The organism is Streptomyces catenulae, assembly GCF_000718015.1.
In the GTDB taxonomy this organism is placed as follows: Bacteria; Actinomycetota; Actinomycetes; order Streptomycetales; family Streptomycetaceae; genus Streptomyces; species Streptomyces catenulae.
This window is the reverse complement of the sequence record NZ_JODY01000030.1, coordinates 1-56725: the sequence shown is the minus strand read 5'-3', so window position 1 is coordinate 56725 and position 56725 is coordinate 1. Positions and strand designations below refer to the sequence as shown.

The 56725-nt window shown below is 73.3% G+C and carries 51 protein-coding genes, 1 pseudogene and 1 riboswitch (1 of these 53 cut by a window edge); of the genes and pseudogenes, 23 read left to right on the top strand and 29 right to left on the bottom strand.

From position 1 onward, the window contains the following. Nucleotides 1–236, bottom strand: partial view of a peptidoglycan-binding domain-containing protein gene (locus tag IF23_RS31575; RefSeq protein WP_157848067.1) — the start only. 745 nt of this gene lie to the left of the window's left edge; only the first 236 of its 981 coding nucleotides appear in the window; it begins with the start codon at nt 234–236; the stop codon falls past the left edge of the window. 678 nt (nt 237–914) lie between these two features. Here IF23_RS31575 and IF23_RS0123175 point away from each other — a divergent pair. Continuing rightward, entirely contained in the window at nt 915–3017 is a 2103-nt protein-coding gene (locus tag IF23_RS0123175; RefSeq protein ID WP_030286726.1) for an MDR family MFS transporter, read from the top strand. Nucleotides 3018–3268: 251 nt separating this feature from the next. Here IF23_RS0123175 and IF23_RS0123170 read toward each other — a convergent pair whose 3' ends face one another. Beyond that, nucleotides 3269–3598, bottom strand: coding sequence for an antibiotic biosynthesis monooxygenase family protein (locus tag IF23_RS0123170; RefSeq protein WP_030286724.1), 330 nt, complete (start codon nt 3596–3598; stop codon nt 3269–3271). Here IF23_RS0123170 and IF23_RS0123165 point away from each other — a divergent pair, their 5' ends adjacent. The 4 genes from IF23_RS0123165 (at nt 3599) to IF23_RS0123150 (ending at nt 7191) form a co-directional block, all read left to right on the top strand. Beyond that, nucleotides 3599–4039, top strand: coding sequence for a recombinase family protein (locus tag IF23_RS0123165; RefSeq protein ID WP_078654191.1), 441 nt, complete (start codon nt 3599–3601; stop codon nt 4037–4039). Continuing rightward, the gene (locus IF23_RS0123160; RefSeq protein ID WP_030286720.1) at nt 4015–5283 is read left to right on the top strand and encodes a recombinase family protein; all 1269 of its coding nucleotides are present in this window, start codon (nt 4015–4017) and stop codon (nt 5281–5283) included. The genes IF23_RS0123165 and IF23_RS0123160 overlap by 25 nt, the downstream gene beginning before the upstream one ends. Before the next feature lie 609 nt (nt 5284–5892). Further along, entirely contained in the window at nt 5893–6318 is a 426-nt protein-coding gene (locus IF23_RS0123155; protein ID WP_030286719.1) for a hypothetical protein, read from the top strand. A gap of 30 nt (nt 6319–6348) precedes the next feature. Continuing rightward, a complete protein-coding gene (locus tag IF23_RS0123150) occupies nt 6349–7191 on the top strand; it encodes a phage major capsid protein (protein WP_030286717.1) in 843 nt (280 codons plus the stop codon). Nucleotides 7192–7775: 584 nt separating this feature from the next. On the opposite strand, the gene IF23_RS33005 is transcribed toward IF23_RS0123150, so the two are convergent. Then, the gene (locus tag IF23_RS33005; RefSeq protein WP_078654190.1) at nt 7776–8261 is read right to left on the bottom strand and encodes an RICIN domain-containing protein; all 486 of its coding nucleotides are present in this window, start codon (nt 8259–8261) and stop codon (nt 7776–7778) included. A 1053-nt stretch (nt 8262–9314) separates the two neighbouring features. On the opposite strand from IF23_RS33005, the gene IF23_RS0123135 reads away from it, so the two are divergent. The 3 genes from IF23_RS0123135 (at nt 9315) to IF23_RS0123125 (ending at nt 10418) form a co-directional block, all read left to right on the top strand. Next, a complete protein-coding gene (locus IF23_RS0123135) occupies nt 9315–9566 on the top strand; it encodes a hypothetical protein (protein ID WP_030286711.1) in 252 nt (83 codons plus the stop codon). Further along, the gene (locus IF23_RS0123130) at nt 9529–10059 is read left to right on the top strand and encodes a DUF6879 family protein (RefSeq protein WP_030286709.1); all 531 of its coding nucleotides are present in this window, start codon (nt 9529–9531) and stop codon (nt 10057–10059) included. The genes IF23_RS0123135 and IF23_RS0123130 overlap by 38 nt, the downstream gene beginning before the upstream one ends. A 164-nt stretch (nt 10060–10223) precedes the next feature. Next, complete coding sequence (locus IF23_RS0123125) at nt 10224–10418, top strand: hypothetical protein (protein WP_030286707.1); 195 nt, start codon at nt 10224–10226, stop codon at nt 10416–10418. Nucleotides 10419–10667: 249 nt separating this feature from the next. Here IF23_RS0123125 and IF23_RS0123120 read toward each other — a convergent pair whose 3' ends face one another. The 4 genes from IF23_RS0123120 to IF23_RS0123105 form a co-directional block, all read right to left on the bottom strand. Next, nucleotides 10668–10943, bottom strand: a complete 276-nt coding sequence (locus tag IF23_RS0123120; RefSeq protein WP_425423875.1) for a peptidylprolyl isomerase — start codon at nt 10941–10943, stop codon at nt 10668–10670. Between the two features lie 292 nt (nt 10944–11235). Next, nucleotides 11236–12621, bottom strand: a complete 1386-nt coding sequence (gene proP / locus IF23_RS0123115; RefSeq protein ID WP_245655072.1) for a glycine betaine/L-proline transporter ProP — start codon at nt 12619–12621, stop codon at nt 11236–11238. Between the two features lie 571 nt (nt 12622–13192). Continuing rightward, nucleotides 13193–14206 carry a CU044_5270 family protein gene (locus IF23_RS0123110; protein ID WP_030286700.1) on the bottom strand — a complete coding sequence of 338 codons (1014 nt, stop codon included), beginning with the start codon at nt 14204–14206 and terminating at the stop codon, nt 13193–13195. Beyond that, nucleotides 14199–14738: an RNA polymerase sigma factor gene (locus tag IF23_RS0123105; RefSeq protein WP_030286698.1), complete on the bottom strand. Its 540-nt coding sequence runs from the start codon at nt 14736–14738 to the stop codon at nt 14199–14201. Before IF23_RS0123105 ends, IF23_RS0123110 begins: the two co-directional genes overlap by 8 nt. Before the next feature lie 116 nt (nt 14739–14854). Here IF23_RS0123105 and IF23_RS31570 point away from each other — a divergent pair. Both IF23_RS31570 and IF23_RS0123095 read left to right on the top strand, forming a co-directional pair. Continuing rightward, nucleotides 14855–16153, top strand: a pseudogene (locus IF23_RS31570) (cytochrome c oxidase subunit I). After that, nucleotides 16150–16497 (top strand): hypothetical protein, encoded by a 348-nt coding sequence (locus IF23_RS0123095; protein WP_245655071.1) that lies wholly within the window; start codon nt 16150–16152, stop codon nt 16495–16497. The pseudogene IF23_RS31570 and the gene IF23_RS0123095 overlap by 4 nt, the downstream one beginning before the upstream one ends. 117 nt (nt 16498–16614) lie before the next feature. On the opposite strand, the gene IF23_RS0123090 is transcribed toward IF23_RS0123095, so the two are convergent. From IF23_RS0123090 to IF23_RS0123075, 4 genes are all read right to left on the bottom strand, one after another. Further along, a complete protein-coding gene (locus tag IF23_RS0123090) occupies nt 16615–17292 on the bottom strand; it encodes a hypothetical protein (protein ID WP_030286694.1) in 678 nt (225 codons plus the stop codon). A gap of 208 nt (nt 17293–17500) precedes the next feature. Then, nucleotides 17501–17995: a DUF6114 domain-containing protein gene (locus IF23_RS0123085; protein WP_245655070.1), complete on the bottom strand. Its 495-nt coding sequence runs from the start codon at nt 17993–17995 to the stop codon at nt 17501–17503. A gap of 1 nt (nt 17996) precedes the next feature. Continuing rightward, the gene (locus IF23_RS0123080) at nt 17997–18614 is read right to left on the bottom strand and encodes a DUF6230 family protein (protein ID WP_030286691.1); all 618 of its coding nucleotides are present in this window, start codon (nt 18612–18614) and stop codon (nt 17997–17999) included. A 365-nt stretch (nt 18615–18979) separates the two neighbouring features. Then, nucleotides 18980–20212 carry a cytochrome P450 gene (locus tag IF23_RS0123075; RefSeq protein ID WP_030286689.1) on the bottom strand — a complete coding sequence of 411 codons (1233 nt, stop codon included), beginning with the start codon at nt 20210–20212 and terminating at the stop codon, nt 18980–18982. Between the two features lie 333 nt (nt 20213–20545). Here IF23_RS0123075 and IF23_RS0123070 point away from each other — a divergent pair, with 333 nt between their 5' ends. The 3 genes from IF23_RS0123070 (at nt 20546) to IF23_RS0123060 (ending at nt 23475) form a co-directional block, all read left to right on the top strand. Further along, the gene (locus IF23_RS0123070) at nt 20546–21715 is read left to right on the top strand and encodes a steroid 3-ketoacyl-CoA thiolase (protein WP_030286687.1); all 1170 of its coding nucleotides are present in this window, start codon (nt 20546–20548) and stop codon (nt 21713–21715) included. Between the two features lie 62 nt (nt 21716–21777). Continuing rightward, nucleotides 21778–22446 (top strand): HEAT repeat domain-containing protein, encoded by a 669-nt coding sequence (locus IF23_RS0123065; protein WP_030286686.1) that lies wholly within the window; start codon nt 21778–21780, stop codon nt 22444–22446. Between the two features lie 6 nt (nt 22447–22452). After that, complete coding sequence (locus IF23_RS0123060; protein ID WP_030286684.1) at nt 22453–23475, top strand: HEAT repeat domain-containing protein; 1023 nt, start codon at nt 22453–22455, stop codon at nt 23473–23475. Between the two features lie 108 nt (nt 23476–23583). Here the strand turns inward: IF23_RS0123060 and IF23_RS0123055 are convergent, their stop codons facing one another. The 6 genes from IF23_RS0123055 to IF23_RS0123030 all read right to left on the bottom strand — a co-directional run bounded on the left by IF23_RS0123055 (nt 23584) and on the right by IF23_RS0123030 (nt 30979). After that, complete coding sequence (locus IF23_RS0123055) at nt 23584–24414, bottom strand: ECF transporter S component (RefSeq protein ID WP_425423879.1); 831 nt, start codon at nt 24412–24414, stop codon at nt 23584–23586. 104 nt (nt 24415–24518) lie between these two features. After that, a complete protein-coding gene (locus tag IF23_RS0123050) occupies nt 24519–26234 on the bottom strand; it encodes an ABC transporter ATP-binding protein (protein WP_030286680.1) in 1716 nt (571 codons plus the stop codon). Next, nucleotides 26231–27592, bottom strand: a complete 1362-nt coding sequence (locus IF23_RS0123045) for a CbiQ family ECF transporter T component (protein ID WP_425423874.1) — start codon at nt 27590–27592, stop codon at nt 26231–26233. Before IF23_RS0123045 ends, IF23_RS0123050 begins: the two co-directional genes overlap by 4 nt. Beyond that, the gene (locus IF23_RS0123040) at nt 27565–28230 is read right to left on the bottom strand and encodes an SCO2322 family protein (protein WP_030286676.1); all 666 of its coding nucleotides are present in this window, start codon (nt 28228–28230) and stop codon (nt 27565–27567) included. Before IF23_RS0123040 ends, IF23_RS0123045 begins: the two co-directional genes overlap by 28 nt. Then, nucleotides 28230–29501, bottom strand: coding sequence for an SCO2321 family membrane protein (locus IF23_RS0123035; protein WP_030286675.1), 1272 nt, complete (start codon nt 29499–29501; stop codon nt 28230–28232). The genes IF23_RS0123040 and IF23_RS0123035 overlap by 1 nt, the downstream gene beginning before the upstream one ends. 191 nt (nt 29502–29692) lie before the next feature. Continuing rightward, nucleotides 29693–29777: riboswitch (cobalamin riboswitch) on the bottom strand. A gap of 152 nt (nt 29778–29929) precedes the next feature. Further along, complete coding sequence (locus IF23_RS0123030; protein WP_030286672.1) at nt 29930–30979, bottom strand: Strvi_7410 family MBL fold metallo-hydrolase; 1050 nt, start codon at nt 30977–30979, stop codon at nt 29930–29932. A 365-nt stretch (nt 30980–31344) separates the two neighbouring features. Here IF23_RS0123030 and IF23_RS0123025 point away from each other — a divergent pair, with 365 nt between their 5' ends. The 3 genes from IF23_RS0123025 (at nt 31345) to IF23_RS0123015 (ending at nt 33952) form a co-directional block, all read left to right on the top strand. Next, a complete protein-coding gene (locus IF23_RS0123025) occupies nt 31345–32796 on the top strand; it encodes an aldehyde dehydrogenase (protein ID WP_030286670.1) in 1452 nt (483 codons plus the stop codon). Next, entirely contained in the window at nt 32796–33032 is a 237-nt protein-coding gene (locus IF23_RS0123020) for a ferredoxin (protein WP_030286667.1), read from the top strand. The genes IF23_RS0123025 and IF23_RS0123020 overlap by 1 nt, the downstream gene beginning before the upstream one ends. Before the next feature lie 449 nt (nt 33033–33481). Beyond that, nucleotides 33482–33952, top strand: coding sequence for a hypothetical protein (locus IF23_RS0123015; RefSeq protein ID WP_030286665.1), 471 nt, complete (start codon nt 33482–33484; stop codon nt 33950–33952). A 491-nt stretch (nt 33953–34443) separates the two neighbouring features. Here IF23_RS0123015 and IF23_RS0123010 read toward each other — a convergent pair whose 3' ends face one another. Continuing rightward, a complete protein-coding gene (locus IF23_RS0123010) occupies nt 34444–35142 on the bottom strand; it encodes a TetR family transcriptional regulator (protein ID WP_037679371.1) in 699 nt (232 codons plus the stop codon). A 243-nt stretch (nt 35143–35385) separates the two neighbouring features. Between IF23_RS0123010 and IF23_RS0123005 the strand changes: the two genes are divergently transcribed. The 4 genes from IF23_RS0123005 (at nt 35386) to IF23_RS0122990 (ending at nt 39516) form a co-directional block, all read left to right on the top strand. Further along, nucleotides 35386–36759, top strand: coding sequence for a glycosyltransferase family 4 protein (locus IF23_RS0123005; protein ID WP_030286662.1), 1374 nt, complete (start codon nt 35386–35388; stop codon nt 36757–36759). 60 nt (nt 36760–36819) lie between these two features. Further along, complete coding sequence (locus tag IF23_RS0123000; RefSeq protein ID WP_030286661.1) at nt 36820–37554, top strand: class I SAM-dependent methyltransferase; 735 nt, start codon at nt 36820–36822, stop codon at nt 37552–37554. After that, a complete protein-coding gene (locus tag IF23_RS0122995; protein WP_030286658.1) occupies nt 37551–38621 on the top strand; it encodes a prenyltransferase/squalene oxidase repeat-containing protein in 1071 nt (356 codons plus the stop codon). The genes IF23_RS0123000 and IF23_RS0122995 overlap by 4 nt, the downstream gene beginning before the upstream one ends. 85 nt (nt 38622–38706) lie before the next feature. Beyond that, nucleotides 38707–39516 (top strand): maleylpyruvate isomerase family mycothiol-dependent enzyme, encoded by an 810-nt coding sequence (locus IF23_RS0122990; RefSeq protein ID WP_030286656.1) that lies wholly within the window; start codon nt 38707–38709, stop codon nt 39514–39516. 38 nt (nt 39517–39554) lie between these two features. On the opposite strand, the gene IF23_RS0122985 is transcribed toward IF23_RS0122990, so the two are convergent. From IF23_RS0122985 to IF23_RS0122945, 10 genes are all read right to left on the bottom strand, one after another. Continuing rightward, nucleotides 39555–40565, bottom strand: a complete 1011-nt coding sequence (locus tag IF23_RS0122985) for an LLM class F420-dependent oxidoreductase (protein WP_030286655.1) — start codon at nt 40563–40565, stop codon at nt 39555–39557. Nucleotides 40566–40784: 219 nt separating this feature from the next. Next, nucleotides 40785–41633: a DUF5336 domain-containing protein gene (locus IF23_RS0122980; RefSeq protein WP_030286653.1), complete on the bottom strand. Its 849-nt coding sequence runs from the start codon at nt 41631–41633 to the stop codon at nt 40785–40787. Between the two features lie 194 nt (nt 41634–41827). Continuing rightward, nucleotides 41828–42712, bottom strand: a complete 885-nt coding sequence (locus IF23_RS0122975; protein ID WP_030286650.1) for an N-acetylmuramoyl-L-alanine amidase — start codon at nt 42710–42712, stop codon at nt 41828–41830. 40 nt (nt 42713–42752) lie between these two features. Further along, nucleotides 42753–43412: a class I SAM-dependent methyltransferase gene (locus IF23_RS0122970; RefSeq protein ID WP_030286648.1), complete on the bottom strand. Its 660-nt coding sequence runs from the start codon at nt 43410–43412 to the stop codon at nt 42753–42755. Nucleotides 43413–43695: 283 nt separating this feature from the next. Then, entirely contained in the window at nt 43696–43980 is a 285-nt protein-coding gene (locus IF23_RS0122965; RefSeq protein ID WP_030286646.1) for a hypothetical protein, read from the bottom strand. A gap of 79 nt (nt 43981–44059) precedes the next feature. Continuing rightward, nucleotides 44060–45433, bottom strand: a complete 1374-nt coding sequence (locus IF23_RS35120) for an ABC transporter permease (RefSeq protein ID WP_245655069.1) — start codon at nt 45431–45433, stop codon at nt 44060–44062. Further along, entirely contained in the window at nt 45331–46626 is a 1296-nt protein-coding gene (locus IF23_RS35115; protein WP_245655068.1) for an ABC transporter permease, read from the bottom strand. The genes IF23_RS35120 and IF23_RS35115 overlap by 103 nt, the downstream gene beginning before the upstream one ends. Before the next feature lie 52 nt (nt 46627–46678). Continuing rightward, nucleotides 46679–47449, bottom strand: coding sequence for an ABC transporter ATP-binding protein (locus tag IF23_RS0122955; protein ID WP_030286644.1), 771 nt, complete (start codon nt 47447–47449; stop codon nt 46679–46681). Between the two features lie 204 nt (nt 47450–47653). Beyond that, nucleotides 47654–48331, bottom strand: coding sequence for a response regulator (locus IF23_RS0122950; protein ID WP_030286642.1), 678 nt, complete (start codon nt 48329–48331; stop codon nt 47654–47656). After that, on the bottom strand, nt 48328–50001 hold the full coding sequence (locus IF23_RS0122945) for a sensor histidine kinase (RefSeq protein ID WP_030286640.1): 1674 nt from the start codon (nt 49999–50001) through the stop codon (nt 48328–48330). The genes IF23_RS0122950 and IF23_RS0122945 overlap by 4 nt, the downstream gene beginning before the upstream one ends. A gap of 171 nt (nt 50002–50172) precedes the next feature. Between IF23_RS0122945 and IF23_RS0122940 the strand changes: the two genes are divergently transcribed. The 3 genes from IF23_RS0122940 (at nt 50173) to IF23_RS0122930 (ending at nt 55240) form a co-directional block, all read left to right on the top strand. Further along, the gene (locus tag IF23_RS0122940; RefSeq protein WP_030286638.1) at nt 50173–52386 is read left to right on the top strand and encodes an acyl-CoA dehydrogenase family protein; all 2214 of its coding nucleotides are present in this window, start codon (nt 50173–50175) and stop codon (nt 52384–52386) included. A 54-nt stretch (nt 52387–52440) separates the two neighbouring features. Beyond that, nucleotides 52441–53634 carry a lipid-transfer protein gene (locus IF23_RS0122935; protein ID WP_030286636.1) on the top strand — a complete coding sequence of 398 codons (1194 nt, stop codon included), beginning with the start codon at nt 52441–52443 and terminating at the stop codon, nt 53632–53634. A 160-nt stretch (nt 53635–53794) separates the two neighbouring features. After that, on the top strand, nt 53795–55240 hold the full coding sequence (locus IF23_RS0122930; protein ID WP_030286634.1) for an MFS transporter: 1446 nt from the start codon (nt 53795–53797) through the stop codon (nt 55238–55240). A gap of 465 nt (nt 55241–55705) precedes the next feature. Here IF23_RS0122930 and IF23_RS0122925 read toward each other — a convergent pair whose 3' ends face one another. Then, entirely contained in the window at nt 55706–56377 is a 672-nt protein-coding gene (locus IF23_RS0122925; protein ID WP_030286632.1) for a response regulator transcription factor, read from the bottom strand. Nucleotides 56378–56725 lie beyond the last annotated feature (348 nt).

The window sequence follows — 56725 nt, the reverse complement described above, 5'->3', positions numbered from 1 at the left end:
GGCGCGGTCCCGGCGGGTGCCCCAGGGGGCCGCCTGCCGACGGTGTCCGGCGCGGGTGGCGGGGCGGCGGGCGGGAACGCCGGGGCGGGCGCCGCTTCCTCGGGGTCGGCCAGCCTCACGTACGGCCGTAACCGCAGCGGCTCGAAGTCGTCCGGGGCGGACACGGCGCACAGGCATGCCGGTCGTCCGCCACCGCTCTCCGGCGCCAGGCAGTACGGGCACCTCGCAGACGTCACAGCGGTACCTCCCGCGGTGCCCGGAACTCCCGACGTGCGCGCGGCGGCCCCGGAGCGGCCCGCTGCCCCCGCCTCCGGGCGTACGGCGGAGCCGCGCGGACGTGCCCCGGCCCGCGGTGGCGCCGCGGGCGTTCGGCCGCTGCGATTATGCGCCCCCGCACCGGCGCGCGCAGGTACTCCGGCACATCCAGGGGGCGTACGGCGGACGGCGGCCGGATGGCCGCACGGGGCGGGCCCGGCGCGCGGTGCCCGGACGGGGCGCGCGGGGGCGCACCGCCCGGACGCCGTGGCGCGGCCCTCCCCGGGCGGCCCGCCGACCGGCGGCGTTGCCGCGCTCGGCGGGCCGTATCCGGACATTGCGACCAGGATGGAGGGACGGCCGCCCGCCGTGGACGGCCGTTCCCGGTGACCGGGCCCGCCTGATCGCGGCCGCTCGCCGGGGTCGGCGCACCTGGTGCCGCGACGGCGCGAGGACGCGGGAGCGAGGAGGCCACGGGAACGAGGAGGCCGGGAGAGCGGGAATCCGGCCGACCGCCACCGGGCGACCCGGCCGACCGGGCCACCCGGATACCGGGAAGGCCCGGTGACCGGGAGCCGTGGGAGCCGCGGCGCCCGGAGATCAGTGATCCGGAGGCCAGGGATCCGGTGGCCGGAAGTCCGGAAGAGGGGAAGACGCTCATGGCGCAGGACACCGGGGAAGGGGCCCCCGCGGGGCCCACCGGGGGACCGGCGGGGCCCGTCGGGACCGGGGACCGGCGGACGGTTCTCGTGGCGATCGGCGCGCTGCTGCTCGGCATGTTGATCGCCGCACTCGACCAGACCATCGTCGCCACCGCGCTGCCCACGATCGTCAGCGACCTCGGCGGGCTCGACCACCTCTCCTGGGTGGTCACCGCCTACCTCCTGGCGTCGACGGCGGCGACCCCGCTGTGGGGCAAGCTCGGTGACCAGTACGGCCGCAAGAAGCTCTTCCAGACCGCCATCGTGATCTTCCTGATCGGCTCGGTGCTCTGCGGTCTCGCCCGCAACATGGGGGAGCTGATCGGCTTCCGGGCGCTCCAGGGGCTGGGCGGCGGCGGGCTGATCGTGCTGTCCATGGCGATCGTCGGGGACCTCGTACCGCCCCGGGAACGCGGGAAGTACCAGGGGCTCTTCGGGGCGGTGTTCGGCGCCACCAGCGTGCTCGGGCCGCTGCTCGGCGGGGTGTTCGTGGACCATCTCAGCTGGCGCTGGGTCTTCTACATCAATGTGCCGATCGGCGCGATCGCGCTGGCCGTCATCGCCGCCGTGCTGCACATCCCGGTCCGCCGCACCCCCCACCGCATCGACTATCAGGGAACCTTCCTGATCGCCGCGGTCGCCGCCTGCTTCGTGCTGATGACCTCGCTCGGCGGCGTCAGCTACCCCTGGGGCTCCTGGCAGATCATCGGGCTCGCCGTCCTCGGGGTCGTCCTGCTGGCTGCGTTCGTCGCGGTGGAGCGGCGGGCCGCCGAACCGGTGCTGCCGCTGCGCCTGTTCCGGCTGCGGACCTTCGCGCTGACCTCCGTCATCGGCTTCGTCATCGGCTTCGCGATGTTCGGCTCGATGACGTATCTGCCCACGTTCCTCCAGGTCGTCCAGGGTGTGACACCCACCATGTCCGGTGTGCACATGCTGCCGATGGTCCTCGGCATGCTGCTGTCGTCGACCGCGTCCGGACAGATCGTCAGCCGCACCGGCCGCTACAAGTTCTTCCCGGTGGCCGGGACCGCTGTCACCGCCGTCGGGCTGCTCCTGCTGCACCGGCTCGACCCGGCCAGCGGTGTCGGGGTGATGAGCCTGTACTTCTTCGTCTTCGGCTTCGGGCTCGGCCTGGTCATGCAGGTGCTGGTGCTGATCGTGCAGAACGCCGTCGACTACCGGGACCTGGGCGTCGCCACCTCCGGCGCGACCTTCTTCCGCTCCATCGGCGCGTCCTTCGGCGTCTCCATCTTCGGCACGATCTTCGCGGGCAAGCTCGGCCCCCGGATCGCCGACGCCGTCGCGGGCCGCCCGCTGCCCCCGGGCATCTCCCCGGCCACCATCGCCCAGGACCCGCGGGTCGCGGGCCAGTTGCCGCCCGCGCTGCGCTCCGGGGTCCTCGACGCCTACTCCGTGTCGATCACCGATGTCTTCCTCTACGCGGTGCCCGTCGTCCTCGTCGCCTTCGTTCTGGCATGGTTCCTGAAGGAAGAGCCGCTGCGCTCCAGCGTCACCGCGCCGGACACCACCGAGGTGCTCTCCTCCAACCCCGTCGAACGGTCCTCGTACGAGGAGTGCGCCCGGGCCCTGTCCCGCCTCGGCAGCCTGGAGGGGCGTAAACGGGTCTACGAGAAGATCACCGAGCGGGCCGGGCTCGATCTGAAACCGGCGGCGAGTTGGATGCTGCTGCGCATCCAGCACCACGGCTCGGTGGAACCGGCCCTCCTCGCCGAACGCACCACCGTGCCGCTCGGCGTGATCTCCGAGGCCACCCGGCAGGTCGAGGAGCGCGGTCTCGCCGTACGCGAGGGCCTCGACCTGCGGCTCACCGACACCGGGCAGGTCGTCGCGGAGCGGTTGGCGGAGGCCCGGCGGGAGTCGCTGGCACGGATGCTCGGCGACTGGTGGACCAAGGACCGGCCGACCGATCTGACCGAGCTGGTACGCGAGCTGACCTCCGAACTCTGCGGCTCGGACGCCGAGGAACCCCACAACGGCGACGCCCGTCGCACCCTGCCCCGCACCGGCTCGGCACCACGGCCCCCGGATCTGGCGAAGTGAGAACGGGAGGGGCGATCCCGGGGCCCTCCGGGGAAGCGTTCGGAAGGTGGCGTCCCGGGGGAGCGTTCGGAAGGTGACGCCCCTGGGGACAGGCGGGAAAGGGCCCTCCCCGGGGACGGACGGAGAAGGGCCGTCCCCGGGGAAGGGCGGAGAAAGGCCCTCCCCAGGAACGGACGGAAAAGGGCCCTCCCCGGGGAGGGCCACAAGGGACCGCCCCCGGAGAGGGCCCTGTGTCGGACCCGGGCCGGGTCTCAGCCCTGCTTCGGACCGGCCTGCTGGACGACCTCGAAGGACCAGAGGGTGGAGCCGGACGCCGCGGGCTTGGGCCGCTCGCCGCCCTCGCCGCCACCCTGGTGGGCGGCCTTCATCGGGCCCTCCATCCACGCCTGGAAGGACGCCTCGTCACGCCAGCGGGTGTAGACGAGGTACTGGTCGGTGCCCTCGACGGGGCGCAGCAGCTCGAACCACTCGAAGCCGTCGGAGGAGTCGACGGTCCCGGCGCGGGAGGAGAACCGCTGCTCCAGGACCTCACGCTGCTCGGCGGGGACGGTGAGTGCGTTGATCTTTACCACGCTAGGCACATGACACCTCTCATAAAGCGGACACCGGACTGGCGCCGTAATCTGGACCAAGTGCGTGCAGTCTCCTACATCAGACAGTCAAAGCGCCGTGAGGACGATTCCCAGGCCAGTCCCGAGGCGCAGCGGGAGAAGTGCGAGGCACTGATCACGGCGAAGGGCTGGGACCTCGCGGGGAGCTTCGCGGACGTGGGCCGCTCCGGTTGGGATCCGAACGTGGAGCGCCCGGAGTTCGAAGAGATGCTGACGGCCGTCCGGGCGGGCCACGTGGACGCCGTCGTGGTGTTCGCCCTCTCCCGCCTCACGCGTCAGGGCGCCTTCGAAGCGATGAAGATCGAAGAGGAGCTGCGGAGATACGGCGTCCTTCTGGTCTCCGTCTGGTCTCCGTCGAGGAACCGTTCCTGGACACCTCCACCCCCGTGGGCGTCGCCATCTTCGGTCTGATCGCCGCCCTGGCCAAGCAGGAGTCCGACCTGAAGTCGGAGTACATCAGCTCGACCAAGGACACCATCCGGAAGGCAGGCGGCCACACCTCCGGAATGGCCCCGTACGGCTTCACCGGCGAGCGAGTGAGGCGCGGGAAGCTGTCCGTCGTCCGCCTGATCCCTGCCCCGCAGGAGGCACCGGTCGTGCGGGACATGGTGACGTGGGCCCTGGAGGGGCTTTCGGCGTCCGGCATCGCCAGGCGGCTCAACGATGCGGGTGTGCCGACGAAGAACGCGAACGACACAGCCCGGCTCACGGCACGCCGAGTACGCGCCGTGTCGAAACCGTCAAAGGCCAGTGCGTGGACTTCCTCCACGGTCCTCCGCATTCTTCGAGACCCGCGTCTGGCCGGGTACGCCATCGAGTGGCAGGGGCGGACCATCAGGACGAAAGACACCCCTGGCACGGCAGGAAAGCGGACCATTCTCCGGGACGAGACCGGCGCGCCTATGGAGGCCCACGAGGGCATTGTGGAGTCTGACGAGTGGTGGAGACTCCAGGACGTCCTGGACGGCCGCACACCGGTGGTCAGGCAGACACGGCGCTCCGTTCCCTCGCTCCTTGCCGGTGCGGGCATGTTGTTCTGCGGCGTGTGCGGGTCCGTGATGGTGACGGACAAGCGGAAAGAGAAGCTGCTCTATCGCTGCAACCGTGCGTCCGCCGGACTCGTTCCGGGGCACGGCGGACTGGCCATCGACATGGCGACCGCCAATGAAGTGGTGGTGCGCAAGGTGTGGCACCGGTTGGGGACTCTGGACCCGGCGGACGAGGACGACCGGGAAAAGTTGGCGGAGGCCGTCCGCCGGTTCGCCGCTCAGACCGATACCTCCGGCAGGGACGCCGATCTGGCAGCGGCGAGGGCCGAGATGGAACACGTCCGGGGCGCGCTGCGGACCCTTTACCAAGACCGCCAAGACGGGCTTTACGAGGGCGCCACGGGACGCGGGATGTTCAGAGACAGTGTTCAACGGCTCACCGCACATGAAGAACGCATGGTGGAGCGCGTGGCCTCGCTCGAAGGACGCTGTAACGCTTCCCACGGAGTGGTTGGAGGTGGGCGAAGACCCACTCTCCGAAGAGGCACTGTGGGTCTCCTGGAGTCTCCAGGAACAACGCGAGTTCCTGGCACTCTTTCTGGACCGCGTGTCTATCTCCAAAGGCCACTGGACGGGGCCGCAACGCGAACACGCAGGACCGCGTAGTCATTCACTGGGCGGAGGCGCCGCAACAGGGCTGACAAATCCCCGTCGGGAGGGCTCAGTCGTGGGGCTTTCCCCCTTTTTTCCGGCATGGCCTGTTGAGGTGTAGGGCAAGAAAACTGCCCTCCGTACCTTCTCTCTCATACGTATTTATAGAGAAGTAGGTACGGAGGGCAGTTTTCTTGCCCTGACGGGCCTGTGGCCATGTCACGGCCCCCAGTACATGTCTGAAGAACCCACGCACAACGTGAGGGTTCGCCCGGCGGCGACCGGGTGCGTTCCGCGCAATCAACCGGCCACTCGCCTCGCGCCCCGGTACCTATCGGGGCGTGGGGTTTTCCCATGCCCGGAAACCCTCTTGGGAGGTTCCTTGATCCTCGATCGAATCAACCTGTCGCGTCAGCTCATCGGCGCCCTTGGCGACGCGCACCACTTGGCGGCAGGGGTCGGGATGCGCGACCGCATTTCCGAGTTCTCCACGCTGCAGGAGAAGGCAGCCAAGGACCTCGGCGAAGTGGTCCGCAACGCCTACAACAACGGCGGCATTACGGAGCATGCAGGCCAAGAACGCTATGCGTCCGATCTACTCCGCCGCGAACGAGGTGCACCACGATGGCTTCTGAGCAGACCGAGACGGCCCCGGACGCCATCCTGGCGGCTCCGGAGGCGGAGGCAGTCCCGGAGTTGCCGGACGGAGCCACGGATCCCGCAGACGGCGATGCAACGCCCGACGTGGGCGCGCTCCAGGCTCGCGTCCAGGAACTGGAAGCGGAGCGGGACCGACTGGCAGCGGAGAAGGCCCAGCGGAACCGCGCGGACGCCATGGCGGCCGTCGTGAACCGCTATCAGCACGTGACGAAGGAGATCGTCCAGGCCCTCCCCGAAGACCTCCCTACGGAACGGCTGGAGGCCGTGGCGGTCGCCGTGAACCAGGCCATGCACGCGGCCTTGCGCCCCGAGGGCATCGGACGTGGCGGCCTCACCCCTTACGAGGAACCCCGCGCCACCTGGGACGGCCTGTTCCGCTCAACCCGTTGACCACCCCAACCACCTAGCTAGGACTGCTACTTGTCATTCCTCACGGCTTCCTCCGGCGTCTCCGGCATCACCCCCGACGACTACGGCCCGCTGATCGTCCAGCCCGTGGAGCGCGAGAGCGTCGCCCTTCAGGTGGCCAGCAAGCTCAAGACGAACAGCACCAAGGTCCATATCCCCGTCGTGCAGACCGACGCGGGCGCCTCATTCGTAGCGGAAGGTGACGAGATCGCCCCGACCGACGCCATCATGGGCGAACTGGAGATCACCCCGGCCAAGTGCGCGGGCCTGTCCATCGTGTCGAACGAACTGGCCGAGGACAGCGACCCGGACGCCCAGAAGCTCGTAGGCGACGGCCTGGCCCGTTCGATCGCCCGCGTCCTGGACCGCTCGTTCTTCAACAGCCTGCCCGCCCCCGCCCCGGAGGGCCTGGAGGCCGTGGGCGGTGTGGGCACCGTGGACGCCGGAACCAAGTTCACCAACCTGGACGCGTTCCAGGAGGCCATCAACCGCGCCGAGGACGTGGGCGCCACGATCACGGCGTTCGCCGCGAACCCCGTGGACGCGCTGACCCTGGCCCAGCTCAAGCAGACCAAGGACAGCAATGTCCCGCTGCTGGGCTCCGACCCGACCACGCCGACCCGGCGGACCGTCCTGGGCGTGCCGCTGTACGTCTCCAACGCCGTCACCGTCGGGACCGTGTGGGGCATCCCGCGCGACCGCGTGATGGTCGTCATGCGCCGGGACGTAACCCTGGACGTGTCCAAGCACGCCCGGTTCACCCGGGACCAGACAGCCATCAAGGCCACGATGCGCGTCGCGCACGCATTCCCGCACCCGGCGGCGATCCAGAGAATCAGCCTCGGCAAGGCTTAAGCGAGAGGGAGTTGAACCCGCTAGGGGTTCGACTCCCTCTCGCTTTGTTTCGGGTGACGAAAGCGATTGCCGAACTACACGGGATTGGTTCATGATCGACCGAGAGAACTCAGTGGCGTACACGATCACGCACGCCCCGCCAGACGGAGGTTCACGTCACAGTCGAGGGAGCCGCGGCCGCCAAGGAACCCGACTCCCTCATGTTCTGTTGCAGTCGACGCAACAGAACATGAGGCGCAAGGGCAGGAAAAAGGCCCTACGGTCCTTCTTTCTATATTCCGTTCGTGAGGAAGAAGGAACGTAGGGCATTTTTCTTGCCCTGGAATGCAGATGCCAGCCGGGTGGTGAACTCCCCTGTCACGCGCCCCAGTACATGCATATGAAGGCAGGTTCCGTGCCCCGGACTCCAGCATCCGACGTGGAAACGTGAGCGTCGCCCGCCCGGCTCCTCCCGCGCGCACCGTGTTTCCTCCGGGATGCCGCGCGGGAGTTGAGCCTTGGTCCCGTAGCTCGGGAGTGGATCTTCCGCCTTGTCGTGCGGAGGTAAGTGCACGCTGGCAGTTTATCGTGGAGCCTGGGTTCGCTTAGCGGGTCGGGAACTCCCAGTCCTGGTTGGTGCCGCCGTTGCAGCCCCGGGCGAGCAGGTACTTGTGGTTCGGGTCGTCGTCCAGGCACGCACCGGTTTTGAGGTTCCGGAGCGTTGCGCCGACGCGCGTCCAGTTCTGGTACTCGTTGTCGGCGTTGCAGCCCCGCGCCATGATGTGGCCCTGGTACGTGTCGTTGTCCAAGCAGTTTCCCGTCGCAAGGTTCTTCAAGAGTACATATCCGTTACTCTTTCCGGGCCTCTCTTCAAAACGCTGGTTATTCCCCCCGTTGCAGCCTCGAGTGATTACTCCAGACCAATTCGGGTCGTTGTCCACGCAATTCCTGGTGGCAACATTCCTGAGAGAGTAGATGGCGGCATTGGGGCCGTCACTTTCGTCGCTGGACTGCGCCAGGGCGGCCTGAGGAGTCGACACCAGCGTGGCAGCAATCGAGACGCCGACGGCGAAGGCGGACAGGCGGTGCATGGCGAACTTCCCTTCGGTGGGGTCTGGTAGGCGTTGCAAAGGGTTGCCGCCAGTCACCCCTTGGGTATAGCTGATTCCCTAAAAAGGGGGGGGCAGAACCCCGCGCACTTCTGCCACGTTACAGACAATGGGACTCCTGAGGGAGTTACACAAAAGCGTGAGTTTACCTTCGTGAAGAGAATTCACGACCTCGCGTAACGGTAGTTTAATTCGATTAATTGGGGGCTGGGGGGTGTGAATGGCATGGAGTGACAGCAACAGGCGCTCCCGCCTCCCGGCGGACTGGGCGGTCCGTCGACTGTCCGTTCTGAAGCGGGACGGCTTCCAGTGCGCGGCCGTCCTGCGGGACACGGGGGCGCGGTGTACGGCACCGGCGACTGACGTGGACCACGTCGTCCCCGGTGACGATCACGACCCGGCGAACCTTCAGTCGTTGTGCCGTTGGCATCACGCGCGGAAGTCGTCTGCGGAGGGTGCGGCGGCGCGTCGGAGGCCGGTGTCCAGGCGGCGGCCGGTTGGTTGGCATCCGGGAGAGCTGGGCTGAGCGGGCACACCACGGTGTTCTTCGTGTTCTTCATCAACGACGCGAAGAAGACCGGGTCCGCGGCCGACCCTGGGGGATATCCCCTTCCGGCCCGGCAGGAAGACCGAAGCGTGATAGCGGCTCGGAATCTGTACGGGTTCCAAGGTCTTCAAGGACCGACTTTCACTCCCTGACAGCCCCCTGAACTGGAGAAACGCGCTCGGGGCCGTTCTGCGGAAACGGCCCTAACCACGATTTCAGCCACTCCCCCCGCCGACGGGCCCCTTGTTGCTTCCGGAGCAGCAAGGGGCCCTTGGGCGTTCCGGGGGGCCTTCGAATCGAATGACCCTCTCGCGGCCGACTGGGGCCTTGAGGGGTGCAAGTCGGCATTCTTGTCGACTGGTTGAGCTGCCTTCGATTGCAAGGACGGCACAGGGGCAGCAGGTGGTGAGATCTGACCTTGACGCTGACGGTGAGCGGGGGAAAGGCTCGTGCAACCGGACGCAACCGAGTAGGCAGAGGAGAAGGCCATGGCTCTACTGTTCTTCGGCAAGGACCTCCACACCAACGGGGACGACTGCCCCACGGTGTGGGTGGATGAGGCGACTGCGGACCTGGTCATTCAGGGCTGGAAGGCCGACGAGAAGACGCAGGAGGAATGCCTGACCGTTGGCCACATCCCGGAGACTGAAGCCGTCGTTCGCATCCCGGCCCGAATGGTGCCCCAGATCAGGAAGGCTTGTGATGAAGCCGAACAGCAGCAGCGTTCCGCCGTTCGCTGAACTCGTGGCGGACTGTCACCACTCTGCTGTTCACCTGGAGCTACGCGACTCCTACGGCGTCTCCTCCGAGTCGGAGGACTTCGCAGAGTGGAAGGCCACGGGCGAGATCACCCCGGCGTCAGTGGAGCGCCGACGACCGTGGCTGGACCTCGTACGGGAGACCGTGGGACGCGGCGTCATCATGCGCCGCGCCCGAGTCGTCTCCGTTCCGGTGAGCGAGTACATCAGGTATGAGCACGCCGGAACCCACCTGAACGTGGAGGCGGGGGAGCTGGTCCGATGGCTCCCACGGCCGGAGGCAGCCACGTTGCTCCTGCCGGGGGCGGACCTGTGGCTCCTCGACGGCCGACTGATCCGCTTCGGGCACTTCGCCGGAGACGGCAGCCGAGTCGGGCACGAGTTGAACGAGGACCCTGCCGTGGCCAAGATGTGCGCGGATGCCTTCGAACTCGTGTGGGAACGTGGCATCCCCCACGAGGAGTTCACCGTCTGATCTGCGCGAAGGCACCCCGCTAAGGACTTCGAGAACGCGGGTGAGCCGTGGGACCCCCAGGCGAGCCAGGGGCAGTCGACTGACCCGGACACCCGTGTCTCCCAGAACGGCGACGTACACAGCGCCATGGCGGACGACAAGGACCGCGAACAGGAGTAACAGGGATGATCCACGGTGAGCACCTGGCGGACGACCTCAAGCGCGATCACGGGTTCATCCGGTGCGAGCTGATCCAGGACGGTAAGGCCGTCGTCATGCGGAAGCCCGGTAGCGACCGCTGGACCGTCGTCCCGCTCCGGTGGCTGACCAGCGACGCCGTGGATGTGATCAAGACGCAGGCCGGTATCACGCTGGTCTGAGTCGCCCCATGAATGCCCGTCTGTACGCCTTCCCCGTGGCGTACAGACGGGTCATGTGCGTGGCTTGACACCTTCTTTGATCTTCACGATGCTCATGCCGCCATCGTGCCGCATCCCGCCTGGCGGCCCCGGGGCAGGTCCCCCGACCGGGCGCCGGGCCGGTGGCGTATTCCGCCACGGGGGCGGAGGGCCGTCCGGCGGCGGCTGCCGGTGCGCGGGGCTGCAGGCGGGGCGGCCCGGGGCGCCGGATCAGTCCTGGCGGCTGGTGACCTCGATGAGGTGGTAGCCGAACTGCGTCCGCACGGGGCCCTGGACGGTGCCGGTCGGTGCGGAGAAGACGACCGTGTCGAACTCCTTCACCATCTGCCCGGGGCCGAAGGACCCGAGGTCGCCGCCCTGGCGGCCGGAGGGGCAGGTGGAGTTCGCCTTGGCGACCTCGGCGAAGTCTGCTCCGGCCTCGATCTGCGCCTTCAGCTCGTTTGCCTTGTCCTCGCCGGGGACCAGGATGTGGCGTGCGGTTGCCATGGCCATTTCATCAACCCTCTCGCATACGTGTCGACGCGGCGAACGGCCCCTGCGGGCTTTGCGTAAGCAGCGTCTGCAAAACAGAGATACGCACCCTCTCACAGGCCGCCCACCGGTGCCCGCCGGGCGCGGCGCGGCCCCGTTCCCGCCCCTGGGGCGCCGCCGCGCGGACCGTCCGCGGCGCCGCACGGGACGGCATGAGGACAGGCCCCCGCCGGAACGCGCAGGAGCCCGGTGCGGTGACGCACCGGGCTCCAGCGATGTTTCCGGGCCGTTCGCGGCCCTCGGCCGGTCAGGCCGTCGCGGCCGCCTCCTGGCGGACGGTACGGGCGACCTCGCGGGCCTCCGCCTCGGTCTCCACCGCGGGCGGCGAGCCGGGGAGCGGCTTGCAGGCGCTCTCCGACATCAGCCAGACCGCGATACCGCCGATGACGGCCGCGGCCATCATGTAGTAGGCGGGCATCATGCGGTTGCCGGTGGCGCCGATCAGCGCGGTGACGACCAGCGGGGTGGTGCCGCCGAAGAGCGACACGGAGATGTTGAAGCCGATGGACAGCGAGCCGTAGCGGACCTTCGTCGGGAAGAGCGCGGGCAGCGTCGACGGCATCGTGGAGGTGAAGCAGACCAGCAGCAGGCCCAGCGCGCCCATGCCGAGGGCGATGGCGAAGAGCGAGCCCTGCCGGATCAGCAGCAGCGCGGGCACCGACAGGAGCAGGAACCCCGCGCAGCCCGCGGCCATCACCGGGCGGCGGCCGAAGCGGTCGCTGAGCCGCCCCGCGAACGGCTGGATGCACATCATCACGACCATCACCGCGAGGACGACCAGCAGCCCGTGCGTCTCGTCGTACTTCAGCTCCGAGGTCAGATAGCTCGGCATGTACGACAGCAGCATGTAGTCGGTGACGTTGAAGACCAGGACCAGACCGACGCAGAGCAGCATCGCGCGCCACTGGCCGAAGATCATCTCGCGGACGCCGACGCGCTTCTCCGCGTCGCGGCGCTCCTTCTCCTTCGACCGCGCCTCCTTCTCCAGCTGCGCGAACGCCGGGGTCTCCTCCAGCCGCATCCGCAGGTAGAGGCCGATGATGCCCATCGGGCCCGCGATCAGGAACGGGATCCGCCAGCCCCAGGAGAGCAGGTCCTCGGTGGAGAGCAGGGCGGTCATCAAGGTGACCAGACCGGCGCCGCCGACGTAACCGGCGAGGGTGCCGAACTCCAGCCAGCTGCCGAGGAAGCCGCGCTTCTTGTCGGGCGCGTACTCGGCGATGAAGGTGGACGCGCCGCCGTACTCACCGCCGGTGGAGAAGCCCTGCACCAGACGGGCGACGAGCAGCAGGATCGGGGCGCCGATACCGATCGACTCCCACGACGGGATCAGGCCGATGCAGAAGGTGCCCGCCGCCATCATGATCATGGTGAGGGCGAGGACCTTCTGACGGCCGATGCGGTCGCCGAGCGGTCCGAAGACCATGCCGCCGATCGGCCGGACCAGGAACGCCGCCGCGAACGCGCCGAACGTCGACAGCAGCTGCACCGTCGAGTCCCCGGTCGGGAAGAAGACCTTGCCCAGGGTGACGGCTATGTAGCTGTAGACGCCGAAGTCGAACCACTCCATCGCGTTGCCCAGCGCCGCGGCGGAGACCGCGCGCTTGACCATCGCCGGCTCGACGACCGTCACCTCGCCTGCGGATCCTCTGGAGGACGTTCCCCCGGTGCGCTGTTCCGAGTCGGATGCGGCGGCCTTCCGGCTACCGCCCTGTTCACGGGGCCCCGGTGCGACGGGGGACTGCGTCGGCACGTGTTCGCTCGCCTGCGCTCTCTGGGTCGACTGCAAGAAAAAGTCCCGTCACGGGTGACGGGCGAAAGTCGACCATAGGGGCAGACCCGGTCATCACGGACGGTGCACGGATGACCGCGCAACTGCTCGCCTACCCGCTCCACACAGGGCAAACGCGGCTTCGCGGAGGCTCCCGGGAGCAGCCGGGGTGTGAGCCATATCGCGGTGAGAGCCTGCAACCGTACGCCGGGGTGACGCGGCCCACACCCCGCGCGCGGCCTCCTCGTACGCGCCCCTCCCGCACGCCGTCCCGCCCGCCGCGTACCCGCCCCGACGGCCCCCGCGCGGGCCGCGTACCGGGCCCGGGAACGCGACCGGCGCGGCGGCCCGCAGGAGGCCACCGCGCCGGGGGATCGTCGCGTCACTCAAGGATCCGCCCGTCCCGCCCGGACCGCCACCCGGCGGTCGCCGCTCACTCCATCCACGCCTCGTAGGAGAGGACCGCACCGGCCTTCACCCGGGAGTCGGGGATGTCCTCGGTCGTGGTGGTCTCGCTGCCCAGGAGACGGCCGTCGGCGGGGTCGAGGATCAGCATCTGGCGGATGCCGTCCATGGCGCCCGGCCGCCCGGTGCAGACGTACGCCTGACCGCGGCGGCCCAGCCGGTCGGTGACCGGGCCCACCGGGCGCAGCTCCCCGGCGGTGGCGAGCATCCGCACCACGGCGGCGTTCTCCCGCGGCCCCGGCGTCCACTCCTGACGGAACGCGGACAGCGCCTGCAACAACTGCGGCGTCCCGGCGTCCGCCCCGCCGTACAGCGCGCCCAGCAGCCGCCGCAGCGCCTCCGGGTCGTCCGGCGGCGGGGTCCGCGACGCCAGGCCGCCGTGCTGCGTCCCGGCGCCCGCCGGGTACGCCACCCGGTGCAGCACCTTCCCGTCCTCGACGGTGGCGCGGCGGCCGTCGCCGGTGGGGTGGATCACCGGGTGCCCCGGGTGGCGCGGATCGGTCGCCACCACCAGCTCGGAGCCGCTGCCGTCGGCGTTCCACCGGGTCAGCCGCTCCTCGGGCACGGTCACCGGCGGCGCGTCCGCGGTGCCGGTACGGCTGTCCAGGTACCAGCTCTGCAGATGGCTGCCCCGCCGCGGTCCGTCCCCGGGGCGGGCCGCGGCGGCCGCCGCCTCGGCCCGCCGCGCCAGTTCGGCCAGCGGCACCGCCGGGGCGCCGGACCGCACCTGGAGGGCGGCCGGGACGGCAGCGGCGGGCGTGGAGCCGGGCCCGGAGAGGGTGTAGGCGAGCACCGCGAAGAGGGCCAGCGCCGCCGCCTCGGCGCGGAGCACCAGCCGTCGGCCGATCCTCCGGCGGCGGTTGCGGTACAGCAGCTGGTTCAGCGCCCGCTCGGCCCGGTGGTCGAGGGGCCGCTCCCGCCACGGGCCGGTGTGCGCCGACACGGGGTCGGCCGCGCGCAGCAGCTCCAGTTCGTCATCCATCGCACTCGTCTCCTGCTCGCGCGGACACCGGCGTCCGCATCCGGTCGATCTGGGTACGGAGCCGGGCCCGCGCCCGGTGGAGCCGCATCGCCGCCGCGCTGCGGCCACAGCCGAGGGTGACGGCGAGTTCGTCGACGGTCAGCTCCTCCCACGCCGTCAGCCGCAGCACCTCCTGGTCGGCGGGGGAGAGCCGGGCGAGCGCCTCGTGGACCCAGGAGCCGGGCCGCTCCGCGTCCGGGCTCGCCACCGTCCCCCGGCGGTGCGCGATCTCGTGGTGGCCCAGGCGCGCCAGCAGGCGGCGGTGGCGACCCCGGCCGCGCACCGTGTTGGCCAGGCAGTTGCGGGCCACCCCGTACAGCCAGGGCAGCGGCGCGTCGGGGAGGTCCGCGCGGCGGCGCCAGGCGGTGGAGAAGACCTCCGCGACTATTTCCTCGACCTCGTCCGCCTGCCCGTCCAGCCGCCGCGCCACGAAACGGCTGACCGCCCAGTAGTGGGCGCGGTAGGCAGCGGCGAAGGCATCGTCCGTGCTCATGATCGGTTGGTGTCCGGCACGCCCCCGATCGTCACACCCCGCCGCGGTGATCCATCACACGGCCCCCGGAGGCGCGTCCCGGTGACGCCGGGCGGGGTGCCGGACACCTACCGGGCATGAGAACTCCTGTGAAGTGGTTGACGACCACGGACCACAAGGCGATCGGCACGCTCTATCTCGTCACCGCGTTCGCCCAGGCGTTCACGATGCACGGCACGATCATGCTGCTGATGTTCGCGACGCCGCTGTTCGCCGGATTCGCCAACTGGATCATGCCGCTGCAGATCGGCGCCCCGGACGTCGCCTTCCCACGGCTCAACATGCTGGCGTACTGGCTCTATCTGTTCGGGTCCCTGATAGTCGTCGGCGGTTTCCTCACCCCGCAGGGGGCGGCGGACTTCGGCTGGTTCGCCTACTCCCCGCTCTCCGGCGTCGTCCGCTCGCCGGGCATCGGCGCCGATATGTGGATCATGGGGCTGGCGCTCTCCGGGTTCGGCACGATCCTCGGCGCCGTCAACTTCATCACCACCATCGTCTGTATGCGCGCCCCCGGCATGACGATGTTCCGCATGCCGATCTTCACCTGGAACGTCCTGCTGACCGGCGTGCTCGTGCTGCTCGCCTTCCCATCCCGAGGTGTACATCATCGCGTTGCCGTTCTTCGGCATCATTTCCGAGGTCATTCCGGTCTTCTCCCGGAAGCCGATGTTCGGTTACATCGGTCTGGTCGCCGCGACGATTTCCATCGCCGGACTCTCGGTGACGGTCTGGGCGCACCACATGTACGCCACCGGCGGCGTACTCCTGCCGTTCTTCTCCTTCATGACCTTCCTCATCGCGGTCCCCACCGGTGTGAAGTTCTTCAACTGGATCGGCACCATGTGGACCACTACGTCATCTTCGGTACGGTCGTCTTCGCGATGTTCTCCGGATTCCACTTCTGGTGGCCGAAGTTCACCGGCAAGATGCTGGACGAGCGCCTCGGGAAAATCACCTTCTGGACGCTCTTCATCGGCTTCCACGGCACCTTCCTCGTCCAGCACTGGCTGGGTGCGGAAGGCATGCTGCGCCGCATCCCGGACTATCTGGCGGCCGACGGCTTCACCGCACTGAACACCGTCTCGACGATTTTCTCGTTCCTGCTCGGCCTCGCCGTCCTGCCGTTCTTCTACAACGTCTGGAAGACCGCGAAATACGGGAAGCGGGTCGAGGCGGACGACCCGTGGGGCTACGGCCGCTCCCTGGAATGGGCGACCTCCTGCCCGCCACCGCGCCACAACTTCCTCACCCTGCCGCGTATCCGCTCCGAATCCCCGGCGTTCGACCTGCACCACCCGGAGATCGCCGCCCAGGAGGACGCGCTGCGCGGCGGGGAGCGGGCGGCGCTGGTGCCCGAGCGGAGCGGGCGGGCATGAGCGAGACGACCGGCGGGATGCGGACCGACGAGGCGATCAACGAGATCGAGGGCTTTCTGCTGTGGGAGGCGGAGAAGCGCCGGGCGCGGAGCCGCGCCGAGGCGTTCTGCGCCGGACTGCCCTGGCTCACCGGCACCCAGCGCGCGGAGGTCGCCCGCCACTACTGCCGCGACCAGGCGGAGCTGTCCCGGGACACCCTGGAGCGGATCGCCGCCCGCGCCCGCACCCTGCGCGCCGAGTACGAGGGCGCCTACCGGACGCTGCGGCGACGGCTGCTGACCGGGTACGCGGCGGGCACCGTCGCGGTGGCGGCGGTGGTGGGCTTCGCCCTGGGCGGCAGATGAGGCGCCGGGCCCGCCCGGGGAAGCCGCCGGTGGCCGTGGGGGAGCGGCCACCGGCGGCGGGACCGGTGCGGTGCGTGGGCCGACCGGTGCGCGGGCGGTGCGTGGGCGGTGCGGCGGTCAGCCGCCGACGGTGATCTGGGACGCCGCGTCGGTGGTGTCACCGACGGTGTAGGTGGCGTTGAAGTTCGAGCTGGTCGCGGTCGTCGGGCAGCCGAAGCCGCCCTCGACCTTCACCGGCACCGCCGCGTCGGTGAACTTCAGGGTGGAGGGTGCGCCGTTGGTCCAGGTGCCGCTGACGGTCGCCGCCGCGGTCGGCGCGGCGGTCACCGTACAGCTGGCCAGTCCGCTGGTCTTCAGGACGAAACCGCCCGACGGCATGGTGAGTCCGGCGGTCGCCGGGGAGCCGTTCTGGAGGCCCACGGTCCAGTCGCCGGTCGTGGTGACGGTGGCGCTGACGCCCGGCATGCTCGTGGTGCAGGAGCTGTAGGTGGGCGCGGAGACGGCGCTGCTCACCGGCCCGGAGGCGTTGGTGTTGCCGGGCGCGGCGGGTACCGAACCGGTTGCCTCGGAGGCGGTGCAGGTCACCGTCACGGAACCGGCGGAGAACGTCGCGGAGCCGGTGAGCTTCGCACCGAAGGCGTGCCCGGCGGGGGTGACGGTGGTGGATGCGGCGGCGGTCCCGGCGGCGGGCGCGGGCTCGGCGGTCGCCGGTCCGGTCACCGCCAGCGTCAGCCCGAGGGCCGCCGCGATTCCGGCCGACGCGGTGAGCACGGTGCGGGTGAGGTGCTGGGTCATCACTGGACTCCTTCGTACGGGAGGGTGCCCGGGGTGCCGGGCCGTGAGGGGGAGTGCGGTGGTGCGGGCCCACGCGGCGGCGCACGGTCGCGCGCTCGCGCGGCGTGGTGGGCGCGGGTGCGGGCAGCCGTACGGGGCCGGTCGGCCGTGAGCCGTACGGAAGGAAGAAAAGGAAGAAGGGGACGGACGCGGGGCGGGGGTTACCGCGTCACGGGAGGCGGCCCGCCGCGGTCGCGTCCGGGGCGCCGGGAGCGTCGGACGCCTCCGGGGCGCCGGGCGTCCCGGCCCCGCCCGAGGTCCCGGCCGCCCCGGACCGGGCCCCGTCCGGCTCCTCCGGTGGTGCCCCGTCCGGCACCGGCCGCCAGGCGAAGACCATCGCGCCGCCGAGGATGCCGAGGAGGGTGCCGATCAGGAAGCCGCCGAGGTTGGACATGACGAGCGCGGCCATCGCGGCGAGGACGGTGAGGACACCGGCGAGGGTCCGGTGCTGCGGTGTGAACCACGCCGACAGGCCCATCAGGATCATCACCAGCCCCATCAGCACCGACGGGACCCCGGCGATGCCCTGCTGGAGCATGACCTTCAGCGGGGCCAGCGGCAGGGCGCAGATCTCCGCCCCGGCCAGCACCGCCGCCAGCCCGCCCCAGAAGGGACGGCCCCGGCGCCAGCGCCGCCAGCGGTTCGGCGCTCCGGCGGCGCCCATCTCAGAAGCATTCCTTCGCGCCCTTGGACACCTTCATGCTGAGCCCGGAGAGCCGGAACGTCCCGGCGTTGGTGGACCAGGCGGTCTGCCGCAGATGGTTGATGGCGACGTCGTCGGCCTGCTGCGCGAAGAGGTCCTGGAGGCCCTTGGCGTCGGCCGGGCCCTTGCTGAGCGTCGAGGCGTCCCGGCCGATCTCGATGCCGTGGAAGGACGCGTCGCCGGAGAGCTGGGTGGCGTCGACGAAGAGGTTGGTCGCCTGGACGGGCTTGTCGCCACCGGCCGTGAGGTTGAGCGAGATGTCGCCGAGAACCGGCAGGTGGGTGACGACGGACTGGCACAGATGGTGCAGCTCGGCGGTCTTGATGGCGGTGACGGCGACCGGTAGCAGATCGCCCCGGGCGTTGGTGTCCACGCTGCCGTACTGGGCGAATCCGTCGCCGGTGAGGCGGTCCGCGGACACCTTGAACTGCTGTCCCGAGACGGCGAACGAGGCGGCGAGCGCCCCGTTGGCGAGGGCGATGCCCAGGGCTGCGGTGCCGGCGACGGCCGGGACGGTCAGCACGGCGAACCGCCGCCAGCTGATGCGTCCCGTGACGTGTCTGCCGTGTGCGTCCTTCACGACGTGTCCCCTTCGAAGAGTGCGGTGGGTCGCGCTGCCGAACGTGTGGGGGCGTGCCAGGTGCGGGTGCGCGGCGTACGGTGCGGGCGTCGCGGCCGTCGGGCGGCGTGGGGCGCGGGCGGGCACGGTGCCGTGCGGCGGTACGGGAGCGGGACGGCGGGGCCGAGGCGCGGCACGCCGCCGATGGCGCTGAACTACCGGTGTTACCACGGGTGTTACCGGCGAGTTGAATGTAATTCCGGCGCTGTCCGCTGACAAGGACACGCGTGCGACGGTTTTCGGCCGACTGCGCGGAGCCCCCGAGGACAGGCGGAAGCCCGCCGCCCCGGAGGCGACGGGCCCGTCCGTACGGCGGTGCGCGTCCGCTACACGTACCGCACCCGCATCTCCTTCACGCCGTTGAGCCACGAGGAGCGCAGCCGCCGGGGCGGGTCGGTGAGGGTGATGTCCGGCAGGACGTCGGCGATGGCCTGGAAGATCAGGTTGATCTCCAGGACGGCGAGGGACTTGCCGAGGCAGAAGTGCGGTCCGCCGCCGCCGAAGCCGAGGTGCGGGTTGGGGTCGCGGGTGATGTCGAAGACCTCGGGGCGGTCGAAGACGTCCGGGTCGTTGTTGGCGGAGGCGTAGAAGATGCCGACCCGCTGGCCCTCGCGGATCTGTGCGCCGCCCAGGGTGGTGTCGCGGGTGGCGGTGCGCTGGAAGGAGACCACCGGCGTCGCCCAGCGGACGATCTCCTCGGCGGCGGTGGCGGGCCGCTCCCGTTTGTACCGCTCCCACTGCTCGGGGTGGGTGAGGAAGGCGTGCATGCCGTGGGTGATGGCGTTGCGGGTCGTCTCGTTGCCCGCCACCGCCAGCAGCAGCACGAAGAACCCGAACTCGTCGGAGCCGAGGTTGCCGTCGTCCTCCGCGGCGACCAGTTTGCTGACGATGTCCTGCGCGGGGCACGCCTTGCGGTCGGCGGCGAGGTTCATCGCGTAGGAGATCAGCTCCGTCGCGGCGGTGGTGCCGACCTCCTCGGTGATGGCGAGTTCCGGGTCGTCGTAGGCGATCATCTTGTTCGACCAGTCGAAGATGCGGGCCCGGTCCGCCTGGGGGATGCCGATCAGCTCCGCGATGGCCTGGAGCGGCAGTTCGCAGGCGATGTCGGTGACGAAGTTCCCGGAGCCGGAGCGGCGGGCGTCCTCGACGATCGCCCCGGCGCGCTCGCGGAGCGCCTCCTCCAGCGCCCGCACCGCGCGCGGGGTGAAGCCGCGCTGCACGATCTGCCGGACCCGGGTGTGCTCGGGCGGGTCCATGTTCAGCATGATCAGCTTCTGGACGTCGATCTGGTCGCGGGTCATGGAGTCGTTGAAGCGGATGATCGACGTGTTGCGGTGCGCGGAGAAGATGTCCGGTTTGGTGGACACCTCCTTGACGTCCTCGTGGCGGGTCACCACCCAGTAGCCGTCGTCGCCGAAACCGGCGATGTTGTGCGGCTGGGTGCACCACCACACCGGCGCGGTCTCCCGCAGCCGGGCGAACTCGGGGAGCGGGACGCGGGACTGGTAGACGTCGGGGTCGGTGAAGTCGAAACCCTCGGGCAGCGCGGGGCATGGCATCGGCGGCTCCTGATCCGGTCCGGCGCGGCCCGGCGACCGGCCGTCGCGGGCCGGGTGGCGCCGCCGCCACCACTACTTCTGACGGAACATCAGATGTTCGCGGTGAAGTTAGTAACGAGTTCTACAAGTGGCAAGGGTCACGGCGTCATTCGCCCGTCGGCAAGGGCGCCCCGGCGGCCAACTCCGGCGCGCATGACGCCGATACCGCGGCTGCATGCCCCTTGCGCCCCCGGGGTACGGCTCATGAGACTGACCGCAGAACTAGAACGCGTACTAGTTCTTCTGCCGCGGGTGCCGGGACACCCGCGGACGCGAGGAGAGGACGAGTCAGTCATGGCCGCGGAACCCGTCATCGTCGAAGCCGTACGCACCCCCATCGGCAAGCGCCAGGGCGCGCTCGCCAACCTCCACCCCGCCTACCTCCTGGGCGAGACGTACCGCGAACTCCTCGCCCGCACGGGCCTTCAGCCCGACTGCGTCGAGCAGATCGTCGGGGGCACCGTCACCCACGCCGGTGAGCAGTCGATGAACCCGGCCCGCAACGCCTGGCTCACCATGGGCCTGCCCTACGAGACCGCCGCCACCACCGTCGACTGCCAGTGCGGCTCCTCGCAGCAGGCCAACCACATGGTCGCCAACATGATCGCGTCCGGCGTCATCGACATCGGCATCGGCTGCGGCGTCGAGGCGATGTCCCGGGTGCCGCTCGGCAGCGGCTCCAAGCACGGCCCCGGCAAGCCCTGGCCGGACGAGTGGCACGTCGACCTGCCCAACCAGTTCGAGGCCGCCGAACGCATCGCCCGCCGCCGCGGTCTGACCCGTGAGCGCGTCGACGCGCTCGGCCTCCTCTCCCAGCAGCGCGCCCAGGCGGCCTGGGCCGAGGAGCGCTTCAAGCGGGAGACCTTCGCCGTCCAGGTCCCCACCACCGAGGAGGAACAGGCCGCGGGCCAGGGCATGTGGCGGCTGGTCGACCGGGACGAGGGGCTGCGCGACACCACCATGGCGGCGCTCGGCGGCCTCAAGCCCGTCATGCCGCAGGCCGTCCACACCGCCGGGAACTCCTCGCAGATCTCCGACGGCGCCGCCGCCGTGCTGTGGGCCTCCAAGCGGATGGCCCGCGCCCTCAAACTCACACCGCGCGCCCGCATCGTGGCGCAGGCGCTGGTCGGCGCCGACCCGCACTTCCACCTCGACGGTCCGGTCGATGCGACCCGCACCGTCCTCGGCAAGGCGGGGATGACCCTCAAGGACATCGACCTCGTCGAGATCAACGAGGCGTTCGCCTCCGTCGTCCTGTCCTGGGCGGAGGTCTTCGACCAGGACCTGGAGAAGGTCAACGTCAACGGCGGCGCCATCGCACTCGGCCACCCCGTCGGCGCCACCGGCGCCCGGCTGATCACCACCGCCCTGCACGAACTGGAACGCCAGGACAAGGAGTTCGCCCTCATCACGATGTGCGCGGGCGGCGCGCTGGCGACGGGGACGATCATCCAGCGGCTGTGAGGAAACCCGTTTGACCTTCACACCGTGCGAAGGTCTTCTCTGGTGCCTCGGAGGTGGTCGCGATGACCCGGTCCCCCGAGGACACACCTATGACCCGCGCGCTCCGGGCGCTGGCCCACGGCGACGCGTCGGTACGGCTGCGGGCCGCCCTCGCGGTCGGTACGGACCCGGGGGCGCCGTGCGTGGCACCGCTGATCGCACGGTGCGCGGTCGAGCCGGAGTTCTCCGTACGGGAGATGCTGACGTGGGCGCTGACCCGGCACCCGGCGGACGCGACGCTCCCCGGGCTCCTCGGGGAACTCCGCTCGGCGCGTCCGCAGGCCCGTAGCCAGGCGCTGCACACCCTGTCCAAGATCGGGGACCGGCGGGCGTGGCCGGCGCTCACCCGGTCCCTGCTGACCGACCCGGACGACGAGGTGGCCCGGAGCGCCTGGCGCGCGGCGGTCGTCCTCGTACCGGAGGAGGAGGCGCGGACGCTCGCCGCGGCGCTGGTGACGCAGCTCGGGCGAGGCGGGCGGGAGACGCAGCTGAGCCTGAGCCGGGCGCTGATCGCGCTCGGCGGGGCGAGCGGCCCGGCCCTGCACACCGCGACGGCCGACCGCGACCCCCGGATACGGCGGCACGCGCTCGCCACGGAGCAGCTGCGGCGCGACCCGGATGCCGGATTCGATTTCGCGATCGAGGAGGCGAAGCGCATCGTGGCTCTCGGCACGGACGGCCGGGAGGGGTGAGCGACGGTGCTGATCGGCGAGGTGGCGCGGCGCTCCGGGGTCAGCGCCCGGATGCTCCGGCACTACGACACGCTCGGCCTGGTCCGGCCGACGGGCCGCAGCGGGTCCGGGTACCGGGAGTACTCCGGCGACGATCTGCGCCGCCTCTTCCACGTCGAGAGCCTGCGGTCGCTGGGGCTGTCGCTGCGGGAGGTCGGGCGGGCGCTGGACGGCCCCGGCTTCGCGCCCGCGGCACTCGTCGACGACCTCATCCGGCAGACCCGGGAGCGGATCGCCGCGGAGACGGCGCTGCTCACCCGGCTCCGCCGGATCGGCGCCGCGGAGCCCGCCGACTGGACGGACGTCCTCCAGACCGTCGCCCTCCTCCAGGAGCTGGGTTCGCCGAGCGCCGGACGCCGTCAGCGCGCCGCCCTGGCCGCCGCGGCGGACGGCCCGGCACCGGTGGAGGCGCTGGTCGAGGCGGTACTGAGCGAGCAGGAGCCGAATGTCGCGGGCGCCTTGAAATGGGCCCTGGCCCGCTCCGGCGCGGGGGCGCCGCAACTGCTGGCGCAGGCCCTCGACGCCCCCTCGCCCGCCACCCGGCGCCGCGCCGTGCAGGCCCTCGCCGCACTCCCGGGCGACGCGGCGAGGGCCCCGCTGCGCACCGCCCTCGCCCACCCGGACACCGCGGTCCGCCGCGATGCGGCCCTGGCGCTCGGTGCCCGGGGGCTGACGGAGGCGGTGCCCGTCCTCGTCGGCATGGTCGCCGAGGGCGCCAACGACGTCGACGCGGCCGATGCGCTGGGCGCCCTGGCGGGCGACCCGGCGGTGGCGGAGGAGATCGCCGCGCGGCTCGTCGCCCGCCTCACCCCCGGCCCCGGGGGCGCGCCCGTCCGGCGACGGCTCGCCCAGGCACTCGCCGGGGTCCCCGGACCCACGGCGTCGGCCGCCCTCACGGAGCTGGCACGCGACGAGGACCCCGGCGTGGCGGTGACGGCGGCATACGTCCGCGGGCTGCGGGAGGGGGCGGCTCCCGGCGGGGACGGGTGAGCGCGGGGGCCCTGCCCGGTACGGCGTCCGGGGCGCGTTCCGCCGGTGACCGGCAGTCGGGCGGCCGGGCGGTCGGGCGCAGGCTCCCCGCCCGTCACACCCCGCCCGTCACGCCCCGCGGGTCCCGCCCCCGTCGGGCGCCGGACGGGGGGCCGCCCCGTCCGGTACCGCCGTGGGAGACGCCCCCTCGGTCGCCGTCGTGCGCTCCGCCGGGGCGTCGAACTCCGCCGCCGCGTCGAACGCCGCCCGCCGGGTCGCCCGGCGTAGCGCCTTCAGCAGCGGGCCGCCGACGGTGAGGGTCAAGATCACCGTGACCGCCGCGCGCGGCAGGTCCCAGCCGAGGGAGGTCGCCAGGCAGTACGCCAGGTAACGGGCCAGGTTGTCGGCGAGCGGATCGCCGGGCACGAACGAGACGCCCGAGGCCAGCCCGGCGATGTACGGCCAGCCCTGGAGGTTCATCACCAGGCCGTAGCCGACCGCGGCCACCGCCCCGTACCCGGCGAGCAGCGCCAGTTCGCGGCGACCGCGGAGCCGGTCGGGGCCCGGCAGCAGCCCGGCGCCCATCGACACCCAGCCCATCGACAGCATCTGGAACGGCATCCACGGCCCGACGCCGCCGGTCAGCAGCGCCGAGGCGAACATCGCCACCGAGCCCAGGACGAACCCGAAGCCGGGGCCCAGCACCCGTCCGGCCAGCACCATCAGGAAGAACATCGGCTCGATGCCCGCGGTGCCCGCACCGAGCGGGCGCAGCGCGGCGCCCGCCGCGGCCAGGACGCCGAGCATCGCGATGGCCTTGGCGTCCAGACCGGAGTCCCCGATCGTCGCCACCACCACGGCCAGCAGCATCGGCAGCAGCGCGGCGAAGAGCCACGGCGCGTCCGCGGAGTGCGCGAGCCCGGAGGCGGAGGTGGCCAGCAGCGGCCAGCCGAACGCCATCACCCCCGTCGCCGAGACCAGCGCCAGCGCGACGACGGACCGGGGCCCGAGCCGCACCGCCCGCGCCTGCCGCCCCGCGCCCGTGGCGGGATCCCGTACGGCGGTCACGGGGTGGCCTCCAGGGCGCGGGCCACCTGCGGCACCGTCAGCCACGGCAGCGGCGCGAGGACCTTCGCGACCTGCGGGGCGAACGCGGGCGAGGAGACCACGACCTCCTCGGTCGGCCCGTCGGCGACGATCTCCCCGCCCGCCAGGATGACGACCCGCCGGGCCAGTTCGGCGGCGAGTTCCACGTCGTGGGTGGCGAGGACGATGCCGTGCCCCTCCGCCGCCAGCTCCCGCAACACCTCGACCAGCCGCGCCTTGGCCGCGTAGTCCAGGCCGCGGGTCGGCTCGTCGAGCAGCAGCAGCGGCGGTCGCGCGGTCAGCACCACGGCCAGCGCCAGCGTCAGCCGCTGCCCCTCGGACAGATCCCGCGGGTGCGTCGCGTCCGACACCCCGGGCAGCAGCCGCGCGACCAGCGCCCGGCAGGTGCCCGCCGGGGCGTCCGCGTCCCGGTCGGCGGCGGCGCACTCGGCGGCGACGGTGTCCGCGTACAGCAGATCCTGCGGCTCCTGCGGCACCAGCCCGACGTGCCGGACCAGCGTGCCCGGCGCGGTGCGGTGCGGCACGGCGCCGCCGACGGTGACCGAGCCGGACGCCGGGGTGTGCAGCCCGACCAGGGAGCCCAGCAGCGTCGACTTCCCGGCGCCGTTACGGCCCATCAGCGCCACCGTCTCCCCGGCGCCGACGGTCAGCTCGACGGAGCGCAGCGCCTCGACCCGGCCGCGGCGGACGGCCAGCCGCCGCACCTCGGCGAGCGGCGCCCCGGGCGCGGCACCGTCCGGCGCACGGTCGGCGGCGCGCCGCCGCAGCAGCCCGGTCCGCCGCGGACGGCGGGTGCGGGCCACAGGCGCGGGCGCCCCGGGCGGCGGTCCGGGAACCTCCGGCGGGCGCGGTTCCGTCCCCGCGAGGCGGGCGCGCAGTTCGGGGGAGCGGCGGCGGGCGTCGCGGACCGACAGCGGCAGCGGCGACCACCCGGCCAGCGCCCCGAGATCGACGACCGGCGGCCGGACGGGGGAGTGCGCCATCATCGCGGCGGGCGGGCCCTGCCGTGGAGCGGCGCCCGGCCCCGGCATCAGGATGACCTGGTCGGCGTAGTGCACCACCCGCTCCAGGCGGTGTTCGGCGAGCAGCACCGTCGTCCCCAGGTCGTGGACGAGGCGCTGGAGCACGGCGAGGACCTCCTCGGCGGCTGCCGGGTCCAGCGCGGACGTCGGCTCGTCGAGGACCAGCACCTTGGGGTGGGCGGTCAGCACCGACCCGATCGCCACCCGCTGTTGCTGCCCGCCGGAGAGGGTGGTCAGCGCGCGGTCCCGCAGCCCGGCCAGCCCCAGCAGATCCAGCGTCTCCTCGACCCGGCGCCGCATCACGTCCGGCGCAAGCCCCAGCGACTCCATGCCGTACGCCAGCTCGTCCTCGACGGTGTCGGTGACGAACCGGTCCAGCGGGTCCTGGCCGACGGTGCCGACGACGTCGGCGAGTTCGCGCGGGGCGTGGGTGCGGGTGTCGCGCCCGGCGACGGTGACGCGGCCGCGGAGCGTGCCGCCGGTGAAGTGCGGCACCAGCCCGCACACCGCGTTCAGCAGTGTCGACTTACCGACACCGGAGGGGCCGACGAGAAGACACAGCTCCCCCTCGGCGACGGTCAGGTCGACCCCCCGCACGGCGGGCGCGGACGCCTCGCCGTAGGTGATCGAGACCTGTTCGAACCGGATCACTGGGCGCGCTCCTTCGTGGGGCGGGTGGGGGAGAGGGGACGGACACCGCGGGCGGGGCGCTCCCGGCGGGCGGGCGCCCGGCCGACGAACCGCTCCCGGCCGCCGCCCGGCACCCCGCCGACGGCGGACGCGGCGGGCTCCGGGCCGACGGACCCTTCCCCGTCGGCGGACCGCGCCCGCCCGGCGGCCCGTTCCCGGCCCCCGCCGTCCGGCCCCGCGCCGGGACCGCCGTCGTCCGTGTCCCGTCCGGTCAGGTCCGCCGGACGCGGCGCCACCCACGCGGGCAGCAGCCCGACGAGGACGGAGAGCGCCGGCCACAGCGGCAGCCGCGGCGCGGCCAGCGGCACCGCCGACGGGTGCAGCGCCTCGGGGGCGTAGCCGCCCGCCGCGATCAGCAGCGCCGCCACCGCCACCCCCGAACCCGCCACCAGCCAGGCCCGCGCGCCCCACCGCTCGGGCCGGTACCGGGTCCGCACCGAGCGGCGGCCACCCAGCCACAGTCCGGCCAGCGCCGCCACCAGCCCGGCGATCAGCAGCGGCAGCCCCAGGCCCGCACCCGCCTGCGCCAGCAGACCGTACGTCCCGGCGCACACGCCCAGCAGCCCGCCGAGCGTCAGCACCGCCGTGGTCCGCCGCACCGCGCGCGGCACCTCGGCCCGGCGCCCGTACCCGCGGGCGTCCATCGCCCCGGCCAGCGCCACCGAACGCTCCAACGCGCCCTCCAGCACCGGCAGCCCCACCTGGAGCAGCGCCGCGAACCCGCGGTCCGGGCGGCCGCGCAGCCGCCGCGCCGCCCGCAGCCGCTGCACATCGGCGACCAGATGCGGCGCGAACGTCATCGCCACCACCACCGCCACCCCCGCCTCGTACAGCGCCCCCGGCAGCGACTTCAGCAGCCGCGCCGGGCTCGCCAGGGCGTTCGCGGCGCCCACACAGATCAGCAGGGTGGCCAGCTTCAGCCCGTCGTAGAGGGCGAAGACCATGCCCTCGGCGGTGACCCGGCCGCCGACCCGGACGCCCTGCGCCCAGTCGGGCAGCGGCAGCTCCGGCAGCGTCACCAGGGTGTGCGTCCCCGGGATCGGCGACCCCAGCAGGAACGCGAAGACCAGCCGGATGCCCAGCACCAGCAGCCCCAGCTTCACGAACGCGCCGTACGACCGGGCCCACGGCGCATCCGTCCGGCGCGCCGCCACGACATATCCGGCCACCGCGACCAGCAGCGCCAGCAGCAGCGGATTGGTCGTCCGCGACGCCGCCGCGGCCAGCCCCAGCGCCCACAACCACCAGGCTCCCGCGTGCAGCGCCGTGCTCCGGGTGGCCCGCGGCGCCCTCATCCGCGACGGCGGCGGGTCTGCCACACCGCCGCCGCCCCCAGCACCACGACCGCCGCGCCGCCACCGATCAGCCCGGCCGACGGACCGCCGTCACCGTCCGCCCCGGCCGCCGGTTCCCCCGACGCCGACGCCTTCGGCTTGGCCGTCCCGGCGCCGCCGACCTGCTCCGCGCACCCCGACCTCGGGTACCCGGCGACCCCGCACAGCAGCCCCTGCGCGTCGTACCGCAGCGGCTTCGCCACCGCGGCCAGCGCCTCACCGGCCGACGCGTCCTCGGGCACCCGCGCACACGCGGCCCGCTCCTTCGGTGGCCGCTCACCGTCCGGCGCGTCCGCCGCCGTCCCGAAGTCGACGACCACGCCGACCCGCTTCGTCCCGGACTTCCGCGGCGTCCCGGAACACAGCTTCCCGAAATCGGCCGCCGCCGACGGCCGGTCCACCGCGGACGACTCCGCGCTCACCGTGAACCGGAAACCGGTCACCGCGCCGTCCGCGGGCCGCAGCGTCGCCGGACCCTGCGTCGCGTACGCCCACTTCCCGTCGGCGCCGTCCCAGAACGACCAGTACCGGTACGCCTGCCCCTGGGCGTGCGCCGGACCCGCGACCGGCACCAGCGCCGCCCCGGCCAGCGCCAGCGCACCGGCCCACCGCGACCGCCGCATCACTGTCCGCGCTTCCGGCGGGCGCTCATCAGGAACCCGATCCCGGCACCCGCGGCGAGCCCCACCGGCACCAGCCACCATGCGCTGATCGACCCGGTGCCCTTCTCCTGCGGCACCGGCTTCTCCGCGGTCGCGGACGGCTTCGGGCCGGTCGCGTTCAACGCCGCCACCAGGTCCGTACCGCCGAAGTTCCGCGGGTCGGTGCCCGTGGCGTGCGCCGCGAGGACCAGCTGCGCATAGGCCGCGGGACCGGCCGGCTTCGCCCACGCCGGACCGTTCTTCTCCAGCCACGCCAGCGGCTTCCGCGCCGCCGCGCCGTGCCCACCGGCGGCCAGCGCCACCACCGAGTCCGCGGTGTTCCCGACGTCCGGCTGCGGCTTCGCGCCCGGCATCGCCGACATCAGATGCTGCCCGTGGGCGTCCATCTCCTTCACCAGATACGCGCTCGCCCCCGACGCGGCCCGCCGCAGCGCGTCCGCGTCCGCCCCGGACGGCTCCTTCTTCCCGTCACCGCACTCCGGCGCGGCCACCGGCGTGTCCGCGTCCGCGCCCGCCGCCGGGACGACGAAGCCCTTGCCGAGCGCACCGGTCGCCGCGGCGGCCGAGGCGTCCGCGTTGGCCGCCGCGCCCTTGAGCTGGAAGGTGAACGCGCCCCGCTCGGCGGGCTTCACCGCGCACCCGAGCCGGAACGTCAACAGCCCCTCGTACGGCGTGTGGCCCTTCGGCGACTCGACCTTCGCCGGGTCCTGGCCCGCCGCGGTGAGCGCGCCGATGACCACCGCGGTGGAGTTGGCGTCGCTCGCCGACCCCGGCATCGACGGCCAGCCGCCGTCGTCGTTCTGCACCGACCTCAGCCAGTGCACCGCCTTCTCCACCGTCGCGCCGTGCCCGCCGAGCGCCGCCAGCGCCTGCACCGCCGCGCCCGTCTGGTTGGTGTCCCGCATCGTCGAGGCGCCGCACGCCTTCGTGGTGTCGGCGCGGTACGCGGTGAACGAGCCGTCGGCGCACTGCTGGCCGGTCAGCCAGTCCACGGCCGCCGCGGCGGGCTCGACCCGCACGGTGTGCTGGGCGAGGAGCGCCAGCGACTGCCGCCACACGCCGTCGTACTGCGGATCACCGGAGCCGTACAGGCCCGCGGGCAGCTTGTGGGGGGACGGCGCCGGAGCGGCGGTCGCGGTGGACGCGGTCGCCGCGACCGGAACGAGCGCCGCGGCGCACACCACGGCGGCGCGGCGCAGCAGGGCGGCGCGGGAAGGGGCCAGGGGGGCCATGGTCGGTGCCTCTCAGTCGGATCGCTCGGGGCGTCGCGGGGTGGGGGCCGCGGTCGGGCCGTCCACCCGCGCGGCGGCCGGGGCCGTACGCGGTGGCACCGGGCTCAGCTCCGTATACCTCGACGGTGCCGCCACCGGTCCGGCCGCTGCGCGCGGCCCGCCGGTGGCGGGAGCCTTGTCGCGCCCCCTCGGGTGTTCCGGCTCGGACGGGGCGCGCACCCGGCGCACCTCCGCCCTGACGGTTGCGGGTCAGCGCCGGATTTCCACCGGCTTCCCCCGATCGGGCACGCATGGAGTTGTCCGCACATTTTAGCGGTCACCCGACCGGGCCCCCGGGCCACGGGGCGGGACCGCCGCCCCGCACCCCGCCGCCCCCGGGGCGCGGAGGCGGTCCGTCCCCCGTGGCCCGCCCCGCCGTGTCGTACGCCTCACACCGCCCGGTATGTCACCGGGTCCGCCCCCGGGACCGCCGCCGCCCGGCCCAGCACCGTCAGCCGCCGCAGATGCGCCTCCGCCTCCGCCACCGCGATGTTCCGCGAGGCGTACGGGATCCGCTCCCACGGGCGGTTCCACTCCATCGCCACCGTCAGCTGCCACAGCGTCAACGGCTCCGCCAGCAGCCGCACCAGCCCGGCCAGCCGCGCCTCGTGGTGCGCCAGCAGCTCCCGCGCCCGGCCCGCCGCATCGGCGAACGGATGCTGATGGGCGGGCAGCACCTCCGCCGGGGCGAGCCGCGCCACCCGCTCCAGCGACCCGAGATAGTCGCCCAGCGGATCGCCCGGCGCCTCGCCCGCCCCCTCGTACACCCCGATGTGCGGGCTGATCCCCGGCAGCAGATGATCACCGGAGAACAGCCGCCCGAACCCGGCGCCCGGACCCTCCCCGCGCGCCCCCGGCGCCCGCTCCAGATGCGCCTCCTCCAGATGCAGACAGACATGCCCGGGCGTGTGCCCCGGCGTCCAGACCGCGCGCAACCGGCGACCGGACAGCGCCACCAGCTCACCCGGGGCGATGTGCCGGTCCGGCACCGCCGCCCGCCCGCCGGGCAGCTCCCCACCTCGCGCCGTCCGCAACGGCGCGAGGTGCTCCTCCGGCGCCCCGGCGGCGGCCAGCCTCGCGGCCAGCTGCGCCCGCCACACCGCGGGCCGCGCCTCCCGGGTGCGCCGGACGACGTCGGCGTCCGCCTCGTGCATCGCGATCCAGGCACCGGACGCCTCCCGCACCGCGGCGGACAGCCCGTGGTGGTCGGGGTGGTGGTGGGTGAGCAGCACCCCGTGGACGTCGGCGACGGCGAAGCCGCAGGCGGTGATCCCGGCGGTCAGCGCGTCCCAGGAGGCGGGGTCGTCCCAGCCGGTGTCGATGAGCACCGGCCCGCGGTCGGTCTCCAGGAGGTGGACGAGGGTGTGGCCGAGCGGATTGCCGGGCAGCGGCACGGAGATGCTCCACACCCCGCCCCGGTGGTCGGTCACCTGCGTCATCCCGGTCCCCTCTCGGTGTGCCTGCCCGTCGGGTTCACGTCCGTACGCCCGCGCCGGACCGCCGTGGACCGGTACGCCACGTCACTATAACTAGAACGCGTTTCAACGGATCGGGATCGCGGGAACGGTGTCGGCGCGGGGCCCCGCCGCCGGTTCCCGGAGGTCCTGTGGACTCCTGCTCCGGTAGGTGGTATCAGTTCAACGACCCATAACTGACGCGCCGTCAGAATCGCGGATGCCGCCCCGCCCGACCCGGCGGACGGACCGTGACGGCGCCGGACACGCATGACGCGCAGCCAGTTGACGGAAGTCACCGCCCCGCTCCCGCACACCGGACGGGGCGCCGACCGCGGGAGGCGGCAGCCATGAGCGACCTCGTCGAACACGGCAAGCTCTACATAGGCGGGGCACTCGTCGACCCCGCCGGGACCGACACCCTCGACGTGATCTCCCCGCACACCGAACAACTCATCGGCCGCGTCCCGCACGCCACCCGCACCGACGTCGACCGCGCCGTCACCGCCGCCCGTACCTCCTTCGACTCCGGCGTCTGGGCAGACGCCCCGCTCGACGAACGGATCGCGGTGGTCACCCGCATCAAGGACGCCGTCGCCGTCCGCAGCGAGGAGATCGCCAAGGTCATCAGCGCCGAGAACGGCACCCCCTACACCTCCGGCGTGATGGTCCAGGCACTCGCCGCGATGCTGGCCTGGGACGCCGCGCTGACCGTCGCCCGCGACTTCCCCTTCGAGGAACGTCGCACCGGCGTCCTCGGCCCGCTGCTCGTCCGCCGCGAACCCGTCGGAGTCGTCGCCGCGGTCGTCCCCTGGAACGTCCCGCAGTTCACCGCCGCCGCCAAACTCGCCCCCGCCCTCCTCGCGGGCTGCTCCGTCGTCCTCAAGGTCTCGCCGGAGACCCCGCTCGACGCGTACCTCCTCGCCGACATCGCGACGGAGGCGGGCCTGCCGCCGGGCGTCCTGTCGATCCTCCCCGCCGACCGCGAGGTCAGCGAATACCTCGTCGGCCACCCCGGCGTCGACAAGGTGTCGTTCACCGGCTCCGTCGCCGCCGGTAAACGCGTCATGGAGGTCGCCGCCCGCAACCTCAGCCGCGTCACCCTGGAGTTGGGCGGCAAATCCGCCGCGGTGATCCTGCCCGACGCCGACCTCGACGCCGCGGTCGCCGGGATCACCCCGTTCGCCTGGATGATCAACGGTCAGGCGTGCGTCGCCCAGACCCGCATCCTCGCCCCGCGCTCCCACTACGACGAGATCGCCGAACGGTTCGCCGCCGCCGCCGACGGGCTGACCGTCGGCGACCCCCTCGACCCCGCCACCGAACTCGGCCCCCTCGTCGCCCGCCGCCAGCAGCAACGCTCCCTCGACTACATCGCCCTCGGCCGCCAGGAGGGCGCCAAGCTCCTCGCCGGTGGCTCCGTCCCGTCCTCCCAACCCACCGGCTGGTACGTCGAACCCACCCTCTTCGGCGACGTCACCCCCGCCATGCGCATCGCCCGCGAGGAGATCTTCGGCCCGGTGATCTGCCTGCTCCCGTACGAGGACGAGGCGGAGGCGGTCCGCATCGCCAACGACTCCGAGTACGGCCTGTCCGGCTCCGTGTGGACCGCCGACACCGACCGCGGCATCGACCTCGCCCGCCGCGTCCGTACCGGCACCTACTCCGTGAACACCTTCAGCATCGACATGCTCGGCCCGTTCGGCGGCTACAAGAACTCCGGCATCGGCCGCGAATTCGGCCCCGAGGGCTTCGGCGAATACCTGGAGCACAAGATGATCCACCTCCCGGCAGGTGCGTGATGGGCGACCGCTGGCACGTGGACGTCGACCGCGGCGTCTGCATCGGCTCCGGCATGTGCGCCGCCACCGCCCCCGACCACTTCCGCCTCGACACCGCCCGCCAGTCCCACCCGTCGACCCCCGAAACGGACGCCACGGACCCCGTCCTGGCAGCAGCCGAGAGCTGCCCGGTGGAAGCGATCATCATCACGCTGGCGGGCGGCGGGAAGGCGGTCTTCCCACCGGAGGAGGGGTGAGTGGGGGGGGAGGAGCGGTGAGTTGAGGGGAGGCGGTGCCCGGGGTGTGATCGGGGTGGGGTGAAGGGGGAGTGCCGCGAGGGGAAGGGTGAGGTTCGGGGCTGAGGGGCCAAGAGCGAGGGGCCAAAGGTGAGGGGCCCAAGGAGTGAGGTGCCAAGGGGGAGGAGGGGCCGCGGAGGCGGGTGCGGTCGGGGCGTGAGGTCGTTGGGCCGGAGTGGGTAAATCCGCTGTTGAGGTGGGTAGTTGGCCCGCAAGGGGGCCTCCCGACCCCTACGGGATCCCCCGTACGGGACGCCACCACCGGGCCCGCTCCCGCGACAGACACCCCGGCCCCCACCCCGCCTCCCGTCGGACGTTAGTGGCGCGTTACCCGTACGTCGGCGAAGCATCAGCGAGGCTCGGCACTCTTGTCCTCAGAAGCCGGAACCCTCGGAGAGATCGGGAAGAACGTGTCGCACCCCACCCGCCGCTACGCTCGTAAGGCCGCTGCCGCCATGGTGATCACCATCGCCGCATTCGGGCTCACCGCCTGCCAGGACGGCGGCACCGACACCTCGTCCTCCTCGGCGTCCTCCTCCTCGTCCTCCGCCGAGGCGCCCGCGGACGGCGGCGGTTCCGCCACCGCCAAGGCCGGTCAGGGCTCCGCGGGCGGCGCGGCGGCCAAGACGCCCAACAAGTCCGGTGTGAAGTGCACGGATCAGATCAAGAACGACTCGCGGTCCAACGCGGAGATCAACTCCATCGGGGAGCAGACGGGTCACTGCCCGGCGCCGGAGAAGGGCGCCAAGCCGGTCGGTACGCCGAAGAAGCCCGGCGTGAAGTGCACCGACCAGATCAACTACGCGGGTGACCCGCGCTCCAACGCCGAGATCAACTCGGTCGGCGAGGAGAGCGGTTCCTGCCCGCCGATCCAGAAGTAGCAGGCAGGCGGAACACGGCGGCGCGGGGGATACGCACCGCACGCAGGGCCCGACGCGAACGGCGTCGGGCCCTGCGTCGTTTGTGCGGAGCTGCGGGGGAGGGGGCGGGGCGTCTTCCGTACGGCGGCCGGGCGGGTTCGGCCGGGACCCGTAGGGCGCATCCCGTAGGGGTCGGGAGGCCCCCTTGCGGGCCAACTACCCCGGCCCCCACCGGAAGGAACCCTTCACGGCGCGGCGGAAGCCAACCGCCCCACCGCCGAGGCGATCGCGCCCGAGCGCCGCGGAAGCCAACCGCCCACCGGCACCCAACCGCCCACCGACGCCCAGGCACCTCTGCGCGATCGGCGCCGAAGCCAACCCCCACCGAAGCCAACCACCCCACCGCCACCGAGGCGCCCCAACCCCAGCCCGCCCAAGCACCCCAGCCCGAGCGCCACCGAAGCCACCCCACCGACAGCTCCCCCTCGCCCGAACCGAACCGAACGCCCCCTCTACCTCCCGGCCCCGGCCCCGGCCGCAGTCCCATTCCCCGCCGCAGTCCCGTTCCCGGCCCCCGCCTCGTCCCCGCCCCCGCCGGCCGTGACTGCGATCAGCCGGCAGGCCATCTCGATGTCGATCTTGACCTGGGCGATCGAGGCGCGGCCCGAGAGCCAGGTGATCAGGGCGGAGTGCCAGGTGTGTTCGATGACGCGGACGGCGGAGAGCTGTTCGGGGGTGGGCGGGCCGTCTAGGCCCATGGCGTCGAGGATGATCGTGGTGGTGAGGCGGGAGACGGTGTCGACCTCGGGGCTGACGGAGCGGTCGGCGAAAGTGAGGGCGCGCACCATGGCGTCGGCCAGGTGGGGTTCGCGTTGCAGGGCGCGGAAGGCCCGCATCAGGGTCTGGGCGACGCGGGCGCCGGGGTCCTCGTCGGACGGCGGGCGTTTGCGGAGCGTGGTGTGCAGGTGTTGGAGCTGGTCCTGCATGGTGGCGACCAGCAGGTGCACCTTGGACGGGAAGTAGCGGTAGAGGGTGCCGAGGGCGACGCCGGAGGATTCGGCGACCTCGCGCATCTGGACGGCGTCGAAGCCGCCGCGGCCGGCCAGCCGGGCGCTGGTGTGCAGGATGCGTCGGCGCCGCGCCTCCTGACGTTCGGTCAGGGGTGGACTCGCGGGAAGTGCCGGCCTGGCCGCCCTGGATTCCGTAGTCATATGTCCCATTCCGTGGCATTTCGTCCGCGATGCGGTGCTGTGCCGGTGGTGCGATCGGCACAGCATGGCAGGGGCCCCGGCCGTGGCGCGAATCACCCGATGCGGCTCCTCTGGCTCCGTGACCGGCCGGTAGATTCAACAGCTCGTGAACTGATCAGTAGCTCTTCAGTTCTGAAACTTGTTCTAGATTACCGCCAGCGGTTACGCTCCGGCGGACGTCCAGTGAGGAAAAGGGGGCCGCGCGTGACCGCAGAGGCCGTCCAGGCAGCGACGCCCCGCCCCGGTGGCGCTCCCTCCACCACCGCCCGGCCGCACGGCGACGACCCCCTCCGCATCGCGATGCTGACGTACAAGGGGAACCCGTTCTGCGGCGGGCAGGGCGTCTACGTACGCCACCTCTCCCGCGAACTGGCCCGCCTCGGACACACCGTCGAGGTCATCGGCGCCCAGCCCTACCCGGTGCTCGACGAGGGCGTCCCGCTCACCGAACTGCCCAGCCTCGACCTCTACCGCCAGCCCGACCCGTTCCGCACGCCGAAGCGCGGCGAGTACCGCGACTGGGTCGACGCGCTGGAGGTCGCCACCATGTGGACCGGCGGCTTCCCCGAGCCGCTCACTTTCTCGCTGCGGGCCCGCCGTCACCTCGCCGCCCGCCGCGGCGAGTTCGACGTCGTCCACGACAACCAGACCCTCGGCTACGGTCTGCTCGGCGGCCCCGGCGCGCTCGGCGCCCCGCTGGTCACCACCGTCCACCACCCCATCACCGTCGACCGGCGCCTCGACCTCGCCGCCGCCGACGGAACGGTTCGCCGCCTCTCGGTCCGCCGCTGGTACGGCTTCACCCGCATGCAGAAGCGCGTCGCCCGCCGCCTGCCGTCCGTCCTCACCGTCTCCGGCTCCTCGCGCCAGGAGATCATCGACGACCTCGGCGTCCGCGGCGACCGCATCCACGTCGTGCCCATCGGCGCCGACACCGACCTCTTCTCCCCGGACCCGTCCGTCCCCGAGGTGCCCGGCCGCATCGTCACCACCTCCAGCGCCGACGTCCCCCTCAAGGGCCTGATCCACCTCGTCGAGGCGCTCGGCAAGGTCCGTACGGAGCACCCCGACGCCCACCTCGTCGTGGTCGGCAAGCGCGCCGACGACGGGCCGGTCGCCGCCGCCGTCGAACGCCTCGGACTCTCCGGCGCCATCGAGTTCGTCAAGGGCATCACCGACGCCGAACTGGTCGACCTGGTGCGCAGCGCCCAGATCTCCTGCGTCCCCTCCCTCTACGAAGGGTTCTCGCTGCCCGCCGCCGAGGCGATGGCCACCGGCACCCCGCTGCTCGCCACCACCGGCGGCGCCATCCCCGAGGTCGCCGGGCCCGACGGCGACACCTGCCTCGCCGTGCCGCCGGGCGACGCCGGAGCCCTCGCCGACGGACTGCTGCGCCTCCTCGGCGACGCCGCGCTCCGCCGCCGCCTGGGCGCCGCCGGACGCGAACGGGTCCTCGCCCGCTTCACCTGGCGGCAGGCGGCCCTCGGCACCGCCGAGCGCTACCGCGAGGCCATCGCCCGGCAGCCCGCCACCGGCGCCCGCCGCGCCGCCGCGCCGAGCCCCGCCGCGCGCGCCTAGCACCCCCGTACCGCCCCCGAGTTCCCACCGCCCCGCCCCGCCGGACGAAAGCAGAACGCCGTGCTGACCGTCGACTTCTCCCGCTTCCCGCTCGCCCCGGGCGACCGCGTGCTCGACCTGGGCTGCGGCGCCGGTCGCCACGCCTTCGAGTGCTACCGCCGCGGCGCACAGGTCGTCGCCCTCGACCGGAACGCCGACGAGATCCGCGAGGTCACCAAGTGGTTCGCCGCCATGGAGGAGGCGGGTGAGGCGCCCGCCGGTGCCACCGCCACCGCCATCGAGGGCGACGCACTGGCCCTGCCGTTCCCCGACGACTCCTTCGACGTCGTCATCATCTCCGAGGTCATGGAGCACATCCCCGACGACAAGGGCGTCCTCGCCGAGATGGTGCGGGTGCTGCGCCCCGGCGGCCGTATCGCCGTCACCGTCCCGCGCTACGGCCCCGAGAAGATCTGCTGGGCGCTGAGCGACGCGTACCACGAGGTCGAGGGCGGCCACATCCGCATCTACCGCGGCGACGAACTCCTCGGCAAGATGCGCGCCGCCGGGCTCAAGCCGTACGGCACCCATCACGCCCACGGACTCCACAGCCCCTACTGGTGGCTGAAATGCGCCTTCGGGGTCGACAACGACCAGGTGCTGCCGGTGAAGGCGTTCCACAAGCTGCTGGTCTGGGACATCATGAAGAAGCCGCTGGCCACCCGGCTCGCCGAGCAGGCGCTCAACCCCCTCATCGGCAAGAGTTTCGTCGCCTACGCCACCAAGCCGCACCTGCCCGAGGCGGCTGCCAAGTGACCAGCCCCGGCCGCACCGAACGCCTCGTCCTCCCCGGGGTGCTCACCGCCGAACAGGCCGCCCGTACGGTCGCCGGCATCCTCGCCACCCAGCGCCCCGACGGCGCCATCCCGTGGTTCCGCGGTCACCACCTCGACCCGTGGGACCACACCGAGGCGGCCATGGCGCTCGACGCCGCCGGTGAGCACGGGCGCGCCGCGGCGGCGTACGACTGGCTGCGCCGCACCCAGAACCCCGACGGCTCCTGGTACGCCGCGTACGCCGACGGCGACGCGGAGGCGCCCACCGACCGCGGGCGGGAGAGCAACTTCTGCGCCTACCTCGCCGTCGGCGTCTGGCACCACTTCCTGTCCACCGGCGACGAGACGTTCCTCGACCGCATGTGGCCCGCCGTCTACGCCGCGATCGAGTTCGTCCTCGCCCTCCAGCAGCCCGGCGGCGAGATCGGCTGGAAGCGGGAGGACGACGGCACGCCCGTCGCCGACGCGCTGCTGACCGGCTCCTCCTCCGTCCACCACGCGCTGCGGTGCGCGCTGGCCATGGCCGAACAGCGGGAGGAGCCGCAGCCCGACTGGGAGTTGGCGCTCGGCCGCCTCGGCCACGCGCTGCGCGAGCACCCCGAGCGGTTCCTCGACAAGTCCCGCTACTCCATGGACTGGTACTACCCGATCCTCGGCGGCGCGGTCCGCGGCGGCGCCGCCCGGGACCGGATCGACGCGCAGTGGGACGCGTTCGTCGTCCCCGGGCTCGGGGTGCGCTGTGTGCTGCCCAACCCGTGGGTGACCGGCGGCGAGAGCGCCGAACTGGCCCTCGCGCTCTGGGCGATGGGCGAGTCCGACCGCGCCGTGCAGATCCTCACCTGGATCCAGCACCTGCGCGCCGACGACGGCATGTACTGGACCGGGTACGTCTTCGACGACGAGACGATCTGGCCGCAGGAGCGGACCTCCTGGACGGCCGGTTCGCTGCTGCTCGCGGTCGCGGCGCTCGGCGGCGACGAGGCCACCACATCGGTCTTCGGCGGCGAGCGCCTCCCCACCGGCCTCGCCCCGGACTGCTGCCGCTGACACCGCGCCCGGGGCGGAAACGGCTCGCCCGCGTGTTCGGGTAATTCCGGCGCGCCCCGGGGAGCCGCCGTAATACGGTGCGCCCATGACACTCCAAGGATCACTCAGCCACGAGCGGTACTGTGCCGAACTCCTCGCGGAGGCCGAGGCGTTCCGGGACACCGTGCGCGGCGCCGATCTCACCGCCACCGTGCCGACGTGCCCGGACTGGAAGCTCGTCGACCTGATCCGGCACGTCGGCGGCGCGCACCGCTGGGCCGGGCGGATGGTCGCCCGCCGCGTCACCGAAGCCCTCGCGTTCAGCGACGTCCCGGGGGTCCAGGGTCCCGAGGGCGACGACCCGGACGCCCTCGACAGCTGGCTCGCCGAGGGCGCCGAGCAGGCGGTGCGGGCGCTGCGTGAGGCCGGTCCGGAGGCCGTGGTGTGGACGTGGACGCCGGAGCGGCGGGCCGGGTTCTGGTCGCGGCGGATCGCCCACGAGACGCTGGTGCACCGCGCCGACGCCGCGCTGACCGCCGGGGTGCCCTTCGAGGTCGCCCCGGAGATGGCGGCGGACTGCCTGGACGAGTGGTTCCAGCTCGGCGCGCTGCCCGAGGTCGCCGCGCGGCTGGCCGCCCGCGAGGGCATCAAGTCGCCGTTCGCGCCCGGCCGTTCGGTCCACCTGCACGCCACCGACGCCCTGCCGGAGCTGACCGCCGAATGGCTGCTCGACCTCTCCGGTGACCGCGTCGTCCACCGCCGCGCCCACGAGAAGGCCACCGTCGCGGTCCGCGGCCCCCTCACCGATCTGCTTCTGCTCGCCTTCCAGCGGCTGCCCGCCGACAGCGACCGCGTGGAGATCATCGGCGAGCGCGCGGTGCTCGACGACTGGCTGACGTACGCGACGTTCGGCTGAGCGGCGGGCCGGAGCCGGGCCGCGGTGCCGTCACACCGTCATGCCGTCAGCTCCGCCAGCACCCGCAGCGTGTGCGGATCGGGTGCGGTCACCAGCAGGTCGGTGACCGGGCCCGTCCGCCACAGCGCCAGCCGTTCCGCGATCCGCTCCCGCGGCCCCACCAGCGAGATCTCGTCGGCGAACGCGTCCGGCACGGCCCGTACCGCCTCCTCCCGGTGGCCCGCCAGGAAGAGGTCCTGGATGCGGCGCGCCTCCTCGGCGAAGCCCATCCGGGCCATCAGCCGGGCGTGGAAGTTCTTCGCGGCGTGCCCCATGCCGCCGATGTAGAAGCCCAGCATCGCCTTGACCGGCCACAGCCCCTCCGCGACGTCGTCGCAGACCACGGCCCGTACCAGTGGCGCGATCCGGAAGCCCGCCGGTGCCTTCCGCAGCGACTCCTCGTACACGCCGGTGCGCAGCGGCGACCAGTACAGCGGCAGCCAGCCGTCCGCGATCCGGGTGGTCTGCGCGATGTTCCTGGGGCCCTCGGCGCCGAGCAGTACCGGCAGGTCGGGGCGGAGCGGGTGGGTGATCGACCGGAGCGGTCTGCCGAGCCCGGTGGCGTCGTCGCCGCGGTAGGGCAGCGGGTGGTGGGTCCCGTCCGACGTCACCGGGGCGCCGCGCCGCAGCACCTGGCGGACGATGTCGACGTACTCGCGGGTCGCGGTCAGCGGGCTCGCCGGGAACGGCCGCCCGTACCAGCCCTCGACGACCTGCGGCCCGGACAGTCCCAGGCCCAGCAGCAGCCGTCCGCCGGAGAGATGGTCGAGGGTGAGCGCGTGCATCGCGGTGGCCGTCGGGGTGCGCGCCGCCATCTGCGCGATACCGGTGCCCAGCGCGATCCGGGAGGTGTGCGCGGCGATCCAGGTGAGTGCGGTGAACGCGTCCGAGCCCCAGGACTCCGCGGTCCACACCGAGGCGTAGCCGAGCCGTTCGGCCTCGCGGGCCAGTTCCAGATGGCGGGGGTCGGGTCCGCGACCCCAGTAGCCGAGCGCCAGCCCCAGTCGCATGTCCGCCCCTCCCGCCGCCGGAAACCGCCGAGCCCCCACAGAACTGACGTGGCGTCAGAAATGGTGGGTGGGCGCACTGTACGGTGCGGTGCCCGCCGGTGCAATGGCCCTCGTACGGTGCCGCGGCCCGCGTCCGGCGCGGCGTCCCGGTCCGCCCCGGGCCATGCGAAGGCCCCCTGCCGGAAAGGGCGAGGGGGCCGTCGGGGCGCGGGGTTGTTGTCAGCCGCGCTGGATGCCGGTGGTGTCCTGGAGGACGCCGCGGCGACCGTCCTGGGTCTGTGCGATCAGGGCCTGACCGCGCTGCTCCACCGCGAGGTACCAGGTGCCCGGCGCCAACTCCGCGATCGGCGACGGCGAACCGTCCTCGCCGTACAGCGGACGCGCCACCGGCACCGCGAACCAGAACGCCGCGAACTCCGCGGGGGCCGCCGCGCCCTGCGCGCCGCCGACCGTGCCACCGGCCGCCGCGGGCTGCTGACCGCCGTAGCTCTGCTGCGACGGGTCGGGCTGCTGCTGACCGCCGCCGGGGTAGCCGTACCCCTGGCCCTGCGGCTGCTGCTGCGCGCCCGGGTAGCCGTAACCCGGCTGCGGGCCGGTGCCGTACGGCGACGCGGGCTGCGGCTTCGGGGCGCCGAGCAGCGGTGCGCTCAGGGCCGGGACCAGCGGCGTGGCGACGGCCCCCGCGGCCAGCACCAGCGCGGCGATCAGACCGAGGATCATCCCGCCCGAGGCGCCGCTGCCGTTGACGATCCACCAGAACTCGGTCCAGAGGACGAACACGGACAGCACGACGCCGATCTGACCCAGCTCCAGGCCGAGGACCTTCGGGGTCTGCGGCAGCGCCCGCGCCAGGACGATCAGGGCCGCGGCGATGACGCCCGCGAGGTACACGCTCATCAGCAGCGGCAGCGCGTCCCAGGCGTTGGGGCCCGAGGACGGCGCCGGGCAGAACTTGCCGACACAGTCGGAAGCGCCGGTCGAATAGAGGGGGAGGAACGAGGCGATGAACAGCAACACCGCTGCTCCGGTCACCACGCCGTCACCTCGACTGAGGGAGCGGATGTTCACGTAAGGGTCCTTTGTCGGTTCGGTTCGGATCGTCGCTGTCGCTCGGTACGCGGCGGGAGGCGCGGCGGTGGCCCCCATCGTAAAGGCGAACCTATCGCCCGGGCGGGCGGGCCGTCCTGCCGGTCGGTACACCGCAAGGGAACACCGGGAACCTGTGGGGCGCATTCCGCGCCCGGTGTTCCGGAAGGTCCGTCTCAATGCTCCAAGAAGTCCGTAATGCCCTCGGCGATCCCGCGCGCGGCCTTTTGCCGCCACTGCGGATCGGTCAATTGCGCGGCGTCCTTCGGATCGCGCATATTGCCGCACTCGATGAAGACCTTCGGCACCTTCGAAAGGTTGAGACCGCCGAGATCGGAACGGACGTCCAGACCCGTTCCGTGGCCCAGGTAATTGGACGGGGCGCTGCCCGTCGCCGCCTTGAAACGCCCGGCCACCTCCGTGCCGAGCGCCCGCGACGGCGCCACGATCTCCGAGGTGTCCGCCTTCCCCGCGGTGACCCGCGCCGGGAGGATCACATGGAACCCGCGGTTGCCGACCGCCGAACCGTCCGCGTGCACCGACACCGCGGCGTCGGCGTGCACACGGTTGCCCAGCGCCGCCCGCTCGTCGACGCACGGCCCGAACGGCCGGTCGCCGTCCTGCGTGAACACCACCTTCGCGCCCTCCGCCCGGAGCAACGCCCGCGCCCGCCGCGCCACATCCAGCGTGTACGACGCCTCGGCGTAACCGTCGTCGGTCGACGTCCCGGTGGTGTCGCACTCCTTACGGGCGTTGCCGACGTCCACCTGGCGGGCGATCTCCGCGGTGTGGTCGCGGTTGCGGAGGTTGTGCCCCGGGTCGAGGAGGACGACCTTGCCGCTCAGCCGCGCGTGCCCGGTGGGGACATGGCCCGCGCCGTGCCCGGTGGGGGCGTCGGACGGGGTGGGCGAGGCGGAACCGCCGCCCGGCGTGGCCGCCGACGGTGCCCCGTCGCTGCCCGCCTGCCGGAGGAACCAGCCCGCCGCCCCGGCGGCGACCACCGCCACCAGCAGAACGGCGACGAGGACACCGCGCACACGGCGGCGGGGCTCGGGGTGCATGGAGGAGGGGCCGGAGAACACGTCCGTGATGGTAGCCCGCTCAGATTCCGGGGCCGGTCCGCCGCAGGACGTGCAGGGAACGGCGGACCGAGATCTCGGTGAACGCACCGGACTCCAGCGCCCGCCGGTAGATCCGGTACGGCGCCTGACCGCCGTCCGCCGGGTCCGCGAACACGTCGTGGATCACCAGCAGCCCGCCCTCCGCGAGATGCGGCACCCAGCCCTCGTAGTCCGCGGTGGCGTGCTCGTCGGTGTGCCCGCCGTCGACGAAGACCAGCCCGACCGGCGCCCCCCACACCGCCGCGACCTGCGGTGACCGCCCGACCAGCGCGATCACATGGTCCTCCAGACCGGCCGCGTGCAGGGTGCGGCGGAAGGCCGGCAGGGTGTCCATCCGGCCCACCTCCGGGTCGACCACCGACGGATCGTGGTACTCCCACCCCGGCTGCTGCTCCTCGCTGCCCCGGTGGTGGTCGACGGTGAGCGCCGTCACACCCGCCGCGCGCGCCGCGTCGGCGAGCAGGAGCGTGGACCGCCCGCAGTACGTGCCGACCTCCAGCAGCGGCAGCCCGAGCGCCGCCGCCTCCACCGCGGCGGCGTACAGCGCCCGCCCCTCGTCCACGGGCATGAACCCCTTGGCCGCCTCGAAGGCGGCGAGCGTCTGCGGCGCGGGCTGAACGTCGGCGGGCACGGCGGCCATGGCGTCCTCCTGGTCGTACGGTCCGGTGGGATTCCGCCGGGGGCGGGCCCGGTGGGTCATGGTGCCGTACGGGGGAGAGACGGGTTCCGGTGGGGGCGGCGGTCGGACGGAAATCCGGAAAGAGGGGAGCCGGATCCGTATTCCGGAGAGCGCTTTCCGTACTCTCCCGGGACCGGACGCGCGGGCCATTCCGGATTACCGGCAATTCACCGGCCGGTATCCGGGAATCGGCACCGGGAAAGGGGCGGGAAATACGGGACGGAATGGGCCGCGGCGGGGCCGTTCACGCCTCGTCGGCCAACTCCCGGTACGCGGCCGGGGGATCGGCCAGTTCCGGATGGCGGCGCCAGTAGCCCTCGCCGTGGAGCGTCAGCATCGCCCAGTGCCACGCCTCGTCGTGGAAGACGAGCCCGCGCAGCGGCGCCTCGGCCGGTTCGTACGGATACCGTCCGAGCGCCGCGGCCCGCGCCTCCTCCGGTGTGCGGTCGCCGTACCGGCACAGCACCCAGGCGTAGAGACGGCGCTCCTCCGCGAGGTAGGCGCGGTACTCGGTCTCGGTCCAGGTCATGCCGGGAGCCTAGAGGGGGCGGCGGAGCGGGAGGGAGGGCCGGGTGCCGTCCCTCCCGCGGTGCCGGGCGCGGCCCGGTCTACGCCCGTGCGACCGCCTCCAGCGGGCCGAGGGCGGCGGCCCGCCGGGCGGGCAGGGCGGCGGCGGCCACGCCGACGGCGAGGGAGAGCAGGACCACGAGGGCGAGGGTGCCCCAGGGGAGGGAGAAGGAGTACTGCGGGATCGCGCCGTTGGCCAAGCCGCTGACCTTCCACGCCCCGAAGAGCCCGCCCGCCGTGCCGAGCAGGGTGCCGAACGCGGCGACGCAGACGGCCTCCAGCCGGATCATGGTGCGGATACCGGAGCGGTCCGCGCCGACGGCCCGCAGGACACCGATCTCCCGGGTGCGCTCCGAGACCGACATGGCCAGCGTGTTGACCATGCCGAGCGTGGAGATCAGCACGCCGACGGCGAGCAGCCCGAACATCAGGGTGATCAGCTCACCGGCGACACCCGCCTGCTCCTCGACGAGTTGGGCGCGGCTTTGGACCTTCAGCAGCGGACTGTCACTCACCGCGGAACGCAGGCGCTTCTCCAACGCGTCGGAGACCGTGCCGCCGGTGGTGCGGACCAGGACGCGCTGCACGGAGTCGCGCAGATAGCTGTGGCGCTGCACCTCGGCGCGGTCGCCGAGCACGTCCTGGGCGGTGGGGTTGTCCTGGTAGACGCCGACGACGGTGTAGGGCTCGTCGCGCCGGTTGCCGGGGCCGATGGCCGCCTGGATCCGCTCGCCGGTGGTGAGGTGGTGGTCCCGGGCGTAGCTGTGGGAGACGGCGAGCTTCCCGGGGCCGAGGTCCTCGGCCGAGCCGCTGCGGAACCGGAGCTTCAGCACCTCGTCCACGGTCCTCGGGTCGACGCCGGAGACCGGTACGACGCGGGGACCGGCGGAGATGACGGAGTCCGCCACCGCGGAGACGGTCCGTACGCCGGGCACGTCGGCGATCCGCCGCACGGCGTCGGAGCCGACGGCGCCGATGGTGTTGCGGGTGCCGATCATGTAGTCGGCGCTGAGCCCGGCGGCGGCCTGGGCGTCCAGGGCCCGGCTCGTGGACTGGTTGATGACGGCGAGACCGGAGACCAGCGCCGTACTGATCATCAGGGCGACCGCGGTGGCGGCGGTACGGCGCGGATCGCGCAGGGTGTTCTCGCGGGCGAGGTCCCCCACGACACCGAAGCGGGTGAGGAGCCGTCCGAGCAGGCGGATCACCGGTCCGGCGAGCAGCGGCGCGAGCACGATCAGGCCGGTCACGAGGATGCCGCACCCGAACAGCGCGGTCTGCAGGTTGTCGTCGTCGGCGCCGGTCGCGTCGGTCAGCGAGAAGAGCAGGCCCGCGCCGAGCACGACCGTGACCAGACCGAGCCCGCCGCGGACCCGGGAGAGCGCCGCGGACGGCGGCTGCTCGGCCGTGCGCATCGCCTCGACGGGAGCGATCCGCGCGCGGCCCGGCGCGACGGCAACCACGCCGCGAGCACGGTGACGCCGACGCCCACGGCGAGCGAGGCGAGGACCGGGGCCGGGCCGATCACCAGCGGTCCGGCGGGCAGCAGATCGCCGGAGGTGTCCAGCATGTGCGGCAGCGCGGTGGCCACCCCCAGACCCAGCACGAAGCCGAGCACGGACGCGGCGAGACCGACCAGCGCCGCCTCGGCGAGGACCGAGCGGACCACCTGGCGGCGGGTGGCGCCGATCGCCCGCAGCAGCGCGATCTCGCGGCTGCGGCGCGCCACGAGCAGGGTGAAGGTGTTGACGATGAGGAAGGTGCCGATGAACAGCGAGACCACGGCGAAGAGCAGCGGAAGCCGTTCGTAGCTCCTGGTCACGGTGGAGATGAGGACGGACTGCTGGGTGGCCTGGGCATCGGCGGTGGTGGCCTCGGCACGGTCGGCGGGCAGTACGGCGGCGACCCGGGCGGCCAGCTCGGACTCGCCGGTGCCCGGCGCGGCGGTCAGGTCCACCGAGCTGTAGCGCCCCGGGGCGGCGAACAGCCGCTGGGCGGTGGCCTTGTCGAACACCGCCAGGGTGCCACCGGCGGTCACCCGGCTGTCCGTGGTGGACACCGTGCCCACCAGGCGCTTCCTGAAGGCCGGGCCGTCCGTGGCGAGCGTCACGGTGTCGCCGGGGGAGTAACCGCCGGCCGCCGCGGTCCCGCGGTACAGCGCGACCTCACCGCCGTTCCGGGGGGCGCGGCCCGAGACGAGCGGATAGCGGCTGTCCCGGCCGTCGGCACCGGGGGCGTAGGCGACGCCGAGCTTGCCCCGCATGCTGTCGGCCCGCATCGGGGTGCCGTCCTTGGCGGCGAGGGTGACCGAACCGTCGGCCACCGGGCGGACGGAGCCGACGCCGGGGACGGCGGCCAACGTCCGTACCAGGGCGTCGTCCAGGGCGCCGTACCGCTCGTCGGCGTCGGCGACGGGGGCGGATTTCGGGCGGACGGTCACGGAGATGTCCGCGTAGTCCTGGGACATGGCGGCGCGGTGGGCGGCGGTGGTGGAGTCGGCGAAGACCAGGGAGCCGGAGATGAACGCGACACCGAGGCAGACCGCGAGCACGGTCTGGATCAGGCGGGTCTTCTGCGCGAGCACATGGCGCAGGGCGGTTCGCAGCATGGCGGGCTTTCGGGAAAATGGGGAAGGGAGGGGCGGCGGGCCGGTGCGGCGGTCAGCGTCCGTGGGATTCGAAGGCGAGCATCCGGTCGAGGACGGCGTCGGCGGTCGGGGCGTGCAGTTCGTCCACGAGGCGGCCGTCGGCGAGGAAGACCACGCGGTCGGCGTGGGCGGCGGCGACCGGGTCGTGCGTCACCATCACCACGGTCCGGTCCAGTTCCCGCACCGAGTCGCGCAGGAAACCCAGCACCTCCGCGCCGGAACGGGAGTCGAGGTTGCCGGTCGGCTCGTCGGCGAACACGATCTCCGGACGGGACAGCAGGGCGCGGGCGACGGCGACACGCTGTTGCTGGCCGCCGGAGAGCTGGGCCGGACGGTGCGCCAGACGGCCGCCCAGCCCCACGGTGGCGACGACGGTGTCCAGCCACGCGGCGTCGGGCCGCCGCCCCGCGAGGCGCAGCGGCAGCGTCATGTTCTCCAGGGCGGTCAGGGCGGGCAGCAGGTTGAAGCCCTGGAAGACGAAGCCGACCTTCTCCCGCCGCAGCCGGGTGAGCTGACGGTCCTTCAGTTCGGCCAGTTCGGCGCCGCCGATCCGGGTCGAACCCGAGGTGACCGGGTCGAGGCCCGCCATGCAGTGCATCAGCGTCGACTTGCCGGAGCCGGAGGGGCCCATGACCGCGGTGAACCGTGCCCGCGCGAACTCCACGGTCACCGAGTCCAGCGCGGTGACCCGGGTCTCCCCCGTCCCGTACACCTTGGTCAGGGCCGTGGCGCGGGCGGCCGGTTCGGTGGCGGGGGGAGCGGCGGGGGTGAACGTCTGGGGCATGAGAACTCCGGGGGGAACGGCGGCCCGCGAGCGCCGCGGGCCGGAGGGGCGTTCCCATCCTTCCGGCGCCCACCTGCGCAAACCTCGTCCCGCAGGCGGTAGTTGGGCTCTGCCGAAGGGGCGAGGGCGAGCCGCCCGGCCCTGCCCTTCGGCAGACCTCCACCGGCCCGTCTCCGTCGTCGGTCGGAGGGGCCCGGGGTCAGGTCAGGGGCGCAGGCCCGTGCGGTGCGCCAGGAGGGCCGCCTGCACCCGGCTCGTCGAGCCGGTCTTCTCCAGGACCGCCCCCACATGCGTCTTCACCGTGCCGACGCCGATGACCAGCCGTTCCGCGATGTCCCGGTTGGACAACCCCTCGCCGAGCATCGCCAGCACCTCCCGCTCGCGCCCGGTCAGCCGGGCGATCCGTTCGTCCCGCGGGACCGCGCCGCCGGTGTCCGGGGCGCCGCCGCCCAGCATCCGGGCGATCACCGCCCCGGTGACCCCGGGGGAGAGCACCGCGTCACCGCCCGCCGCCGCCCGGACCGCGCTGATCAGCTCCTGCGGCCCCTCGTCCTTCAGCAGGAACCCCGAGGCGCCGTCCCGCAGCGCCCGCAGCACATTCGCGTCGTCGCCGAAGGTGGTCAGCATCACCACCCGCGGCGCCGGATCGAGCGCGAGCAGCGGCCGGATCGCGGCCAGCCCGTCGCAGCCGGGCATCCGGATGTCCACCAGCGCCACGTCCGGGCGGTGCGCGGCGGCCTCCTCGACCGCCCGGTGTCCGTCGGCGGCTTCGGCGACCACGTCGATGCCGTCGGCGTGCCGCAGGATCAGCCGCACACCGTGCCGGATCATCGCCTCGTCGTCCGCGAGCAGGACCCGGATCGGCCGGGCGGTCTCGGTCATGGGGTCTCCCGGGGTGTGGTGTCCCGTACGGAGGGGACGGTGGAACGGTGGTCGGCGAGGAGGCGGGCGGACGCGTCGACGCGGTACCGGACGGGGCCGCCGGAACCGGCCCGGGGGTCCGGGTCCTCGGGCCGGTGGCGGCGCACCGCGGCGGCGGGTCGCGGCGGTACGTGCCCGGTGGCGGCGGCGCGCGGGGCCGGGCCGTCCACGCCCCCCTTCGGCGCCTCCTGGCAGGCGGTCGCGCCCGGCCTCGACTCCACGGGCCGCAGATGCCTCGGCTGGGCGTACACCATGGCGATCGCCAGCGTCATCAGCACCCACAGCGCCGCCGCCCCGAGGGCGAGCGTCAGCGCCCCGGCCGTCCGCGGCGCACGCGGCAGCGCCGTGGCGTCGCCGGTCGCGGCAGGCGGCGGCTCCGTACCGTCATCGGACCGTTTCCACGCGGCCCCGTCGTCCGGTTCCACCGGTACGGCCGCGGCCACCCGGAAGCCGCCGGACGGCAGCGCGTCGGCCTCGAAGGCGCCGCCGAGCAGCTCGACCCGCTCGCGCAGCCCCGTCAGGCCGCGCCCCGTCCCGGCCCCGGACGGCGGGCCGACCGGCGCGGGAGGCGGACCGTTGCGGACCGTCACCCGCACGGTCCGGTCGTCCCGTGCGACCCGTACGGTGACCGGGGCGGCGGCCGCGTACCGGTGCACGTTCGTCAGCGCCTCCCGCACCACCCGGTGCACCGCGCGCCGCACCGGCGCCGGGCAGCCGTCGAGGTCGGGGCCGCTCCACTCCAGCTGTACGGCGATCCCGCCGTCGCGGGACCCCGCGACCAGCGTCTCGACGTCGGACCGGGTGCCGGTGGCGTCGGTGAACGCGTCCGGGCCGGTGTCCCGGGCGAGCGGCCCGAGGACCCCGAGCGCCTGCCGCAGTTCGCGCATCGCGTCCCGGGTCGCCCGCCGCACCAGAACGGCCTCCTCGCGCAGCTCCGGCGCGGCCTCCCCGAGGGCGAGTTCCAGACCACCGGCGTGCAGTGAGATGAGGCTGAGCCGGTGGCCGACCAGGTCGTGCATCTCGGCGGCGATCCGGGACCGCTCATGGGTGCGGGCCTCGGTGTCGGCGATCCGGCGGGCCCGCTCGGCCGCGTCGGCGCGTTCGCGCAGCGCCCGCAGCAGACGGGGCTGCTGCCCGCAGACCGTCCCGATCAGACCGGGCACGACCACGGCGGTCACCGCCAGGACCAACCCGAGCTCCAGGCCGTACACGGCCGAGCCGGGGCCGAGCGCGCGGCCGGTCGCCGCCCCGGACGCCATGACCAGCGCGATCGCCCCGCCCAGCAGCCGGACCCGGTGGCGCGGCCGGACCGTGTCGAGCATGACGGTGTACGCGGCGCCCGCCGTCACGGGGCCGGTGACGGGCGCCGCCCCGGCCAGGGCGGCGAGCGCCAGGAGCACGGCCTCGGGCCGGTGCCGCCGTACCGCGAAGAGCGCCACGGCGACCGCGAGCGCGCCCAGCTGGAAGGCGGCGTGCGGCAGATTCCACATCCGCCGGGCGAGCATGAACAGACAGAGGGCGGCGAGGGCGGCACCGGCCGTCCCCGCCGCCTCCCGGCCACGCCCGCCCGGGCGCGCCGGAGCGTCCGGCGCGGGGCGACCGGCGGGGCGGAAAGAGCTGAGAAGGGACACGCCGTCCAGTATTGGCCGCCGCCGCTGCCCGGGCGTGCACCTCCAGGCCGATCCCGGCTCTGTCTTTCGGCAGAGCCCGGCGGGCACCACGCCACCCGGCTCCGGCGGGGTCCGCCATCCACCCCGTATCTGACCTTCCGTCAGATTGAAACGTGTTCTACTCTGCCCGCCATGGGCATCGGAATCACGCAGGAACAACGTGACCTGGCCGAGGCGGTGCGGGGCTGGGCCGCCCGGACCGTACCGCCCGAGGCGGTGCGCGCGACGGTCGACGCCGACGGGTCCCGGAAGACGGCCCGGGAGCGCCCCGCGCACTGGGGGGAGCTGGCCGCCCAGGGGCTGCTCGGGCTGCACCTCCCGGAGCGGGCGGGCGGAGGCGGCGGCTCGCTGCTCGAACTCGCCGTCGCCCTGGAGGAGTTGGGGGCGGCGCTCTTCCCCGGGCCGTACCTTCCCGCGGCGCTCGCCGCCGCGCTGCTCCACCGCGGCGGCGCCGACGGCCTCGCGACGGCGCTCGCCACCGGCGACCGGATCGGCGCCGTCGCCCTCGGCCCGGGCACCCTCACCGCCACCGCCACCCCCGACGGATACCTCCTCGACGGCACCGCGCCCCCGGTCGTCGGCGGCGGCCCGGCGGACCTGATCCTGCTGGCCGCCACCGAAACGGCGCCGGACACCGGGGAAGCCCCGCCCGCGCCCCTCTGGTTCGCCGTCGACGCCACCGCCCTCACTCTCCGCGTCCAGAACGCCGCCGACCCCACCCGCCCCACCGCCGAGGTACGGGCCGACGCCGTGACGGTGCCCGCCACCCGGCGCCTCGATCTCGACTCCGCACTCGTCCGGGACCTCGCCGGGGTGCTGTACGCCGCCGAGAGCTGCGGCACCGCCGCCCGCACGCTGCGCACCGCCACCGAACACGCCGCCGTCCGCGTCCAGTTCGGGCGGCCCATCGGCCAGTTCCAGGCGGTCAAGCACCTCTGCGCCACCCTGCTGATCCGCTGCGAGACGGCCCGGGCGCTGGTCTGGGACGCGGCCCGGGCGCTCGACGCGCCGCCCGCCGAACGCGGACTCGCCGCCGCCCTCGCCACCGCCACCGCCCTCGACGCCGCCTTCGACAACGCCAAGGACTGCATCCAGATCCTCGGCGGCACCGGCTTCACCTGGGAACACGACGCCCATCTGCAACTGCGCCGGGCCACCGTCACCCGCCAGCTCCTCGGCCCCGGCGACACCCACCGGCAGCGCGCCGTCCGCCTCGCCGCCGACGGCGCCCGCCGCACCCTGCGCCTCGAACTCCCGCCCGCCGCCGAGGAGTTCCGCGAGCGGGCCCGTACCGCCCTCGCCGCCGCCCGCGGCCTCGACCCGGCCGCCGCCCGCCGCGCACTCGCCCCCACCGGGTACGCCGCCCCGCACCTGCCACCCCCGTACGGGCTCGGCGCCGGGCCCGTCCAGCAGCTCGCCATCCAGCAGGAGACGGCCGCCGCCGGGATCGAGATCTCCGGACTGTCCATCGCCACCTGGGTCGTCCCCGCCCTCCTCACCCACGGCACCGAGGAGCAGCGCGCCCGCTATCTGCCGCCGACGCTCCGCGGCGACCTCGCCTGGTGCCAGCTCTTCTCCGAACCCGAGGCCGGATCGGACCTGGCGTCGCTGCGCACCCGCGCCGAGCGGACCACCGACGGCTGGCGGATCACCGGCCAGAAGGTGTGGACCTCCGCCGCCCGCGAGGCCGACCACGGCATCCTCCTCGCCCGCACCGACCCCGACGCCCCCAAACACCGCGGCCTGACCTTCTTCGTCGTCGACATGCGCGCCCCCGGCATCACCGTCCGCCCGCTGCGCGAGATCACCGGCGACGCGCTCTTCAACGAGGTGTTCCTCGACGGCGTCGAACTGCCCGCCGACGCGGTGGTCGGCGCCGTCGACGACGGCTGGAAGGTCGCCCGCACCACCCTGGGCAACGAACGCGTCCACATGGCCGACCAGATGACCTTCGGCACCGGCCTCGCCACCCTCCTCGACCACGCCGCCCGCCGCGACGGCGCCGTCCGCGCCCGCGCCGGGGCGCTCGCCGCCGAGGCGCACGCCCTCGGCTGCCTCGCCCTGCGCACCACCCTCCAGCAGGTCGCCGGCCGGGAACCGGGCGCCGGGGCCAGCATCCGCAAACTCGTCCAGACCGCCCACCAGCAGAAGAGCGCCGAACTCGCCCTGGAACTCCTCGGCCCGGACGGCGCCCTCGACGAGGGGCCCGGCGCCCGCGCCCTGCACGGCTTCCTGATGTCGCGCTGTCTGACCATCGCCGGGGGCACCACCCAGGTCCAGCTCAACGTCGTCGCCGAACGGCTCCTCGGCCTGCCCCGCGACCCCGAGCCCCGCCCCCTCATCTGACCCGCACCCGGCCCGCGCCCCCGGAGGCGCGACCGTCGACGCCCAGGAGGCCCCATGACCGGCAAGGCGTACATCGTCGGCGTCGGAATGACGCCCTTCACCAAACCCGAGAGCGGCGACCGGACGTACGAGGACCTGGCGGCGGAGGCGGGCGGCAACGCCCTCGCCGACGCCGGGATCGGCTACGACACCGTCGAACAGGTCCCCGTCGGCTACTGCCACCAGCAGTCCACCGCGGGTCAGCGCGCCGTCTACGGACTCGGCATGACCGGAGTCCCCGTCTACAACGTCAACAACAACTGCGCGACCGGCGCCACCGCCCTGATGCTGGCCCGCCAGTTCGTCGAGGCGGGCGTCAACGACTGCGTCCTCGCCCTCGGCTTCGAGCAGATGCGGCGCGGCGCGCTCGGCGCGGGCGCCGGCAGCGGCGACTTCGCGGCGTCCCCCGTCGCCCGCCACTACGGCGTGATGGCCGCCGCCCACGGCTTCGCGAAGACCCCGCCCACCGCCCAGCTCTTCGGCAACGCCGCCCGAGAACACATGGAGCGCCACGGCACCACCGCCGAACAGCTCGCCGCCGTCGGCGCCAAGAACCACCGCCACTCCGCGCACAACCCGTATGCGCAGTTCCGGGACGTCTACACGGTCGAGGAGATCCTCGCCGCCCCCGTCGTCCACGCCCCGCTGACCCGCCTCCAGTGCTCCCCGACCTCGGACGGCGCGGCCGCCGCGGTCGTCGTCTCGGAACGGTTCGTGGCCGCCCACGGCCTCGCCGACCGCGCCGTCGAGATCGCCGCCCAGGCCATGACCACCGACACCGAGGAGAGCTTCGCCTCCGGCACCTGCACCGACGTCGTCGGCACCCCGCTGACCCGCGCCGCCGCCCGCCGCGTCTACGAGGCGAGCGGCCTCGGCATCGAGGACATCGACGTCATCGAGCTGCACGACTGCTTCTCCGTCAACGAACTCCTCACCTACGAGGCGCTGGGCATGTGCCCCGAGGGCGCGTCCGGGGCGCTCGTCGCCGACGGCGCGACGACCTACGGCGGCCGCTGGGTGGTCAACCCGTCCGGCGGACTGATCTCCAAGGGCCACCCGCTGGGCGCCACCGGCCTCGCCCAGGCCGCCGAGCTGGTGTGGCAGCTGCGCGGCACCGCCGGGGAACGGCAGGTGCCCGGGGCCCGGACCGGCCTCGCCCACAACATCGGACTGGGCGGCGCCGCGGTGGTGACGCTGCTCCGCAAGTGACCCCGGAGAGGCGCGAGTTGGGCGGTGCGCGGCCCCCGGGAAACCCTCCCCGGGGCGGCATCGGTCGTAGGTCCTAGGACCATGCCCGCGACCTGCGACGGGGTCGGGACCGGGCCGATATCCGATACCTGTTCGGTCCGGCGGGTGCGACCATGGGCGCATGCCGTCTGCTGCCACGTCCACCGCCCTGCCCGCACCCCCACGCCCCCGGAGCACCCCTCCCGGCTGGCTCGTCACGCTGCTGGTCTGCGCCGGTCAGTTCCTCGTCATCCTGGACGTCTCCGTCGTCAACGTCGCGCTCCCCGCCATGCGGTCGGGCCTGGGCCTCAGCGAGCTGGGCCTGCAGTGGATCGTCAACGCCTACGTCATCACCTTCGCCGGTTTCATGCTCCTGGGCGGACGCGCCGCCGACCTCTTCGGCCGGAAGCGGATATTCGTCCTCGGGCTGGCGCTCTTCACCGTCGCCAGCCTCGCCGGGGGAGTGGCGCAGCAGCCCTGGCAGCTGATCGTGGCCCGCTCCCTCCAGGGCATCGGCGCGGCCGTGCTCTCCCCGGCCACCCTCACCATCCTCACCACCTCCTTCCCGACCGGCCCCGCCCGCACCCGGGCCATCGCCACCTGGACGGCGGTCGGCGCCGGTGGCGGCGCGGTCGGCGGTCTGGTCGGCGGGGTGCTCACGCAGTACCTGTCCTGGCGCTGGGTGCTGCTGATCAACGTCCCCGTCGGCGCGCTGGTGCTGGTCGGCGCCGTGCTCTGGCTCACCGAGAGCCGCCAGGCCACCGCCCGCCGCCTCGACATACCCGGCGCGCTGCTGGCCACCGCCGGACTCGGCCTGGTGGCCTACGGCATCGTGCAGACCGAGACGGCCGGCTGGGGCTCGGCCGCCGCGCTGCTGCCGCTCTTCGCCGGGCTGGCGGTCATCGGCGCCTTCCTCGCCGTCGAGTCGCGCGCCAAGGCGCCGCTGATGCCGCTCGGCATGTTCCGGAAGCGGGCGGTCTCCTCGGCCAACGCCGCGATGCTGCTCTCCGGCGCCGCGATGTTCTCCATGTGGTACTTCCTCTCCCTCTACATGCAGAACGTCCTCGGCTACTCCCCGCTGCGGGCCGGACTCTCCTTCATCCCGCACTCGCTGAGCATCGTCATCGGCTCGAAGCTCGCCCCGCAGCTGATGCACCGGATCGGCGCCAAGACCCTCGCGATCTGCGGGGCAGGGCTCTCCGCATGCGGCATGGTCTGGCAGGGCGCCATGGGCGTCCACGGCACCTACCTCGGCACGCTGCTCGGCCCCGGCATCCTGATGGCGTTCGGCGCCGGACTGGCCGCCACCCCGATCGCCGCCGTCGCCACCTCCGGCGCCGCCCCCGGTGAGCAGGGCCTGGTCTCCGGGCTGATCAACACCTCCCGGCAGATGGGCGGCGCGCTGGGCCTCTCCGTCCTCTCCACCGTCGCCGCCGCCCACGCCCTGACCGGCGACGGCCGCGCGGCCCTGGCGAGCGGCTACGGCCTGGCCTTCCACGTCGGCGCACTGGTGCTGGTGGCCGCCATCGTCCTGATGCTCGTCGCCCTGCCCCGCCGCCGGGAGGACACGACGGCGAGCCGCGGCTGACCGCGAGCCGCGGTTGACCGCGGGGCGGGGCGGCGGGTGGCGCGACCCGGGCCGCCGGGCCCGGATGTGCTCCGCCGCCTTGGGCATCGGTGGCCGTCGCCCTGGCCTGCGGCAGCTGCCGCCCGCCCCCTGTGTGCGCCCGTCGCCTCGGCTTCGGTAGCTGCCGTCCGTTGCCCTGGCCTGCGGTAGCGACCCTGGCCTGCGGCTACCGCCTGCCGTCCTGGCCTGCGGTAGCGACCCTGGCCTGCGGCTACCGCCTGCCGTCCTGGCCTGCGGTAGCCGCCGCCCGTCGCCTGTGTGCGCCCGTCGTCTCGGCTTCGGTAGCTGCCGTCCGTTGCCCTGGCCAGCGGTAGCCGCCCGCCGTCCCGGCCTGCGGTGGCCGCCGCCCGTCGCCCTGGCCAGCCCGCCGCCCCCGGCCTGCGGTAGCCGCCGCCCGCCCCCTGCGTGCGCCCGTCGCCCCCCGTCTCAAAGCCAGCCGTTGCGTCGGGCCGCTCGGACCGCCTCGTCGCGGTTACGGGTTCCGGTCTTGCCGATCGCCGCGGAGAGGTAGTTGCGGACCGTGGCCGGGGAGAGATGGAGCGCCCCGGCGATGTCCGCGACGGTCGTGCCCTTCCCGGGCCGGTGGCCCGGCTCGGACGGGGCAGACCCCTTTGCCGCGGCGGTCAGCACATCGCGTTCGCGGGGGGTGAGCGGATTCGGCCCGGCGCCGAGCGCCGCCGCGGCCAGCCCCGGGCCGATCACCCGCTCCCCGGCCCGCACCCGCCGGATCGCCGCCGCCACCTCCTCCACCGGCCCGTCCTTCACCAGGAACCCGGCGGCCCCCGCCTCCATCGCCCGGCGCAGATACCCGGGCCGCCCGGAGGTCGTCAGGATCAGCACCCTGCACGACGGCAGCCGGGCCCGCAGCTCGGCGGCGACGTCCGGCCCGCTGCGGCCCGGTAGTTCGGTGTCGAGGAGCGCCACGTCCGGCCGCGTCGCCAGCGCCTCCGCCAGGACCCGGTCGCCCGCCGCGACCTGCGCGACGACCTCCATGTCCGCCTCCAGCCCCAGCAGCAGCGCCAGCGCGCCGCGCGTCATCCCCGGCTCCTCCGCGAACAGCAGCCGCACCGGCCGCCCCACCCGCTCGTCCCGCAGCATGTCGTCCACGGGGGCGAGAGTACGGGCGCCGGACCACGCCCCGAGCGGCCTTGGCGGTGTCTTTCCACGGGGCCGCGGGGCCGCCTGGTCGGCGGGCCACCGCGCCATCGGGCTACGGGGCCGCCGCGCCGCCCGGCCGCCGAGTCACCGGGCCACCGCACCGCCCGGCTACCCGGCTACCGGGCCACCACCGCACCGCCCGGCCACCGCCTAACCGCGCCACCGTCCCACCACGAGGCCCGCCCCCGCCCGCCCTTCTCACCGCAGGCCCACCCAGCCTGCCTCGGGCCGCCCCACCCCTGTCTCTTATACACATCTGACGCTGCCGACGATACTCCTTCTGTAGAT

Coding starts and splice junctions, on each gene's coding strand:
- IF23_RS0123175 (WP_030286726.1), top strand. CDS start 915: ATGGCGCAGGACACCGGGGAAGGGGCCCCCGCGGGGCCCACCGGGGGA.
- IF23_RS0123165 (WP_078654191.1), top strand. CDS start 3,599: ATGACACCTCTCATAAAGCGGACACCGGACTGGCGCCGTAATCTGGAC.
- IF23_RS0123155 (WP_030286719.1), top strand. CDS start 5,893: ATGGCTTCTGAGCAGACCGAGACGGCCCCGGACGCCATCCTGGCGGCT.
- IF23_RS33005 (WP_078654190.1), bottom strand. CDS start 8,261: ATGCACCGCCTGTCCGCCTTCGCCGTCGGCGTCTCGATTGCTGCCACG.
- IF23_RS0123135 (WP_030286711.1), top strand. CDS start 9,315: ATGGCTCTACTGTTCTTCGGCAAGGACCTCCACACCAACGGGGACGAC.
- IF23_RS0123130 (WP_030286709.1), top strand. CDS start 9,529: ATGAAGCCGAACAGCAGCAGCGTTCCGCCGTTCGCTGAACTCGTGGCG.
- IF23_RS0123125 (WP_030286707.1), top strand. CDS start 10,224: ATGATCCACGGTGAGCACCTGGCGGACGACCTCAAGCGCGATCACGGG.
- IF23_RS0123120 (WP_425423875.1), bottom strand. CDS start 10,943: ATGGCAACCGCACGCCACATCCTGGTCCCCGGCGAGGACAAGGCAAAC.
- IF23_RS0123110 (WP_030286700.1), bottom strand. CDS start 14,206: ATGGATGACGAACTGGAGCTGCTGCGCGCGGCCGACCCCGTGTCGGCG.
- IF23_RS0123105 (WP_030286698.1), bottom strand. CDS start 14,738: ATGAGCACGGACGATGCCTTCGCCGCTGCCTACCGCGCCCACTACTGG.
- IF23_RS0123095 (WP_245655071.1), top strand. CDS start 16,150: ATGAGCGAGACGACCGGCGGGATGCGGACCGACGAGGCGATCAACGAG.
- IF23_RS0123090 (WP_030286694.1), bottom strand. CDS start 17,292: ATGACCCAGCACCTCACCCGCACCGTGCTCACCGCGTCGGCCGGAATC.
- IF23_RS0123085 (WP_245655070.1), bottom strand. CDS start 17,995: ATGGGCGCCGCCGGAGCGCCGAACCGCTGGCGGCGCTGGCGCCGGGGC.
- IF23_RS0123075 (WP_030286689.1), bottom strand. CDS start 20,212: ATGCCATGCCCCGCGCTGCCCGAGGGTTTCGACTTCACCGACCCCGAC.
- IF23_RS0123070 (WP_030286687.1), top strand. CDS start 20,546: ATGGCCGCGGAACCCGTCATCGTCGAAGCCGTACGCACCCCCATCGGC.
- IF23_RS0123065 (WP_030286686.1), top strand. CDS start 21,778: ATGACCCGGTCCCCCGAGGACACACCTATGACCCGCGCGCTCCGGGCG.
- IF23_RS0123055 (WP_425423879.1), bottom strand. CDS start 24,414: ATGGCGTTCGGCTGGCCGCTGCTGGCCACCTCCGCCTCCGGGCTCGCG.
- IF23_RS0123040 (WP_030286676.1), bottom strand. CDS start 28,230: ATGCGGCGGTCGCGGTGGGCCGGTGCGCTGGCGCTGGCCGGGGCGGCG.
- IF23_RS0123035 (WP_030286675.1), bottom strand. CDS start 29,501: ATGGCCCCCCTGGCCCCTTCCCGCGCCGCCCTGCTGCGCCGCGCCGCC.
- IF23_RS0123030 (WP_030286672.1), bottom strand. CDS start 30,979: ATGACGCAGGTGACCGACCACCGGGGCGGGGTGTGGAGCATCTCCGTG.
- IF23_RS0123025 (WP_030286670.1), top strand. CDS start 31,345: ATGAGCGACCTCGTCGAACACGGCAAGCTCTACATAGGCGGGGCACTC.
- IF23_RS0123020 (WP_030286667.1), top strand. CDS start 32,796: ATGGGCGACCGCTGGCACGTGGACGTCGACCGCGGCGTCTGCATCGGC.
- IF23_RS0123010 (WP_037679371.1), bottom strand. CDS start 35,142: ATGACTACGGAATCCAGGGCGGCCAGGCCGGCACTTCCCGCGAGTCCA.
- IF23_RS0122990 (WP_030286656.1), top strand. CDS start 38,707: ATGACACTCCAAGGATCACTCAGCCACGAGCGGTACTGTGCCGAACTC.
- IF23_RS0122985 (WP_030286655.1), bottom strand. CDS start 40,565: ATGCGACTGGGGCTGGCGCTCGGCTACTGGGGTCGCGGACCCGACCCC.
- IF23_RS0122975 (WP_030286650.1), bottom strand. CDS start 42,712: ATGCACCCCGAGCCCCGCCGCCGTGTGCGCGGTGTCCTCGTCGCCGTT.
- IF23_RS0122970 (WP_030286648.1), bottom strand. CDS start 43,412: ATGGCCGCCGTGCCCGCCGACGTTCAGCCCGCGCCGCAGACGCTCGCC.
- IF23_RS0122965 (WP_030286646.1), bottom strand. CDS start 43,980: ATGACCTGGACCGAGACCGAGTACCGCGCCTACCTCGCGGAGGAGCGC.
- IF23_RS35120 (WP_245655069.1), bottom strand. CDS start 45,433: ATGCGCACGGCCGAGCAGCCGCCGTCCGCGGCGCTCTCCCGGGTCCGC.
- IF23_RS35115 (WP_245655068.1), bottom strand. CDS start 46,626: ATGCTGCGAACCGCCCTGCGCCATGTGCTCGCGCAGAAGACCCGCCTG.
- IF23_RS0122955 (WP_030286644.1), bottom strand. CDS start 47,449: ATGCCCCAGACGTTCACCCCCGCCGCTCCCCCCGCCACCGAACCGGCC.
- IF23_RS0122950 (WP_030286642.1), bottom strand. CDS start 48,331: ATGACCGAGACCGCCCGGCCGATCCGGGTCCTGCTCGCGGACGACGAG.
- IF23_RS0122940 (WP_030286638.1), top strand. CDS start 50,173: ATGGGCATCGGAATCACGCAGGAACAACGTGACCTGGCCGAGGCGGTG.
- IF23_RS0122935 (WP_030286636.1), top strand. CDS start 52,441: ATGACCGGCAAGGCGTACATCGTCGGCGTCGGAATGACGCCCTTCACC.
- IF23_RS0122930 (WP_030286634.1), top strand. CDS start 53,795: ATGCCGTCTGCTGCCACGTCCACCGCCCTGCCCGCACCCCCACGCCCC.
- IF23_RS0122925 (WP_030286632.1), bottom strand. CDS start 56,377: ATGCTGCGGGACGAGCGGGTGGGGCGGCCGGTGCGGCTGCTGTTCGCG.